The organism is Escherichia sp. WS1450 (genome assembly GCF_046487395.1).
In the GTDB taxonomy this organism is placed as follows: Bacteria; Pseudomonadota; Gammaproteobacteria; order Enterobacterales; family Enterobacteriaceae; genus Escherichia; species Escherichia coli.
This window is the reverse complement of the sequence record NZ_JBJQJO010000008.1, coordinates 115,343-172,145: the sequence shown is the minus strand read 5'-3', so window position 1 is coordinate 172,145 and position 56,803 is coordinate 115,343. Positions and strand designations below refer to the sequence as shown.

58 protein-coding genes and 1 pseudogene (2 of these 59 cut by a window edge) are annotated in these 56,803 nt (G+C 50.4%); 19 read left to right on the top strand and 40 right to left on the bottom strand.

Features of this window, described 5'->3' with window-relative positions:
* The 5 genes from entB to ACJHYR_RS12365 all read left to right on the top strand — a co-directional run.
* Window positions 1-52, top strand: partial view of an enterobactin biosynthesis bifunctional isochorismatase/aryl carrier protein EntB gene (gene entB, locus ACJHYR_RS12385; RefSeq protein ID WP_000997097.1) — the 3' portion only. It extends 806 nt beyond the left edge of the window; only the last 52 of its 858 coding nucleotides appear in the window; its start codon lies beyond the left edge, outside the window; its stop codon occupies window positions 50-52.
* Window positions 52-798: a 2,3-dihydro-2,3-dihydroxybenzoate dehydrogenase EntA gene (gene entA / locus ACJHYR_RS12380; protein WP_072837452.1), complete on the top strand. Its 747-nt coding sequence runs from the start codon at window positions 52-54 to the stop codon at window positions 796-798. Before entB ends, entA begins: the two co-directional genes overlap by 1 nt.
* Window positions 799-800: 2 nt before the next feature.
* Window positions 801-1,214: a proofreading thioesterase EntH gene (gene entH / locus ACJHYR_RS12375; RefSeq protein ID WP_000637940.1), complete on the top strand. Its 414-nt coding sequence runs from the start codon at window positions 801-803 to the stop codon at window positions 1,212-1,214.
* Between the two features lie 180 nt (window positions 1,215-1,394).
* Window positions 1,395-3,500, top strand: a complete 2,106-nt coding sequence (cstA, locus tag ACJHYR_RS12370; protein WP_001043157.1) for a pyruvate/proton symporter CstA — start codon at window positions 1,395-1,397, stop codon at window positions 3,498-3,500.
* A gap of 181 nt (window positions 3,501-3,681) precedes the next feature.
* Window positions 3,682-3,879, top strand: coding sequence for a YbdD/YjiX family protein (locus ACJHYR_RS12365; RefSeq protein WP_000460431.1), 198 nt, complete (start codon window positions 3,682-3,684; stop codon window positions 3,877-3,879).
* A 9-nt stretch (window positions 3,880-3,888) separates the two neighbouring features.
* Here ACJHYR_RS12365 and hcxA read toward each other — a convergent pair whose 3' ends face one another.
* A complete protein-coding gene (gene hcxA / locus ACJHYR_RS12360; RefSeq protein ID WP_001120473.1) occupies window positions 3,889-4,977 on the bottom strand; it encodes a hydroxycarboxylate dehydrogenase HcxA in 1,089 nt (362 codons plus the stop codon).
* A 107-nt stretch (window positions 4,978-5,084) separates the two neighbouring features.
* Here hcxA and ybdL point away from each other — a divergent pair, with 107 nt between their 5' ends.
* The gene (gene ybdL, locus ACJHYR_RS12355; RefSeq protein ID WP_000183951.1) at window positions 5,085-6,245 is read left to right on the top strand and encodes a methionine-oxo-acid transaminase; all 1,161 of its coding nucleotides are present in this window, start codon (window positions 5,085-5,087) and stop codon (window positions 6,243-6,245) included.
* On the opposite strand, the pseudogene ACJHYR_RS12350 reads toward ybdL, so the two are convergent.
* The 4 genes and pseudogenes from ACJHYR_RS12350 to dsbG all read right to left on the bottom strand — a co-directional run bounded on the left by ACJHYR_RS12350 (window position 6,246) and on the right by dsbG (window position 10,070).
* Window positions 6,246-6,874 (bottom strand): annotated as a pseudogene (locus ACJHYR_RS12350) (IbrB-like domain-containing protein).
* Window positions 6,847-8,067, bottom strand: coding sequence for a phosphoadenosine phosphosulfate reductase (locus tag ACJHYR_RS12345; protein WP_000029780.1), 1,221 nt, complete (start codon window positions 8,065-8,067; stop codon window positions 6,847-6,849). Before ACJHYR_RS12345 ends, ACJHYR_RS12350 begins: the two are co-directional and overlap by 28 nt.
* A gap of 146 nt (window positions 8,068-8,213) precedes the next feature.
* Window positions 8,214-9,116: a DNA-binding transcriptional repressor CitR gene (citR, locus tag ACJHYR_RS12340; protein WP_001305555.1), complete on the bottom strand. Its 903-nt coding sequence runs from the start codon at window positions 9,114-9,116 to the stop codon at window positions 8,214-8,216.
* Window positions 9,117-9,323: 207 nt separating this feature from the next.
* Complete coding sequence (dsbG, locus tag ACJHYR_RS12335) at window positions 9,324-10,070, bottom strand: thiol:disulfide interchange protein DsbG (RefSeq protein ID WP_001305556.1); 747 nt, start codon at window positions 10,068-10,070, stop codon at window positions 9,324-9,326.
* A gap of 371 nt (window positions 10,071-10,441) precedes the next feature.
* Here dsbG and ahpC point away from each other — a divergent pair, with 371 nt between their 5' ends.
* Complete coding sequence (ahpC, locus tag ACJHYR_RS12330; RefSeq protein ID WP_000052796.1) at window positions 10,442-11,005, top strand: alkyl hydroperoxide reductase subunit C; 564 nt, start codon at window positions 10,442-10,444, stop codon at window positions 11,003-11,005.
* A gap of 244 nt (window positions 11,006-11,249) precedes the next feature.
* On the top strand, window positions 11,250-12,815 hold the full coding sequence (gene ahpF, locus ACJHYR_RS12325) for an alkyl hydroperoxide reductase subunit F (protein WP_000887629.1): 1,566 nt from the start codon (window positions 11,250-11,252) through the stop codon (window positions 12,813-12,815).
* Between the two features lie 120 nt (window positions 12,816-12,935).
* Here ahpF and uspG read toward each other — a convergent pair whose 3' ends face one another.
* The 11 genes from uspG to citC form a co-directional block, all read right to left on the bottom strand.
* Window positions 12,936-13,364 (bottom strand): universal stress protein UspG, encoded by a 429-nt coding sequence (gene uspG / locus ACJHYR_RS12320; protein ID WP_001586795.1) that lies wholly within the window; start codon window positions 13,362-13,364, stop codon window positions 12,936-12,938.
* A 123-nt stretch (window positions 13,365-13,487) separates the two neighbouring features.
* A complete protein-coding gene (yldA, locus tag ACJHYR_RS12315) occupies window positions 13,488-13,577 on the bottom strand; it encodes a small membrane protein YldA (RefSeq protein ID WP_001287361.1) in 90 nt (29 codons plus the stop codon).
* Between the two features lie 142 nt (window positions 13,578-13,719).
* A complete protein-coding gene (gene rnk / locus ACJHYR_RS12310; protein WP_000089731.1) occupies window positions 13,720-14,130 on the bottom strand; it encodes a nucleoside diphosphate kinase regulator in 411 nt (136 codons plus the stop codon).
* Window positions 14,131-14,359: 229 nt separating this feature from the next.
* A complete protein-coding gene (rna, locus tag ACJHYR_RS12305) occupies window positions 14,360-15,166 on the bottom strand; it encodes a ribonuclease I (protein WP_001295857.1) in 807 nt (268 codons plus the stop codon).
* Between the two features lie 113 nt (window positions 15,167-15,279).
* Complete coding sequence (gene citT / locus ACJHYR_RS12300; protein ID WP_001544330.1) at window positions 15,280-16,743, bottom strand: citrate/succinate antiporter CitT; 1,464 nt, start codon at window positions 16,741-16,743, stop codon at window positions 15,280-15,282.
* A 50-nt stretch (window positions 16,744-16,793) separates the two neighbouring features.
* Window positions 16,794-17,672 (bottom strand): triphosphoribosyl-dephospho-CoA synthase CitG, encoded by an 879-nt coding sequence (citG, locus tag ACJHYR_RS12295; protein WP_000062466.1) that lies wholly within the window; start codon window positions 17,670-17,672, stop codon window positions 16,794-16,796.
* A complete protein-coding gene (gene citX, locus ACJHYR_RS12290; protein WP_000550409.1) occupies window positions 17,647-18,198 on the bottom strand; it encodes a citrate lyase holo-[acyl-carrier protein] synthase in 552 nt (183 codons plus the stop codon). The genes citG and citX overlap by 26 nt, the downstream gene beginning before the upstream one ends.
* A 3-nt stretch (window positions 18,199-18,201) precedes the next feature.
* Window positions 18,202-19,734: a citrate lyase subunit alpha gene (citF, locus tag ACJHYR_RS12285; RefSeq protein ID WP_000192234.1), complete on the bottom strand. Its 1,533-nt coding sequence runs from the start codon at window positions 19,732-19,734 to the stop codon at window positions 18,202-18,204.
* A gap of 10 nt (window positions 19,735-19,744) precedes the next feature.
* Entirely contained in the window at window positions 19,745-20,653 is a 909-nt protein-coding gene (gene citE / locus ACJHYR_RS12280) for a citrate (pro-3S)-lyase subunit beta (RefSeq protein WP_000622357.1), read from the bottom strand.
* Entirely contained in the window at window positions 20,650-20,946 is a 297-nt protein-coding gene (gene citD, locus ACJHYR_RS12275) for a citrate lyase acyl carrier protein (RefSeq protein WP_000700703.1), read from the bottom strand. The genes citE and citD overlap by 4 nt, the downstream gene beginning before the upstream one ends.
* Window positions 20,947-20,960: 14 nt before the next feature.
* Window positions 20,961-22,019, bottom strand: coding sequence for a [citrate (pro-3S)-lyase] ligase (citC, locus tag ACJHYR_RS12270; RefSeq protein WP_000467705.1), 1,059 nt, complete (start codon window positions 22,017-22,019; stop codon window positions 20,961-20,963).
* Between the two features lie 379 nt (window positions 22,020-22,398).
* On the opposite strand from citC, the gene dpiB reads away from it, so the two are divergent.
* Together dpiB and dpiA are read left to right on the top strand one after the other, a co-directional pair.
* On the top strand, window positions 22,399-24,057 hold the full coding sequence (dpiB, locus tag ACJHYR_RS12265) for a sensor histidine kinase DpiB (RefSeq protein WP_001305557.1): 1,659 nt from the start codon (window positions 22,399-22,401) through the stop codon (window positions 24,055-24,057).
* Window positions 24,026-24,706 (top strand): two-component response regulator DpiA, encoded by a 681-nt coding sequence (gene dpiA, locus ACJHYR_RS12260; protein WP_000126511.1) that lies wholly within the window; start codon window positions 24,026-24,028, stop codon window positions 24,704-24,706. The genes dpiB and dpiA overlap by 32 nt, the downstream gene beginning before the upstream one ends.
* A gap of 40 nt (window positions 24,707-24,746) precedes the next feature.
* On the opposite strand, the gene dcuC is transcribed toward dpiA, so the two are convergent.
* The gene (gene dcuC / locus ACJHYR_RS12255) at window positions 24,747-26,132 is read right to left on the bottom strand and encodes an anaerobic C4-dicarboxylate transporter DcuC (protein WP_000955057.1); all 1,386 of its coding nucleotides are present in this window, start codon (window positions 26,130-26,132) and stop codon (window positions 24,747-24,749) included.
* Window positions 26,133-26,720: 588 nt separating this feature from the next.
* On the opposite strand from dcuC, the gene pagP reads away from it, so the two are divergent.
* Both pagP and cspE read left to right on the top strand, forming a co-directional pair.
* The gene (pagP, locus tag ACJHYR_RS12250) at window positions 26,721-27,281 is read left to right on the top strand and encodes a lipid IV(A) palmitoyltransferase PagP (RefSeq protein WP_001314557.1); all 561 of its coding nucleotides are present in this window, start codon (window positions 26,721-26,723) and stop codon (window positions 27,279-27,281) included.
* 174 nt (window positions 27,282-27,455) lie between these two features.
* Entirely contained in the window at window positions 27,456-27,665 is a 210-nt protein-coding gene (cspE, locus tag ACJHYR_RS12245) for a transcription antiterminator/RNA stability regulator CspE (RefSeq protein WP_000034825.1), read from the top strand.
* Window positions 27,666-27,718: 53 nt separating this feature from the next.
* Here cspE and crcB read toward each other — a convergent pair whose 3' ends face one another.
* Window positions 27,719-28,102, bottom strand: coding sequence for a fluoride efflux transporter CrcB (gene crcB / locus ACJHYR_RS12240; protein ID WP_000939738.1), 384 nt, complete (start codon window positions 28,100-28,102; stop codon window positions 27,719-27,721).
* 95 nt (window positions 28,103-28,197) lie between these two features.
* On the opposite strand from crcB, the gene ACJHYR_RS12235 reads away from it, so the two are divergent.
* Complete coding sequence (locus ACJHYR_RS12235; RefSeq protein WP_001314558.1) at window positions 28,198-28,986, top strand: deaminated glutathione amidase; 789 nt, start codon at window positions 28,198-28,200, stop codon at window positions 28,984-28,986.
* 127 nt (window positions 28,987-29,113) lie between these two features.
* Window positions 29,114-29,317: a twin-arginine translocase subunit TatE gene (gene tatE / locus ACJHYR_RS12230; protein WP_000503931.1), complete on the top strand. Its 204-nt coding sequence runs from the start codon at window positions 29,114-29,116 to the stop codon at window positions 29,315-29,317.
* Window positions 29,318-29,417: 100 nt separating this feature from the next.
* Here tatE and lipA read toward each other — a convergent pair whose 3' ends face one another.
* The 15 genes from lipA to leuS form a co-directional block, all read right to left on the bottom strand.
* Window positions 29,418-30,383 carry a lipoyl synthase gene (lipA, locus tag ACJHYR_RS12225; protein WP_000042632.1) on the bottom strand — a complete coding sequence of 322 codons (966 nt, stop codon included), beginning with the start codon at window positions 30,381-30,383 and terminating at the stop codon, window positions 29,418-29,420.
* A 208-nt stretch (window positions 30,384-30,591) separates the two neighbouring features.
* The gene (locus ACJHYR_RS12220) at window positions 30,592-31,545 is read right to left on the bottom strand and encodes a YbeF family transcriptional regulator (protein ID WP_000378053.1); all 954 of its coding nucleotides are present in this window, start codon (window positions 31,543-31,545) and stop codon (window positions 30,592-30,594) included.
* A 259-nt stretch (window positions 31,546-31,804) separates the two neighbouring features.
* Window positions 31,805-32,446, bottom strand: coding sequence for a lipoyl(octanoyl) transferase LipB (gene lipB / locus ACJHYR_RS12215; protein WP_000284040.1), 642 nt, complete (start codon window positions 32,444-32,446; stop codon window positions 31,805-31,807).
* Between the two features lie 100 nt (window positions 32,447-32,546).
* A complete protein-coding gene (ybeD, locus tag ACJHYR_RS12210; protein WP_000850550.1) occupies window positions 32,547-32,810 on the bottom strand; it encodes a DUF493 family protein YbeD in 264 nt (87 codons plus the stop codon).
* A 109-nt stretch (window positions 32,811-32,919) separates the two neighbouring features.
* On the bottom strand, window positions 32,920-34,131 hold the full coding sequence (gene dacA, locus ACJHYR_RS12205; RefSeq protein ID WP_001092082.1) for a D-alanyl-D-alanine carboxypeptidase DacA: 1,212 nt from the start codon (window positions 34,129-34,131) through the stop codon (window positions 32,920-32,922).
* Between the two features lie 139 nt (window positions 34,132-34,270).
* Window positions 34,271-35,359 carry an endolytic peptidoglycan transglycosylase RlpA gene (gene rlpA, locus ACJHYR_RS12200; RefSeq protein WP_001231428.1) on the bottom strand — a complete coding sequence of 363 codons (1,089 nt, stop codon included), beginning with the start codon at window positions 35,357-35,359 and terminating at the stop codon, window positions 34,271-34,273.
* 10 nt (window positions 35,360-35,369) lie between these two features.
* Complete coding sequence (gene mrdB, locus ACJHYR_RS12195; RefSeq protein ID WP_000131719.1) at window positions 35,370-36,482, bottom strand: peptidoglycan glycosyltransferase MrdB; 1,113 nt, start codon at window positions 36,480-36,482, stop codon at window positions 35,370-35,372.
* Window positions 36,483-36,484: 2 nt separating this feature from the next.
* Window positions 36,485-38,386, bottom strand: a complete 1,902-nt coding sequence (gene mrdA / locus ACJHYR_RS12190) for a peptidoglycan DD-transpeptidase MrdA (protein WP_000776191.1) — start codon at window positions 38,384-38,386, stop codon at window positions 36,485-36,487.
* Between the two features lie 30 nt (window positions 38,387-38,416).
* A complete protein-coding gene (gene rlmH / locus ACJHYR_RS12185; RefSeq protein WP_000776104.1) occupies window positions 38,417-38,884 on the bottom strand; it encodes a 23S rRNA (pseudouridine(1915)-N(3))-methyltransferase RlmH in 468 nt (155 codons plus the stop codon).
* A gap of 3 nt (window positions 38,885-38,887) precedes the next feature.
* Window positions 38,888-39,205 carry a ribosome silencing factor gene (rsfS, locus tag ACJHYR_RS12180; RefSeq protein WP_001161664.1) on the bottom strand — a complete coding sequence of 106 codons (318 nt, stop codon included), beginning with the start codon at window positions 39,203-39,205 and terminating at the stop codon, window positions 38,888-38,890.
* 259 nt (window positions 39,206-39,464) lie between these two features.
* Complete coding sequence (locus tag ACJHYR_RS12175) at window positions 39,465-40,076, bottom strand: adenosylcobalamin/alpha-ribazole phosphatase (protein ID WP_001241878.1); 612 nt, start codon at window positions 40,074-40,076, stop codon at window positions 39,465-39,467.
* A gap of 23 nt (window positions 40,077-40,099) precedes the next feature.
* On the bottom strand, window positions 40,100-40,741 hold the full coding sequence (nadD, locus tag ACJHYR_RS12170; protein WP_000838889.1) for a nicotinate-nucleotide adenylyltransferase: 642 nt from the start codon (window positions 40,739-40,741) through the stop codon (window positions 40,100-40,102).
* Window position 40,742: 1 nt separating this feature from the next.
* Window positions 40,743-41,774, bottom strand: a complete 1,032-nt coding sequence (gene holA / locus ACJHYR_RS12165; protein WP_000620503.1) for a DNA polymerase III subunit delta — start codon at window positions 41,772-41,774, stop codon at window positions 40,743-40,745.
* Window positions 41,774-42,355, bottom strand: a complete 582-nt coding sequence (lptE, locus tag ACJHYR_RS12160) for an LPS assembly lipoprotein LptE (RefSeq protein WP_001269673.1) — start codon at window positions 42,353-42,355, stop codon at window positions 41,774-41,776. The genes holA and lptE overlap by 1 nt, the downstream gene beginning before the upstream one ends.
* Before the next feature lie 14 nt (window positions 42,356-42,369).
* Entirely contained in the window at window positions 42,370-44,952 is a 2,583-nt protein-coding gene (leuS, locus tag ACJHYR_RS12155; protein ID WP_001157896.1) for a leucine--tRNA ligase, read from the bottom strand.
* A 234-nt stretch (window positions 44,953-45,186) separates the two neighbouring features.
* Between leuS and ACJHYR_RS12150 the strand changes: the two genes are divergently transcribed.
* Window positions 45,187-45,669 (top strand): zinc ribbon-containing protein, encoded by a 483-nt coding sequence (locus ACJHYR_RS12150; protein WP_001044880.1) that lies wholly within the window; start codon window positions 45,187-45,189, stop codon window positions 45,667-45,669.
* A gap of 70 nt (window positions 45,670-45,739) precedes the next feature.
* Here ACJHYR_RS12150 and ybeQ read toward each other — a convergent pair whose 3' ends face one another.
* On the bottom strand, window positions 45,740-46,717 hold the full coding sequence (gene ybeQ, locus ACJHYR_RS12145) for a Sel1 family TPR-like repeat protein YbeQ (protein WP_001305568.1): 978 nt from the start codon (window positions 46,715-46,717) through the stop codon (window positions 45,740-45,742).
* Between the two features lie 163 nt (window positions 46,718-46,880).
* Here ybeQ and ACJHYR_RS12140 point away from each other — a divergent pair, with 163 nt between their 5' ends.
* Window positions 46,881-47,588: a DUF1266 domain-containing protein gene (locus ACJHYR_RS12140; protein ID WP_000367037.1), complete on the top strand. Its 708-nt coding sequence runs from the start codon at window positions 46,881-46,883 to the stop codon at window positions 47,586-47,588.
* Entirely contained in the window at window positions 47,585-49,012 is a 1,428-nt protein-coding gene (locus tag ACJHYR_RS12135) for a J domain-containing protein (RefSeq protein WP_000845184.1), read from the top strand. The genes ACJHYR_RS12140 and ACJHYR_RS12135 overlap by 4 nt, the downstream gene beginning before the upstream one ends.
* Before the next feature lie 9 nt (window positions 49,013-49,021).
* Here the strand turns inward: ACJHYR_RS12135 and ACJHYR_RS12130 are convergent, their stop codons facing one another.
* Window positions 49,022-49,576, bottom strand: coding sequence for a tetratricopeptide repeat protein (locus tag ACJHYR_RS12130; protein WP_001035673.1), 555 nt, complete (start codon window positions 49,574-49,576; stop codon window positions 49,022-49,024).
* 101 nt (window positions 49,577-49,677) lie between these two features.
* On the opposite strand from ACJHYR_RS12130, the gene ACJHYR_RS12125 reads away from it, so the two are divergent.
* The gene (locus tag ACJHYR_RS12125; RefSeq protein WP_072837453.1) at window positions 49,678-50,385 is read left to right on the top strand and encodes a DUF1266 domain-containing protein; all 708 of its coding nucleotides are present in this window, start codon (window positions 49,678-49,680) and stop codon (window positions 50,383-50,385) included.
* Entirely contained in the window at window positions 50,382-51,833 is a 1,452-nt protein-coding gene (gene djlC, locus ACJHYR_RS12120; protein ID WP_001586803.1) for a co-chaperone DjlC, read from the top strand. The genes ACJHYR_RS12125 and djlC overlap by 4 nt, the downstream gene beginning before the upstream one ends.
* Window positions 51,834-51,892: 59 nt before the next feature.
* On the opposite strand, the gene hscC is transcribed toward djlC, so the two are convergent.
* From hscC to gltJ, 5 genes are all read right to left on the bottom strand, one after another.
* Window positions 51,893-53,563, bottom strand: a complete 1,671-nt coding sequence (hscC, locus tag ACJHYR_RS12115; protein WP_000367863.1) for a molecular chaperone HscC — start codon at window positions 53,561-53,563, stop codon at window positions 51,893-51,895.
* A gap of 83 nt (window positions 53,564-53,646) precedes the next feature.
* On the bottom strand, window positions 53,647-54,582 hold the full coding sequence (gene rihA, locus ACJHYR_RS12110; protein ID WP_001207527.1) for a pyrimidine-specific ribonucleoside hydrolase RihA: 936 nt from the start codon (window positions 54,580-54,582) through the stop codon (window positions 53,647-53,649).
* Between the two features lie 117 nt (window positions 54,583-54,699).
* Entirely contained in the window at window positions 54,700-55,425 is a 726-nt protein-coding gene (gene gltL / locus ACJHYR_RS12105; RefSeq protein WP_000631384.1) for a glutamate/aspartate ABC transporter ATP-binding protein GltL, read from the bottom strand.
* On the bottom strand, window positions 55,425-56,099 hold the full coding sequence (gltK, locus tag ACJHYR_RS12100; RefSeq protein WP_000272824.1) for a glutamate/aspartate ABC transporter permease GltK: 675 nt from the start codon (window positions 56,097-56,099) through the stop codon (window positions 55,425-55,427). The genes gltL and gltK overlap by 1 nt, the downstream gene beginning before the upstream one ends.
* Window positions 56,099-56,803, bottom strand: partial view of a glutamate/aspartate ABC transporter permease GltJ gene (gene gltJ / locus ACJHYR_RS12095; protein WP_000020941.1) — the 3' portion only. Its footprint extends 36 nt past the window's final position; only the last 705 of its 741 coding nucleotides appear in the window; its start codon lies off the right edge, out of view; its stop codon occupies window positions 56,099-56,101. The genes gltK and gltJ overlap by 1 nt, the downstream gene beginning before the upstream one ends.

Sequence of the window (56,803 nt, the reverse complement as noted above, 5' to 3'; positions counted from 1 at the left end):
AAACCCGACCATCGATGCCTGGTGGAAGCTACTCTCCCGCGAGGTGAAATAATGGATTTCAGCGGTAAAAATGTCTGGGTAACTGGCGCGGGGAAAGGTATCGGCTATGCCACGGCGCTGGCATTTGTTGAGGCGGGGGCGAAAGTTACCGGTTTTGATCAAGCGTTCGCGCAGGAGCAATATCCCTTTGCGACCGAAGTGATGGATGTTGCCGATGCTGCGCAGGTGGCGCAGGTATGTCAGCGACTGTTAGCGCAAACGGAGCGACTGGACGTGCTGGTCAATGCGGCGGGAATTTTACGCATGGGCGCGACAGACCAACTGAGCAAAGAGGACTGGAAGCAGACTTTTGCAGTTAATGTCGGTGGCGCGTTTAACCTGTTCCAGCAAACCATGAACCAGTTTCGCCGTCAGCGGGGCGGGGCGATTGTTACTGTTGCGTCCGACGCCGCACACACGCCGCGCATTGGTATGAGTGCTTATGGCGCGTCGAAAGCGGCGCTGAAAAGCCTGGCGTTGAGCGTTGGGCTGGAACTGGCGGGTAGCAGCGTGCGCTGTAATGTGGTTTCGCCGGGCTCCACCGACACCGATATGCAACGCACGCTGTGGGTGAGCGATGACGCCGAAGAGCAGCGTATTCGCGGCTTTGGCGAGCAGTTTAAACTCGGCATTCCGCTGGGGAAAATCGCCCGTCCACAGGAGATCGCCAATACGATTTTGTTCCTCGCCTCTGACCTCGCCAGCCATATCACCCTACAGGATATTGTGGTGGATGGCGGCTCGACGCTGGGGGCATAAGCATGATCTGGAAACGCCATTTAACGCTCGACGAGCTGAACGCCACCAGCGATAACACAATGGTGGCGCATCTGGGAATTGTGTATACCCGTCTGGGCGATGATGTGCTGGAAGCCGAAATGCCGGTTGATAACCGTACTCATCAGCCGTTTGGCCTGCTGCATGGCGGCGCGTCGGCGGCGCTGGCGGAAACGCTGGGATCGATGGCCGGATTTATGATGACCCGCGACGGACAGTGTGTGGTGGGCACGGAACTTAACGCCACACATCATCGCCCGGTGTCTGAGGGAAAGGTGCGCGGCGTCTGCCAGCCGCTGCATCTTGGGCGGCAAAATCAGAGCTGGGAAATCGTCGTTTTCGATGAACAGGGGCGGCGTTGCTGCACTTGTCGGCTGGGTACGGCAGTTTTGGGATGAACCCGACAGAATTAAATGAGATTGCAGGAAAACTCGGTTAACGGAGTGATCGAGTTAACATTGTTAAGTTAAATATTGGTTTCAACTCCGATTTACATGGTTGCTGTGTTGTTAAATTGCGCAAAGATGTTATAGAAACAAAATGTAACATCTCTATGGACACGCACACGGATAACAACTATGAACAAATCAGGGAAATACCTCGTCTGGACAGTGCTCTCTGTAATGGGAGCATTTGCTCTGGGATACATTGCTTTAAATCGTGGGGAACAGATCAACGCGCTGTGGATTGTGGTGGCGTCGGTCTGTATCTATCTGATCGCTTACCGTTTTTATGGCCTGTATATCGCCAAAAATGTGCTGGCGGTTGACCCGACGCGTATGACGCCAGCGGTGCGCCATAACGACGGGCTGGACTATGTGCCGACGGACAAAAAAGTGCTGTTCGGTCACCATTTTGCGGCCATTGCCGGAGCAGGCCCGCTGGTGGGGCCGGTGCTGGCGGCGCAAATGGGTTACCTGCCGGGGATGATCTGGCTGCTCGCCGGGGTGGTTCTCGCCGGTGCGGTGCAGGATTTCATGGTGCTGTTTGTTTCCACGCGCCGCGATGGTCGCTCGCTGGGTGAGCTGGTCAAAGAAGAGATGGGGCCAACCGCCGGGGTGATTGCGCTGGTGGCCTGCTTTATGATCATGGTCATTATCCTTGCCGTGCTGGCGATGATCGTGGTGAAAGCCCTGACCCATAGCCCGTGGGGAACGTATACCGTTGCGTTCACCATTCCGCTGGCGCTGTTTATGGGGATCTACCTGCGTTATCTGCGTCCGGGGCGTATTGGCGAAGTGTCGGTGATTGGTCTGGTGTTCCTGATTTTCGCCATTATCTCTGGCGGCTGGGTGGCAGAAAGCCCGACCTGGGCACCGTACTTTGACTTTACCGGCGTGCAGCTGACCTGGATGCTGGTGGGTTACGGTTTTGTGGCGGCGGTGCTGCCGGTGTGGCTGCTGCTGGCTCCGCGTGACTACCTCTCAACCTTCCTGAAAATCGGGACTATCGTCGGTCTGGCGGTAGGCATTTTGATTATGCGCCCGACGCTGACCATGCCTGCGCTAACTAAATTTGTCGATGGCACAGGCCCGGTATGGACCGGTAACCTGTTCCCGTTCCTGTTTATCACCATCGCTTGTGGCGCGGTGTCTGGCTTCCATGCGCTGATCTCTTCCGGTACCACGCCGAAGATGCTGGCGAACGAAGGGCAGGCGTGTTTTATCGGCTACGGCGGGATGTTAATGGAATCCTTCGTAGCGATTATGGCGCTGGTTTCCGCCTGTATCATCGATCCGGGTGTGTACTTCGCTATGAACAGCCCGATGGCGGTGCTGGCTCCGGCAGGTACGGCGGATGTGGTTGCTTCTGCCGCGCAGGTGGTGAGTAGCTGGGGATTTAGCATTACACCAGATACGCTCAACCAGATTGCCAGCGAAGTGGGTGAACAGTCGATCATTTCCCGTGCGGGCGGTGCGCCGACGCTGGCGGTGGGGATGGCCTACATTCTGCACGGCGCGCTGGGCGGCATGATGGATGTGGCGTTCTGGTATCACTTCGCCATTTTGTTTGAAGCACTGTTTATTCTGACGGCGGTGGATGCAGGTACGCGTGCTGCGCGCTTTATGTTGCAGGATCTGCTGGGCGTGGTGTCTCCGGGCCTGAAACGGACCGATTCACTGCCTGCTAACCTGCTGGCAACGGCGCTGTGCGTACTGGCGTGGGGCTACTTCCTCCATCAGGGTGTGGTCGATCCGCTGGGCGGTATTAACACCTTGTGGCCGCTGTTTGGTATTGCCAACCAGATGCTGGCAGGAATGGCGCTGATGCTTTGTGCCGTGGTGCTGTTCAAAATGAAACGTCAACGTTACGCCTGGGTGGCGCTGGTACCAACGGCCTGGCTGCTGATTTGTACACTGACCGCTGGCTGGCAGAAAGCGTTTAGCCCGGATGCGAAAGTCGGCTTCCTGGCGATTGCTAACAAGTTCCAGGCAATGATCGACAGCGGCAATATTCCGTCGCAGTATACTGAGTCACAACTGGCGCAACTGGTATTCAACAACCGTCTGGATGCTGGGTTAACCATCTTCTTTATGGTGGTCGTGGTGGTTCTGGCGCTGTTCTCGATTAAGACGGCACTGGCGGCATTGAAAGAGCCGAAGCCAACGGCGAAAGAAACGCCGTATGAGCCGATGCCGGAAAATGTCGAGGAGATCGTGGCGCAGGCAAAAGGCGCACACTAAAGTCAGAGTGAGGGGGGATGTTGGCGAATGTTGGCATAGTGCCGAGGGTTCCCTCTCACCCTAACCCTCTCCCCGATGGGGCGAGGGGACTGACCGAGCGCGTTGATAGCATTTGTAGGCCGGATAAGGCGTTCACGCCGCATCCGGCACTCTCCTGGCAACCTGATTACCGGAGGTATTAATGTTTGATTCACTGGCAAAAGCCGGAAAATATTTAGGTCAGGCGGCGAAACTGATGATTGGTATGCCTGATTACGACAACTATGTCGAACATATGCGGGTTAACCATCCCGATCAAACGCCGATGACCTACGAGGAGTTTTTCCGTGAGCGGCAGGACGCGCGCTACGGTGGAAAAGGCGGCGCGCGCTGCTGCTAAATATGTACGTCAGGCTTTAAACGATTCCACTTTTTCGAACGCTGCACGCAACGTATCCGGTGTCAGCGTGACCGGCAGGTAATGAATGGATTCCACCGGGCGCAAGGTGTGGGCAATCACTTTGTCGATCTCCGCCTGATTATTGATATCCACTTCCAGCTCCGCCAGCGTAGTCGGCAGATGAAAACGCTGATACGCCTCTGTTAATTGCGCCAGCACATCATCCTGACCCAGCAAGGCGCTTTGCACCAGAATTCCGTAGGCGACTTTGGTGCCGTGAAGAAACTTCTCGGTTTGCGGCAGCACGGTCAGACCGTTATGCACGGCATGGGCCGCCGCCACACGCGTAAAACGATCGCCCAGACCACCGACCATTCCACCTCCGGCGATAATCGCATCCACCACATCGCAAAATGATTGCGTTAACTGGTGATTTTGCTGATCGGCAAGCGCCTGTTCGCTACTGTTTAACAAGACGTCGCGAATGGCCTGCGCATTATTGATCCCCAGTCGCACGGTTAGCGGCAACGTTTCTGGTTGCGGGGCCAGCACCACCGCTTCATACCATTTCGCCAGCGTGTCACCGATCCCCGCCAGCAGATATTCTTGCGGCGCATTGAGGATAATCTCTGGCTCCACCAGCACCATAAAATTGGCGTCGTCGAAAATCTCATAATGCAGCGCCTGTCCGGCATCGTTATACCAGACGGAGAGCGGTGTCCAGGCGGCGCAGGTGGCGGCGATCGTCGGAACGGCAACAAACGGCAGACCGAGACGGCGGGCGAGGGCTTTCGCGGTGTCGAGCAGTGCGCCGCCGCCGACGCCAATCACCACGCTGCGATCGTCACCGGACTCAGCCGCCAGTTGTTGTACATCGCTTTCGCTGCAATGGCCGCGAAACAAAATATGCTTTGCCCCTGGCAGTTCAAACGCTGGCGGAAGTTTTGTTTGCGCCGCAGCAATGGCGCGTTCGCCGTAGATCCACACCGCGCGAGAAAGTTGTTCATCAGTGAAAAAATCGTGCAGGTGATTGAGACTGCCGGGATGTGAAAAGTAGTTAGCCGGGCCGACGACCACGCGGATAGGATTGTGAGGCATGTTGTGTTGTCCTTATTGTTTTATTTAGACATCTAAACGTCTTGATTGCCAAATACTAGCATCGTGTTATAGTGCCTTCAACACAACTTCGTCAGGCACAATAAAAAATGACAAATAACCCTCTGATTCCACAAAGCAAACTTCCACAACTTGGCACCACTATTTTCACCCAGATGAGCGCGCTGGCGCAGCAACACCAGGCGATTAACCTTTCGCAAGGCTTTCCTGATTTTGATGGTCCGCGCTATTTGCAGGAGCGGCTGGCGTACCATGTTGACCAGGGGGCAAACCAATACGCGCCTATGACTGGCGTGCAGGCCTTGCGCGAGGCGATTGCTCAGAAAACGGAACGTCTGTATGGCTATCAACCGGATGCCGATAGTGATATCACCGTAACGGCAGGGGCGACGGAAGCGTTATATGCAGCGATTACCGCATTGGTGCGCAATGGTGATGAAGTGATCTGCTTTGATCCCAGCTATGACAGTTACGCGCCCGCCATCGCGCTTTCGGGGGGAATAGTGAAACGTATTGCACTGCAACCACCGCATTTTCGCGTGGACTGGCAGGAATTTGCCGCATTGTTAAGCGAGCGCACCCGACTGGTGATCCTCAACACCCCGCATAACCCCAGTGCAACTGTCTGGCAGCAGGCTGATTTCGCCGCTTTGTGGCAGGCAATTGCCGGGCACGAGATTTTTGTCATTAGCGATGAAGTTTACGAGCACATCAACTTTTCACAACAGGGCCATGCCAGCGTGCAGGCGCATCCGCAGCTGCGTGAGCGGGCGGTGGCGGTGTCATCGTTTGGCAAGACCTATCATATGACCGGCTGGAAAGTGGGTTATTGCGTTGCGCCAGCGCCCATCAGTGCCGAAATTCGCAAGGTACATCAGTATCTGACCTTTTCGGTGAATACCCCGGCACAGCTGGCGCTTGCCGATATGCTACGTGCAGAACCTGAGCATTATCTTGCGTTACCGGACTTTTATCGCCAGAAGCGCGATATTCTGGTGAATGCCTTAAATGAAAGCCGGCTGGAGATTTTACCGTGCGAAGGTACATACTTTTTGCTGGTGGATTACAGCGCCGTATCTACCCTGGATGACGTTGAGTTTTGCCAGTGGCTGACGCAGGAGCACGGCGTAGCGGCGATTCCGCTATCGGTGTTTTGCGCCGATCCCTTCCCACATAAACTGATTCGTCTCTGTTTTGCCAAGAAGGAATCGACGTTGCTGGCAGCAGCTGAACGCCTGCGCCAGCTTTAGCTATTTAACCGTCCAGGCGCGGGAATATTGACGGTCGGCAAACAACTCTTGCAGGCCGTTAATTTGCTTCAGGCGTAGCACTTCGTCGCTGTCCATTCCCAGCTCTTTGCCAATTTTATTATCGTCCCATCCCAACTGGCTGAGTTCACGGACGATTTCTGACATGGCAGTGATTTGGTGACGTCCACGAGCGCGGTTATGACGAATAGTCGCGGCGATGCGTTGATTACGCGTACCTTCCAGACAGGTCACCGGCAAATAACCTTTTAAGCGTAATTTTAACGATGATGAGCCTTTACCAATTTCATGGCGGTGAAAACCATCCACGATTTCCAGGGCATTTTTATCCGTATGCGTGACCACAATGGGTTGGGTAAAACCATCTATTTCAATGGATTTTTTCAGCAGTTTTTTTCGGGTGGTGCCACGTTGTTTGGGTTGTAATCATTAGGCATAAGTTGGCTGTTTTTAACCCACAGAACGCAATCCACTGGCTCTTCTCGAAAGGGGCTAACCTGATGGATCGCCATGCGGATTTCATTAATCGCTTTGATGCGATCGTCTTCCGGCAAGCTGGCGAGAAATTGGGTTAAATCCTGCGTTAATCGTTGTTGCATAGTATCCCCCATTCCTGACGTTTTCCTTTTATTCGTTCGTTATAACGCTGATAGTTCTTCGCTTTGGTCGGGCTAAATGATAATGCCCGACACCAGTAATCGTTATTGAGTAAAACTTTGCATATTCGCCGCCAGGAGGGGATATCTTTCGCGCCAATGTCCCCTTGCTGGGTTTGTGGAACCTCGATGCCTTTTTTCTGATACCAGTGCAAATAAATGGCGATTTTATTGCGATAATGCTCAGCTGTTTTCTCCGGCATGCTGTTGAGTAGCAATAATGCATACTCCTGCCAGTCTAAATGTTCGGGCTTGAGGATTTTCCGATGACCATAAAAATGGTTGTCATGTCCGGCGTAAATGCCGCCACTTTTTACCCCGCTGACTCGTGCGCACATAGCAGCCCAGCGATCCGGTTCGATAACGTGATAGAGCCATAATCCTTGCCGTTGTTCCGGACCAAAAGGTTCGCAAATTCGCATATGACGTAGAGGAACGCCTGCCTGATACATTATATTATACAGTGGGTTACAGAGGCGTTGATGGCTAGCATACCAGGTCCAGATATCAGCGACTTTCCAGTCGTAGATGGGGTAAATGTACCAGCTATGACCGCCTGGTGCGGCAGTAGTCCAGGGCTTATCATCGGCAAAACGTTGTTTATTTAAACTGGCGATGGCGACAAAACGGTTGTAGGACTCATCCGCACGGATGCCGATCATCATCGCCGCCGGACGTTTTTGCGAAAACCATTCGGCAAACTCACGCACAAATTGTTCGAAGGTCATGCCAGGCTGGTAAAAGGAGAAAAAGTCAGGATCGGTTATCGCATCTTGCGGGGGCTGACGTACCCATTCGACATCAGGTTCCCAGCACTGCCATTCGGGTTGGTATTGTGATAGGGAATTTTGCGTTGTAAGCGGGAGCGCAATCCAGTAAAACTCTTCGATGACATCGGTGTACAACTCGCGCAGAGACTGAACATAGTTAATGGTGCAAGAGAACTGAGCTTCCCAGTCGATAAATAAAACACAAATTTTTTTGCCCATTTGTCGGGCAAGTTCGGCGGTCAGATGCAGCATTAATCCGGAATCTTTACCACCCGAAAAAGAAACGCAGACGCGGGGTAGGGTGTTAAGTGTCCAGGTAATACGTTCTTTTGCAGCTTCCAGAATATTCAGTGGAAGCGGGATTTTATAAATAGACATCTGAAAACGCTCTCTGAACGTTACGGGGTGACTCGTGAGATGAATCCGTTAATTATAGGGTAAACGAAGCAAGATAGAGCACATTATTTTATATTCACACAATGAATCAATTGATGCGTAATATAACATTTATCCGTGGTAATAAATCAGAAGCTATCATTTAAACGATCTATGAATCGTGAGAAGACAAGGTTGTTCAACGAAGCCTTGTTATAGGAAATATAAAGTTTAACCGCAGGAAGTGGTCGTTCCAGTTTTATCTCTTGTAACTTCAAAAAATCACGATGTAAATCGTACAGTTCGGTGGGCACAATGCCCAATAAGTCAGTAACAGAAATACTATTAATTATCGTCAACAAAGAAGAACTGCGAAATGAAACTTTACGGTTCATAAAACGTTCATCTATGTCCATTTGAATTTCGTCAATCCCTGCTGATTTAGATATCAACAAGGTGAATTCTTCGGCGATAATTTGTTCATAGTTACTGGTATCGGTAATACGAGGATGTTTATTGCTACATATAAGAGAATTGCGAATAGTATGTAACGGCATGCAGATGACAGAGCGGCTAATTACTGGTTGTAGTGTAATTGCCAGGTCAGTTTTGCGTTGAACCAACAGTTCTTCGGCATTTTCAGCTGAAAGCAGTATGTCATGGCATTCTATATCGATTGAAGTATCTTGTCTAAGACAGCGGATTAGCATGTTGTTATTAGTACAAGAAATAAGCTGAGGACCGTAGATAATAAAATTTTTCTTTAGCTCAGACTTATTAACAATATTGATCGTTTGTTCAAGGCCTCGGAGATTCTTCTCAAGATGGTGATGCAGGTTTAACCCTGTCGTAGTCGGCGCGATACCTTTCCCTGAGCGGATGAATAACGGGTCATTAAATTGCGCGCGTAAACGTTGTAACGACTGACTAACAGCAGAGGGCGTTATATATAATGATTCTGCTGCTTTGCTAATGCTGAGGTGTTGATAAATGCACTCAAATATGACCAGTAAATTCAGATCAAATTTTTTTAGGTCATAAAGATTCGCCATAACATACTCCGTTATATTATCTCTTCTATAAATCATTCATTTGTTCAATAATGTTGCTGTTGTATTTATTTGTATTATGTTTTTTTGCTTAACTCAGAATTAAGTTTTTCTAAAATAGCACAGCCACTTAGGGCAGAGCGAGCAATTCATGCTTTTTTAGGATGGTTGAAAAACAGGGATATATTTCAACCATCCATGAATTATCTTTTATTTATTCCCCATAATGATATTAAGCGTTTTCTGATCGGGCAACCCCACGGCCTGTTGCAGCGTATTTTCCTTACTCATGTAGTAGATAGCTGGTGTGACATTTGCCCCCAGATCGTCCATCAGTTTCTCGTTGTCGCTTAACACTTTCATTTGCTCTGTACTTACGTTTGCAGGCACGTTTAGCTTAAGCTTGCCACCAGAGGCTTCATATTCTTGCCAGGTTTTTGCGGGATCTTTGGAGGCAAGAATTGCCGCTGCTGTCGCCGGGCTTTCTGGCTTGATAACGCCAACCAACAATGTTCTTAATTGCACTTTGCCAGAATCAACCCACGGGCGAGCCTGCTGCCAGAACTGTTTACAATATGGGCAGAACGGATCGGCGAAGACGTAGACAATGACCGGCGCGTCTTTTTTACCGTCGAGGAGCCAGTGGGATTGTTCCATCCGTTGCCACATTTCGCGCCCGGCTGGTGCGTAAATTTCTTTTTCGATAAGTGTGTTACTCAGGTTTTCACCTTTCTCGTTGTACATGTAACCGGAGATAGCGTGCTTACCATCTGGAGTCAGGTAGATGGTGACGCCCATATCCTGATACTTGCCGAGATAACCTTTCATTCCTCCGGGAGCATCGAACGTTTTGATGATTGTAATGCCCTGTTTTTCAATCGCTTTTACTGGATCAGGAAGTTCCTCTGCGAAGGCGATTGCAGGAAGCAGAGCCAGTAAAAGTATCTTTTTTAACATTAATTTGTCCTTTTCAGTCAGTGCAAAAGTCGGGTAAAAGGCATAACCTATCACTGTCATAGGTAAGAGCTTAGATCAGGTGATTGCCCTTTGTTTATGAGGGTGTTGTAATCCATGTCGTTGTTGCATTTGTAAGGGCAACACCTCAGCCTGCAGGCAGGCGCTGAAGATACCAAAGGGTAGTTCAGATTACACGGTCACCTGGAAAGGGGGCCATTTTACTTTTTATCGCCGCTGGCGGTGCAAAGTTCACAAAGTTGTCTTACGAAGGTTGTAAGGTAAAACTTATCGATTTGATAATGGAAACGCATTAGCCGAATCGGCAAAAATTGGTTACCTTACATCTCATCGAAAACACGGAGGAAGTATAGATGTCCTTGATTAACACCAAAATTAAACCTTTTAAAAACCAGGCATTCAAAAACGGCGAATTCATCGAAATCACCGAAAAAGATACCGAAGGCCGCTGGAGCGTCTTCTTCTTCTACCCGGCTGACTTTACTTTCGTATGCCCGACCGAACTGGGTGACGTTGCTGACCACTACGAAGAACTGCAGAAACTGGGCGTAGACGTATACGCAGTATCTACCGATACTCACTTCACCCACAAAGCATGGCACAGCAGCTCTGAAACCATCGCTAAAATCAAATATGCGATGATCGGCGACCCGACTGGCGCCCTGACCCGTAACTTCGACAACATGCGTGAAGATGAAGGTCTGGCTGACCGTGCGACCTTCGTTGTTGACCCGCAGGGTATCATCCAGGCAATCGAAGTTACCGCTGAAGGCATTGGCCGTGACGCGTCTGACCTGCTGCGTAAAATCAAAGCAGCACAGTACGTAGCTTCTCACCCAGGTGAAGTTTGCCCGGCTAAATGGAAAGAAGGTGAAGCAACTCTGGCTCCGTCTCTGGACCTGGTTGGTAAAATCTAAATTTCCTTCGTCTTTCACGCCATAGCGGCGTTGGCGTCGCCCGCTCACCCCGGTCACTTACTTGTGTAAGCTCCCGGGGATTCACAGGCTAGCCGCCTTGCTCTGACGCGAAATACTTCGGAAACTCACCTAATTCTTCGGGTGCTGCGGCACCCGATTTTCTTCCCCGCACCATGATGCAAGCTGCATCCAGGTAGCCGCAGAGGCCGCTTGCATGATGATGTTTAAAGCCCAGGAGATAAACATGCTCGACACAAATATGAAAACTCAACTCAAGGCTTACCTTGAGAAATTGACCAAGCCTGTTGAGTTAATTGCCACGCTGGATGACAGCGCTAAATCGGCAGAAATCAAGGAACTGTTGGCTGAAATCGCAGAACTGTCAGACAAAGTCACCTTTAAAGAAGATAACAGCTTGCCGGTGCGTAAGCCGTCTTTCCTGATCACCAACCCAGGTTCTAACCAGGGGCCACGTTTTGCAGGTTCCCCGCTGGGCCACGAGTTTACCTCGCTGGTACTGGCGTTGTTGTGGACCGGTGGTCATCCGTCGAAAGAAGCGCAGTCTCTGCTGGAGCAGATTCGCCATATTGACGGTGATTTTGAATTCGAAACCTATTACTCGCTCTCTTGCCACAACTGCCCGGATGTGGTGCAGGCGCTGAACCTGATGAGCGTACTGAACCCGCGCATCAAGCACACTGCAATTGACGGAGGTACCTTCCAGAACGAAATCACCGATCGCAACGTGATGGGCGTTCCGGCAGTATTCGTAAACGGGAAAGAGTTTGGTCAGGGTCGCATGACGTTGACTGAAATCGTCGCCAAAATTGATACTGGCGCGGAAAAACGTGCGGCAGAAGAGCTGAACAAGCGTGATGCTTATGACGTATTAATCGTCGGTTCCGGCCCAGCGGGTGCAGCGGCAGCAATTTACTCCGCACGTAAAGGCATCCGTACTGGTCTGATGGGCGAACGTTTTGGTGGTCAGATCCTCGATACCGTTGATATCGAAAACTACATTTCTGTACCGAAGACTGAAGGGCAGAAGCTGGCAGGAGCGCTGAAAGTTCATGTTGATGAATACGACGTTGATGTGATCGACAGCCAGAGCGCGAGCAAACTGATCCCGGCAGCGGTTGAAGGCGGCCTGCATCAGATTGAAACAGCTTCTGGCGCGGTACTGAAAGCACGCAGCATTATCGTGGCGACTGGTGCAAAATGGCGCAACATGAACGTTCCTGGCGAAGATCAGTATCGCACCAAAGGCGTGACCTATTGCCCGCACTGCGACGGCCCGCTGTTTAAAGGCAAACGCGTAGCGGTTATCGGCGGCGGTAACTCCGGCGTGGAAGCGGCAATTGACCTGGCGGGTATCGTTGAGCACGTAACGCTGCTGGAATTTGCGCCAGAAATGAAAGCCGACCAGGTTCTGCAGGACAAACTGCGCAGCCTGAAAAACGTCGACATTATTCTGAATGCGCAAACCACGGAAGTGAAAGGCGACGGTAGCAAAGTCGTAGGTCTGGAATATCGCGATCGTGTCAGCGGCGATATTCACAACATCGAACTGGCCGGTATTTTCGTCCAGATTGGTCTGCTGCCGAACACCAACTGGCTGGAAGGCGCAGTCGAACGTAACCGCATGGGTGAGATTATCATTGATGCGAAATGCGAAACCAACGTGAAAGGCGTGTTCGCAGCGGGTGACTGTACAACGGTTCCGTACAAGCAGATCATCATCGCCACTGGCGAAGGTGCCAAAGCCTCTCTGAGTGCTTTTGACTACCTGATTCGCACCAAAACAGCATAAGAAGAAGTAAGATTCACCTGCAATTGCTTAGCCGCCGGGGTCAAACCTGGCGGCTTTTTTATGGCAATAAAAAGCCCCGCCGGGATGGCTCCGGGCAGGGCGGGATATTTATTCTGGCAATTAACGCACAACCAGCACCGGCAGATTGGTGTGGCGGATAACGCTTGAGGCGTTAGAACCTAACAGATGGGTCGAAATCGATGGGTTGCGCGAACCAATCACTACTACATCTGCATCAAGTTCTTTCGCTAACTCGTTAACTTCATCCCGCACACTACCAAAACGGACATGTTGCTTAATGCGGGAAGGATCGATGGTGAAGTGGCTGACCATCGTTTGCAGACGTTCTTCTGCTTCATGTTGCAGATGCTCTTCAAAACGACGCACATCAGCGGCAAAACGGTGCAGGCTCAGGCTGGCTGACCCCGGTAGTACGTGAAGTAGATGAATAACTCCGTCATCCTGGGCGAGGAATTCAGCGTGGCGAACCGCTTTGTCGCTCAATTCCATTTCGAAAACATCCACTGGCATGATGATTGTTTTGTACATAAGCATTCTCTCCTTGTTTTTGCATGTATACATAACAGCACATTATTGGTTATGAATCTATGATTTGCGAGGCTGATTTGATCTGAATTTGCTATTGAGCTGGAAAATAAATAAAACCAGGCGCTACCAGCGTTGTTCAAGGTATAGCACTGCAGCAACAATAATTGCGGCTATGAATATATAAAATGCAGTGATACCGAGAGCTTCGCTCATATGAGGTTCCGCAGATGAATAACCAGTTCAGATTAGAATGCTGCGCTTAAGAGCAAAATGATAAATCTGGTTGATATTTGAGCGGAAAGAGGATGCGAGTGCATCCTCTGGGCAAAGCGAGTTATCGCTTGTGCAGATGGGATTAAAGCAGGTAGTCGCCAGCAGCTTCTGGCTGGTATTCGAGTTCCAGCACTTCAAGGTGGGTTGCAACGCCGCCCGGAAGTTCCCAGTGAATGGAATCGCCAACGCGCAGCCCCAGCAGTGCGGCACCTACCGGAGCCATAACGGAAAGCTGAGTATTGCTGTCGGTCATTTTTGCCGGATACACCAGCGTGCGCACACGCACTTCGCCATCGCTAAGATTGCGGAATTTAACCCGGCTGTTCATTGTCACCACGTCGTGTGGCATCTCTTCTGGCGAACACATTTGGGCGCGATCCAACTCTGCGTTTAACGCGTCGGCGATTGGCAAACCAGCATAGGCGGGTTGCTCCAGCAGAATATCGATGCGTTCGGCATCCAGGTCGTTAATGATGATAGTTGGTCTGGACATTTTTACTCCATGTCGTCGGTACTGCGAGTGTCGCAGATAAACATACCCAAAAGAAAACCCTCACCGTCAGGCGGCGAGGGTTTAACTCACATGATGATACTGACTGTTGCTCACTCTTTGAAGTGATTTGCGTCACATTCAGGGAATTCCTCAATGCAGCGCATTATGTATAAATCTTAATCGTCATGGTTTATGGAAGACGAATTAGCGTCTTTTGTAAATCAGAGGATTAATAACCTGCTTTATCAATCACAAAGGTTTTGCCACAGTTGCCTGGGTGTGGTTGTGGCAAGAATGAGTTGGCAGAAAGCGGAGCGTTGATGGCGTCAGCTTTGATCGAGATCTGAATTTCAGTCAAATACGCAGGGTTACCCTGGCATGTTAGCTTAACTGCTTTCACGTTCTCTTTTCCCCAGCTTTTGGCAAAGGCGGCGTCAAAGTCACGGCGGCTCACTGTTTTACCGTAGTTATCCGCAAGGAATTTTCCGGCTTCGCTCTCTTTAATTTCTTGATTCAGGCGTACCATCGTGCCGAAGTATGCGTCTGGATCAAAACCAAAGCAGGCACCGTGTTTGGCATATTCGTAGCGTTCCAGGCAGGAACGTCCGCCAGCTCCTGGCATGACTTCACTTAGTTTAGCTGCCGTTTCCAGCGATAACCCAGTTTCCGGCGATGAACACATTCGGCTGGCGCGCGCTTCTGGTAGATTCGGGATTGGGCGGGTAGCGCAACCGAAGCGCATCCAGCGGCGTTCATCAACACCACGGGCAGCAACCGATTTAGGCAATCCTGGCCACAGACCATGTACGGTCAGAAAATCAGCTTTGTTGGTCGTTTCGGTTTGCAGGCGACATTCATCTCGTTCGTTACGATTTCGATCGTGTTGACTCTGGCAAAATCCGGTTTGCCAGGAGAGGGCCAGGACATAGCGATCAAAATCGCCATACTGTTTTGCCTGCAACGCCACGGCGTTGGCAGAAGAGAAGGGAAGCAGAGAAACCGCGAGCAACGCGGCGTTACGCCAGAATGCTTTCATAATGGGTGTGGAACTCATACATATACTGAATACTATCTATTAAATCATAAAAAAGCCCGCCAGGTGGGCTTACCTGGCGGGCGTGATGATTTATTCAGCGTTTGACGAACGTATTAGTTCCACATGGCGAGAATCGGCCAGCCAACCAACAGCAGCATAGAGATGTAAATCACCCCGAAGATTGCGCCAAGACGCCAGTAATCTTTTGATTTCACATAGCCACAGCCGTAAATAATCACCCCAGGACCGGTTGCATACGGCGTCAGACAGCCCATGATACCGATAGACAGCACCAGCAGGATACACAGTTGTTCCATTGGTACGCCCGGAATACCTTTACCGACGGCCAGAATAACCGGCAGCATGGTTGCGGTGTGCGCAGACAGGCTGGCAAACAGGTAGTGCGCAAAGTAGAACACCAGAACCAGTACAATCACCGTTGCGTTTGGTGAGAATCCTTCCAGGTGCGTACTCATGGTACCGGCGAACCAGTCAATAAAGCCAGAACGAGTCAGGCCATTAGCCATCACAACCAGAGTTGCCAGGTTGACCAGCGTGTTCCATGCGCTGTTATAGCGGGTAATGTCTTTCCACGGCACAACGTGCAGGGCCAGCATTAGTGAAACTGCCAGCAGACCTACCGCAGTAGCATTAATGACTTCACTGCCAAATACCCACAAACCTAAGCTGAGCAATACAAGGCCAATCAGCGTCCACTCTCTGCGTGTCAGCGCACCCATGGTTTTTAGTTCATCACCCGCCCAGGTTGCCACTTCTTCACTGTGTGTGATTTCCGGTTTGTACAGCACGTAGGAAAGCCACGGCGCAATGATAAGCAAGATAACCCCAACCGGCAGGAAGCAGAGGAACCACTGCAACCAGCTAATCTGGATACCGGCAATTTTGCTGACGAACTCCAGACCCAGCACGTTTGGTGCCGCACCGGTGACAAACATGGACGAACTCAGACTGGTACTAATGACCATCATCCACATCAAATAGCCGCCAATGCGACGGGAAGACGGATCGTTGGGGAATGATTTAAATAACGGCGGCAGGTTTTTAATGACCGGAAAAACGGTCCCGCCAGTACGCGCGGTGTTGGACGGTGTAAACGGTGCCAGCAGAATGTCGATAATGACAATCGCATAACCCAACGTCAGCGTGCGTTTGCCCATGAATTTCACCAGGAAAAGGGCAATGCGCCGACCTAACCCGGAAACTTCATACCCTAATGCAAAAATAAATGCGCCAAATACCAGCCATACCGTGGTGCTGGAAAAACCAGCCAGACCCCATTTCAGCGCCTGTTTTTGCGCATTAAACGCTGGGTCAGCTAATTCTTTGGCATCAAAGAGCAGGTAATTACTGCCAATAACGCAGATAGTAACCGCAATAAAACTGATCGCTGTTGCCGGAATTGGCTCGAGGATCATGCCGACAATCATTGCCACAAACACAGCGAAGTAATGCCATGCCTGCGGTGGCATACCGTCGGGGACAGGGATAAGAAACATGACGCCCATCACCACCAGTGGGGCCAATAGTTTCCATATATTATCTTTTGCTAAAGACATACGAGTTCTCCGAAAATTAATATTTCCAAATTTATCAAGTGCTTAAATAATTAAATCTGTGCTAAAAACCAGGTAAGGATCAGCAGGTCGGCACTGCCGCCTGGACTGAGATTTCGTTCGATACACTCCCTGTCGAACTGCCGGAGATAATCGAGATCGGCGGGGGTTCGGATGCCCCCTTTTTGCAATAATGTTTGCGCCTCGCGCTGTAGCCAGCGCAGGCCCCCCTCGCCACCGCGCGATGCAACGTTGGTATCGCCGTTGATCGCCATCAGTAGGAGCAAGGTATCGAGCAATGCCAGTTCAGGATCTAACCCCTGATCCAGCAGAGTGAGGTAATGCGGCAGGGCGTGGTTGATCACCAGTGGATAACCCGCTTCGGCTTCACCGCGTGCGCCGGTAAGACCTAGCTGCTGGTACAACCGTTGACCTGCCGTCAGTTGTGAATTATTGGTACGCAGTTCGCGATCGGTCAGGCCACGGCAGAAACTTGCCGCCGTCGCACAAATGGTTATTGGCGTTACCGACTGGTTGAGTTGAAGCAAACGGCCAATTGCCGCACACAGTAGCCCTAGAGAAAAAATGCTGCCTTTATGCGTGTTTACGCCCGCAGTGGCGCGGAACATATCACCTTCGCAAGCCATACCTATTGGGCGTAATCCGTGGAGTACCGCTTCTGGTGCCATTTCAGCACTACAGGCACCAAATTCAATGAAACGGGGTAACCAGCCCTGAATCGCCAGCGCGCTGCGGTGAAAATCTTCCAGCGCCATATCTTTGTGCGCACCGCAGTTAATCCGATCCACGAGGCCTGGTTTCGGTGACAGATTGACTTCAGTCAGCATGGCGCGCCAGCCCAGCAGGGCGTACTCATCGATTAATGACGTCGCAAGCTTTGTGGTTTTAGTTGACGTTGCAGGCATCGACATCGTTCAGCAGCGCCTCCATGCGGTTGAGTAAATCGGTCAGTTGATGGGTTTTTCCACGCGCGCAAACAGCTGCGCTTTGCTCGCACAACAGGCAGCGGCGAGGCGGCAGTGAATAGTCGCGGCGGGAGAGAATTTCGCCTTCGGGTGTCAGGACATCGATATCCCATAACCGCCCGAGAGGATGACTATGTTCAAGCTCAATGGTGGCGAGCTTGAGGTCGCGAGCCGGGGCGGCAATGCTCAACATGCCCTCCGGCCCGCTGGCGGAAACCAGTGCAACCTGCTCCTGAATTTGCCAGCCCTGTTTTGCGGCTAAGGCACGCAAGGCTGTCACGCCATGATTAAAAATTCGGCGTGTGACCTCGCTGTCTTTAATCGGCCCAGGCGCAACCACGGTAAAGGAGACCAGTGGAACAGGATGGCGCTTGAGCCAGGCGTGTTGCCGTGCTTGCCTTTCATCCCGGCTGACGAGCAGCTCGGGAATTGACACCGCATGGTGGCTGGCGAGTTCAGGAAGCAGGTGCATGGCTTATTCCTTCACCTGATGCACAACATCGATCACCGAGCCATCGCGGTAACGCACAACGGCAACGACGCGGTCGGTGAATTCAATCGGCTGTGGTTCACCGGTCAGCAGACGCGCACGTTCACGCAGCCACTCAATAGAAACCACTTTGATCCCCGCTTCCTGCAGACGTTCTGCCAGTTCCGGACGTGCCGGGTTAACTGCGATACCGTGGTCTGTGACCAGAATATCGACACTGGAGCCCGGGGTGATGCAGGTCAGCACGTTATCCACCAGAGTCGGAATACGACCGCGTACCAGCGGCGCGACGATGATGGAAAGCGCAGAGGCAATCGCGGTATCGCAGTGACCACCGGAAGCACCACGCAGTACGCCGTCAGAGCCGGTCAGCACGTTAACGTTGAACTGGGTGTCAATTTCCAGCGCGCTTAGTACCACCACGTCGAGACGATCAACCGATGCACCTTTCGACCCCCAGTTAGCGTACTGGTTGGCGCTGATTTCGATGTGATTGGGGTTACGGGCCAGCGATTGCGCAGCGTGGCTGTCAAAGCTCTGCACATCCAGCAGTTTGCGGATCAGACCTTTTTCGTGCAGGTCAACCATCGTCGCGGTAATACCGCCGAGGGCGAAGTCGGCGCGAATATCGCGGCTACGCATTTTGTCTTCCAGGAAACGGGTTACCGCCAGCGATGCGCCACCGGTGCCGGTTTGCATGGAGAAACCTTCTTTGAAGTAGCCAGAGTTGACAATCACATCCGCAGCGCTACGGGCAATAAGCAGTTCGCGCGGGTTAGTGGTCATACGGGTCGCGCCAGCGCCGATTTTCGCGGCATCGCCAACGCGATCAACTTTGACGATCAGATCAACCTGATCTTGCTCAATGCTTGCCGGATTATGCGGATAAGGCAGCAGTTCTTCAGTGAGCATCACAACCTGTTTCGCGTTGTCGGCATCAACCATTGCATAGCCGAGGGAGCCGCAGCAGGCTTTACCGGTGTAGCCGTTGGCATTACCGAATTCATCACAGGACGGGACGCCGAGGAAAGCCACGTCTATATTCAGTTCGCCGCTCTGTACCAGATGCACACGTCCGCCGTGAGAGTGGATTTGCACCGGTTCCGCCAGCAGACCACGGGAGATTTCTTCCGCCAGTGGACCGCGCAGGCCAGAGGTATAAATGCGGGTAACCACGCCCTGGCGAATGTGTTCTACCAGCGGCGCATGGCAATCACTCAGGGAGCTGGAGGCCAGAGTCAGGTTTTTAAAGCCCATCTTCGCGATGACGTCCATCACCATATTGACGGTCAGGTCACCGCCACGGAAAGCGTGATGGAAGGAAACCGTCATACCGTCCTGTAAACCCGAGAGACGAATCGCTTCTTCCAGGTTGGCGCACAGTTTGCGATCGCGCGCTTTTTCAGCCTGGTAGGTTTGCTTTGGCGAGTTCTGGAAAGCGGCAAGATCGCATTCAGCGCGACGATTCCAGGCCGCTACCCGTTCTTGTCGTTGAGATTGTTCAATTTTCTGCGTCATTTTGATTGCCTTATTCTTCGCGGATGCCGGAAAGTTCTGCGCGGGAGAGCACCAGACGGGCGCGATCGATAACCGGACCGTCCACCATCTTGCCGTTCAGGGAAACCACGCCGAGGCCTTCGCGAGCGGCGGCTTCAGCGGCTTCTACGACGCGGCGGGCGTGATCGACTTCTTTCTGGGTCGGTGCGTAGAGGTTGTGCAGCAGATCAATCTGACGCGGGTTGATCAGCGATTTGCCGTCAAAGCCCAGCTGTTTGATGTGGGCGGCTTCCTGCAGGAATCCGGCTTCGTTGTTAGCGTCGGAATAGACGGTATCGAACGCCTGAATACCCGCAGAGCGCGCGGCCTGCAAAATGGAGCAGCGAGCGAACAGCAGTTCAGTTCCTTCCGGGGAGCGTTCTGTACGCAGGTTGCGCACATAGTCTTCTGCACCGAGGGCGATACCGATCAAACGCTCGGAAGCGTGAGCGATTTCCACTGCGCGGGTAATGCCTAGCGGAGATTCAATCGCCGCCAGCAAGCCGGTACTGCCGGGTTCACGACCACAGGCTTTTTCGATACGCAGGATCTCTTTTTCGATATCCAGAACATCCTGAGCGGTATCGGTTTTCGGCAGACGCACAACGTCCGCACCACCGCGAACGACGGCTTCCAGGTCGTTAACACCCCATTCGGAATCCAGCGCGTTTACACGCACAATGGTTTCAATATCGCGATACAGCGGATGTTGCAGCGCGTGGTAAACCATGCGGCGGGCGGTGTCTTTTTCACGCAATGCTACGGAGTCTTCGAGGTCAAACATCAGGGCATCAGCCGGGTAGATGAATGAGTTGCTGACCATCGCGGCATTGGCACCAGGCACAAACAACATGCTGCGGCGGGTGCGAGTTTTACGTTGTTGCAGCGAAGCGGAAATCATTGGCAATCCTCCCATGGCAGAGCCGGGATACCGCTGGCGCGTGCCAGCAGGGCTTCCAGTCGTGCACGTAAAATGCAGTCCAGTGCGCCTTTGTCATCGACATTCAGCTGTACGCCGCGCACGTTGTAGCGGGCGAGAACGTCCAGAATGGTGGTGCGAATGGCATCGCCAAACTGTTTCTCAACGCTGCTGTTGATTTGCAGGTCGATATCCTGCGTATCGAGTGGGGCGATGCGTATCATCACATCCCCAGACTCAAGGGTGCCTGCAACGGCGGGCTGGTTTATTTTCATTTTTCACCTGTTTCTCATGCGGGGGTCTTTTGACGAGCTGCCGCGTCCTGGCGGGAGTGCTCAAGCAGGTTCTGCAAATAATGCAGCGTGACTGCAGGGACCAGCGGCGCGATAGCCGTGAGATCGTTTTTCGCCAGCAGTTGACGTACCCGGGAAGCGGATATCGGCATCTCCTGGTAACGCAGCCGCTCAATTTCAACCAGTTCGATGGGCGGTGCGGAGATAGTCGGCGTTTCCAGCCAGTAGCGCATATCCTGGTTGTACTGGGCGGTAACGCGACAAAAGGGTTCAGTACCGACAAAGCGGTGAGTTACACCCAGCGCGGGAGCGAGGTACTGACGGAAAATCTTCAGATCAATTTCGGTGTAACAATGGTTAATGACGCTCTGTTCTTTAATGAAGTAGCAAGGGAACGTAGCGCGGGAGATGATGTATTCGGAGCCGCGATGCACAGTCAGGCGTGGAATATCGGCGGTGCCTTTTAACACCAGATCCAGCCGGTCTTCATAGGGAAAGCGTGAAGAATCTTCTTTAACTAAAAACAGATGCAACCAGTCGCACTGTGCTGCAGCCTGTTGAATCAGATAACGGTGACCATTCGTAAAGGGATTGGCGTTCATCACAATGCAGCCAATCTTGTTCCCTGGATGACGAAATTTTTTCAGCGATTCGGCATAGCGTTTCAGTCGCGTGGCGCTGTTTTCCATCAGCACCATCACGCCGGGTACGCTGGTCAGCGTGGAAAAACCGCACTGGCGGAACAGCGCCTCGTATTCGGTTTTGGTATAAATAAACAGATGCGTGCTGTGCCGCTCATAGGCGAGGTTAATTAGCTCGGTGGCTAATGTCAGCGCCAGTCCTTCACCGCGAACGGATTCACTGATAGCAACGCATTTAATAATATTTCCGGCAATTCCACCGCACGCGATAAGCTTTTCATCGCGGGTTACGGTAATAAATACTTCGACTGTGGTGTCAACGCTCAAATCATTTTCATGCAGGAATTGGGCGATTTCCGCCATTTTTTTATTTTCTGAACGTTTTACACGGGTGAAAATATCATTGCCGAACATAATAAATAGTATCCTGAAGGTGCATGTTGTTATCGATTTGCAACGAATGTTGTTCGATGTTGCAAACTGATAACCTTTTATTTTCACTTGGGAGAAAGGGGGGCGATCGAGGTATATCTTTTTCTCCTTTCGCTATACATCCTAAGGAGTATTGCAGCGTGAAATTTTGATTTATTTCACATAGAGTTAGTGGTTTTTTATTTATTTAATGGTTTTAAGTTTTTTAATTAATGTAATTACGAAATGACCCGCAGGTTTAAGTGATTTAATTGATTTAATGAATAAAATTTGCCACGATTATATTTAATATCTATGTATTTTGATTCAACATTTTAATTACATCCGTCAAAGAGGCTCGGGACAACCCGCAAGGAAAACAATGTTGCAGCTTAACGAGAATAAACAGTTTGCATTTTTCCAAAGACTGGCATTTCCGCTGCGTATCTTTTTGCTGATTCTGGTGTTCTCAATATTTGTCATTGCAGCCCTGGCGCAATATTTTACGGCCAGTTTTGAGGACTATTTAACGCTTCATGTGCGCGACATGGCAATGAATCAGGCAAAAATTATTGCTTCTAATGACAGTATCATCAGCGCAGTGAAAACGCGTGACTACAAGAGGCTGGCGACCATCGCTGATAAATTACAAAGAGATACTGATTTCGATTATGTGGTGATTGGCGATCGCCACTCGATTCGTCTTTACCATCCTAATCCGGAGAAAATTGGTTATCCTATGCAGTTCACCAAACCGGGCGCGCTGGAGAAAGGGGAGAGCTACTTCATCACCGGGAAAGGGTCAATTGGCATGGCGATGCGTGCCAAAACGCCAATCTTTGATGACGATGGAAAAGTCATCGGCGTGGTGTCGATTGGCTACCTGGTGAGTAAAATCGATAGCTGGCGGGCTGAGTTTTTATTACCGATGGCTGGCGTGTTTGTCGTGCTGTTAGGGATTCTGATGTTGCTGTCGTGGTTCCTGGCCGCGCATATCCGTCGGCAGATGATGGGCATGGAGCCAAAGCAAATCGCACGCGTGGTCCGTCAGCAAGAGGCGCTGTTTAGTTCGGTTTATGAAGGGCTCATTGCGGTGGATCCGCACGGTTACATTACCGCCATCAATCGTAACGCAAGAAAGATGCTGGGGCTGAGTTCCCCCGGACGGCAATGGTTGGGTAAACCCATTGCTGAAGTGGTCAGGCCCGCCGATTTCTTTACCGAACAGATTGATGAAAAACGACAGGATGTGGTGGCGAACTTTAACGGTCTGAGCGTTATTGCCAACCGGGAAGCTATTCGTTCTGGTGATGATTTGCTGGGGGCCATTATCAGCTTTCGTAGTAAAGACGAAATATCCACCCTCAATGCGCAACTGACGCAAATTAAACAATACGTCGAGAGCCTGCGCACATTGCGACACGAGCATCTCAATTGGATGTCGACGCTCAATGGTCTGCTGCAGATGAAAGAGTATGATCGCGTGTTGGCGATGGTGCAGGGGGAGTCTCAGGCCCAGCAACAGCTTATTGATAGCCTGCGCGAGGCGTTTGCCGATCGCCAGGTGGCGGGGCTGCTTTTTGGTAAAGTGCAGCGCGCCCGCGAACTGGGGCTAAAAATGGTCATCGTCCCCGGAAGTCAGCTTTCGCAACTGCCGCCAGGACTGGACAGCACCGAGTTTGCAGCCATTGTGGGCAATTTACTTGATAACGCCTTCGAAGCCAGCCTACGTAGCGATGAAGGAAACAAGATCGTTGAATTATTCCTCAGCGATGAAGGCGATGATGTGGTGATTGAAGTCGCCGATCAGGGCTGCGGCGTTCCAGAGTCTCTACGAGACAAAATATTTGAGCAGGGTGTCAGTACGCGTGCTGACGAGCCCGGCGAACATGGCATTGGGTTGTACTTGATTGCCAGCTACGTAACGCGCTGCGGTGGTGTTATCACTCTCGAAGATAATGATCCCTGCGGTACCTTATTTTCAATCTATATTCCGAAAGTGAAACCTAATGACAGCTCCATTAACCCTATTGATCGTTGAGGACGAAACGCCGCTGGCAGAGATGCATGCGGAATATATTCGTCACATTCCCGGATTCAGTCAGATATTACTGGCGGGAAACCTGGTGCAGGCCCGAATGATGATCGAGCGTTTTAAGCCGGGGCTAATCTTGCTCGATAACTATCTTCCTGACGGTAGAGGGATTAATTTACTGCATGAACTGGTGCAGGCGCATTATCCCGGCGACGTGGTGTTTACCACTGCAGCCAGTGATATGGAAACGGTGTCTGAAGCCGTACGTTGTGGTGTATTTGATTATCTCATTAAGCCAATTGCCTATGAACGGCTGGGGCAAACGCTAACCCGTTTCCGCCAGCGTAAACATATGCTGGAAAGTATTGATAGCGCCAGCCAGAAGCAAATTGATGAGATGTTTAATGCCTATGCTCGCGGTGAACCCAAAGACGAACTGCCGACCGGCATTGACCCCTTGACGCTAAACGCAGTGCGAAAACTGTTCAAAGAGCCTGGTGTGCAACATACGGCAGAAACGGTGGCGCAGGCATTGACCATCAGCCGCACCACTGCCAGGCGTTATCTTGAATATTGCGCCAGCCGCCATCTGATTATTGCTGAAATTGTTCACGGCAAAGTTGGCAGACCGCAACGCATATACCACAGTGGGTGACATGATAAAGCCGGAGGAAACTTGCCTCCGGCATGACTATTTACTTGCCTGTGACCGCGGCTGCCGTTCCTGGCACCATCAGCTCTGTAGCAACGATAACAATCACCAGCCCAACAAGCACCGGCACCGAGGTGCGTTTTACGACTTCAAATGGTGAGATTTTCGCCATCCCGGCAACCGCAACGACTACGCCAGAAACGGGTGACAGGGTACGACCGAGGTTTGACGCCTGCAGCATTGGGATAGTCAAATACGCCGGGTTAATGCCGGAAGAGTGCGCCAGTTTCGGGATCATCTCAACAAACGCATAAAACGGCGCATTGCCTGAACCGGTCGTGACTGCCGCCAGCATTGTCAGGATCACTAATACCAGCATCAGGATGATACTCGCCGAACCAAACGAGGTGGCGATAGAAATCAGACTTTGAATAAAGCCGATGGTGCTAAGCCCCTGAGCGAATACCCCAGCGGCAACCAGCAGCATCACCACGTTAGCAAACGCATCTGCCATCCCGCGATAAGCCACTTCCAGACCAGAGAAAACTTTCTGGGTATTAAAGCTGCGGATGAACTCCAGAATGGAGGCAATCAGCATACAAATCACCAGAATAGTGATGATGTGTAATTGCGGACCCCATTTGCCGTCAAAAATCAGCACTCCGATGATCGGCGTGAACGGCAAAATGGCATAAAACGCAGGAGCAGTGGTGGTGATTTCACTGACATCTAACATTTCATGAGATATGTGCTCTTTTTTATCCAGATAACGTTGCCAGAAGAAGTGGGCGATCGCCATGCCGATAATTGCAGCAATTGAGATAGGCAGCGTCGTTTTGAAGGCGAAGTCAATCAGCGACATTTCGGAAGCCTGCGCCGCCAGCACCACATCCCCTGAAGTCGGTGCGAGAATAATCGCCGCCGGGGAGGCACAAATAGCAGCAGCTGCACCACGGCTGATACCAACGTTTACCATCACCGGAAACAGGGTTGCCATCAGCAAAACACCCAGACCGGTCGCGGAAGAGACGGCCAGAGACATCAGACAGGCGACAAAATAGGCGGCAATCATCAGCAGGTAAGGGGAGTTAATATACTGCAATGGTTTTGACGCCAGCTTGACCACCATATCATTCGCGCCGATATGGGTCATGTAAGCGGCAAAGCCACACAGCATCATAATCATCATGCCGAGGTCGCCGCCGCGGCTCATTAGCAATATTTTAACGTATTCAACGATATCCGTGGCGCTGTAGCCTGTTGAAGCCTGGCTGGACGGTAACACTTTGTGCCCCATAATGGCACTGATAATCAGCAATAACAGGCCACCGACAAATAACACGCCAGTGGCGGAATACCCTTTAATGATGTAGCGAGCTACACCCACAATAACCACAACCCCAATAAGGAGTTCAATGAATGTCAGCATAATTTTTCCTGTCTCCAGGCCCCAAAGTAAATAATAAAAAATTCCTAAAGCTTAAGGAAAAAAATATGCCCAATAAATTGGCGGTGAATGCTGATTAAAATCAAGAAAAACTGCCATTAAGACATTGAAGTTGCTGTTTTTATACATAGATAACAAAACGCATATTTAGCGGTTGGCAATTATCACATAATAATGTGTGCAAATTGATGGTGGATTGATGCAAATTTGTTAATTGCAATGGTGTTAGCCGCGGGTGTGCGCTCAAAAAATAATCTACCATGATCATGGGTTGACGATATATAATATATTTTTCGTTAAGGGATTTTTTGTATCTTATTAAAAATAAAGTAATTTTTTCTTGGTTGCATTTTGTCATCAAAAAAGACTTGGTTTTTCTTTTTTGACTATTCCCATCGCAGAAAACGACGCATCATCTTTAATCGATGCGCGGAAATATTTAACTTAAACAAGCGGAAATAAATAGAGCAGCTATTCAGATTATTCTTTATGTTGGGGCTATTAAGGTTATGTTAATTGTAGCTTTGCTATGCTAGTAGTAGATTTTTGATAAATGTTTTATGGTCACAAATGAACGTGAGTAAATATGTCGCTATCTTTTCTTTTGTTTTTATTCAGTTAATCAGCGTTGGTAAAGTTTTTGCTAACGCAGATGAGTGGATGACAACGTTTAGAGAAAATATTGCACAAACCTGGCAACAGCCTGAACATTATGATTTATATATTCCTGCCATCACCTGGCATGCACGTTTCGCTTACGACAAAGAAAAAACCGATCGCTATAACGAGCGACCGTGGGGTGGCGGTTTTGGTCAGTCGCGTTGGGATGAAAAAGGAAACTGGCATGGCCTGTATGCCATGGCATTTAAGGACTCGTGGAACAAATGGGAACCGATTGCCGGATACGGATGGGAAAGTACCTGGCGACCGCTGGCGGATGAAAATTTTCATTTAGGACTGGGATTCACCGCTGGCGTAACGGCACGCGATAACTGGAATTACATCCCTCTCCCGGTTCTACTGCCATTGGCCTCTGTGGGTTATGGTCCAGTGACTTTTCAGATGACCTACATTCCGGGTACCTATAACAATGGCAATGTGTACTTTGCCTGGATGCGCTTTCAGTTTTGAGACAAATGAAATTTTAGTAAACTCTTTAAAATCAATGAGTAAAATAATTAACATCAAAAATAACGCGACTTTTATCACTTTTTAGTAAAGTTGCACTGGACAAAGCGTACCACAATTGGTGTACTGGTAACCGACACAGCATTTGTGTCTATTTTTCATGTAAAGGTAATTTTGATGTCTAAGATTAAAGGTAACGTTAAGTGGTTTAATGAGTCCAAAGGATTCGGTTTCATTACTCCGGAAGACGGCAGCAAAGACGTGTTCGTACACTTCTCTGCAATCCAGACTAATGGTTTTAAAACTCTTGCTGAAGGTCAGCGCGTAGAGTTCGAAATCACTAACGGTGCCAAAGGCCCTTCTGCTGCAAACGTAATCGCTCTGTAAGATACGTCAGCAAGAATTCAAAACCCGCTTAATCAGCGGGTTTTTTTTGGTCTTTAGTGTGCGGTTGAGGCGGAAAACAGCCAGAAAGCCAGTGCGGTCATGGCAAAAGACCCCAAAAGGTTGACGAAAACGTTCAGTAACGCCCAGCCAAAGCGGCCCTCTTGTAACAAAAACACCACTTCTGCCGAAAATGTTGAGAAGGTTGTTAGACCGCCACAAAATCCGGTGGTGATTAATACTTTCCACACTGGATCAATGTTCGTCATCCTGCTAAACCAGGCGAATCCCATTCCTATGATGAATGCCCCAATCAGGTTTGCAGCCAGCGTCCCCAACGGAATCGCTTGATGCAGCGGGTTAAATCGCATACTTAACAGCCATCTCGCCACGCTTCCCGTACCACCGCCAATAAAAACTGCTAAAAGAAGTTGTAACACTGCAAAATCCTGCTATTTGATTTGTATGAGTGATAAGTGTAACGCCGAATAATCGCCGTTGGCGAATTTTACGACTCTGACAGGAGGAGGTGGCAATGCTGGTTGCCGCAGGACAGTTTGCTGTTACATCTGTGTGGGAAAAGAACGCTGAGATTTGTGCCTCGTTGATGGCGCAGGCGGCGGAAAACGACGTATCGCTGTTTGTCCTGCCGGAAGCATTGCTGGCGCGCGATGATCATGATGCAGATCTATCGGTTAAATCAGCACAGCTGCTGGAAGGCGAATTCCTCGGACGTTTACGGCGAGAAAGTAAACGTAACATGTTGACGACAATTCTGACGATTCATGTTCCTTCAACGCCGGGGCGCGCATGGAATATGCTGGTGGCACTTCAGGCAGGAAACATCGTCGCCCGTTATGCCAAACTGCATCTCTATGATGCATTTGCCATTCAGGAATCACGCCATGTTGATGCTGGTAATGAAATAGCTCCGTTACTGGAGGTGGAAGGGATGAAGGTCGGTCTGATGACCTGTTATGACTTACGCTTTCCAGAGCTGGCGCTGGCACAGGCATTACAGGGAGCTGAAATCCTGGTACTTCCTGCCGCCTGGGTTCGTGGGCCGCTCAAAGAGCATCACTGGTCAACGTTGCTTGCCGCTCGTGCGCTGGATACCACCTGTTATATGGTGGCGGCGGGGGAGTGCGGGAACAAAAATATCGGGCAAAGCCGGATTATAGATCCCTTTGGCGTCACCATTGCGGCAGCGTCAGAAATGCCTGCACTCATTATGGCGGAAGTGACGCCCGAACGTGTGCGTCAGGTGCGCGCGCAACTGCCCGTCTTAAACAACCGTCGCTTTGCGCCGCCGCAATTATTATGATGTTTTTTTACTCGGCGCTTGATTCACCTTGTTACAGATTGCTATTGTGTGCGCGCGTCGAATGACCGTTAATATTCTCTGGTTTTTAAGGCGGTTCTGTTGCCGGTTATATGTCAAGAAGGTATCTATGGGTGAGATTAGTATTACCAAACTGCTGGTAGTTGCGGCGCTGGTCGTTCTGCTGTTTGGGACTAAGAAGTTACGTACGCTGGGCGGAGACCTTGGAGCGGCCATTAAAGGGTTCAAGAAGGCGATGAATGATGACGATGCTGCGGCGAAAAAAGGCGCAGACGTTGATCTTCAGGCTGAAAAGCTCTCTCATAAAGAGTGACGTGGCGAGCAGGACGCTCCCTCAATATCTTGTTCGATACAAAAAACCCGCTTCAAAAAGCGGGTTTTTTATCAGACAGATGTAAGCAATTATTACAGGATTACTTAACTTCCATCCCTTTCGCCTGCAAATCGGCGTGGTAAGACGAGCGGACAAACGGACCGCATGCAGCATGGGTAAAGCCCATCGCCAGCGCTTCGGCTTTCATTTCGTCGAACTCATCCGGGCTAACGTAACGTTGAACCGGCAGGTGATGGCGGCTTGGCTGCAAATATTGCCCCAGCGTTAACATCGTCACACCATGACGGCGCAGGTCGCGCATTACCTCAATAATTTCTTCATTGGTTTCACCCAGACCCACCATCAGACCAGACTTGGTCGGGATTTCCGGATGCGCTTCTTTAAAGCGTTCCAGCAGCTTCAGCGACCAGTTGTAATCTGCACCAGGCCGTACCTGACGGTAAATACGCGGTACGTTTTCCAGGTTATGGTTGAACACATCTGGTGGTGTGGCGGTCAGAATATCCAGAGCACGATCCATACGACCGCGGAAATCCGGCACCAGAGTTTCAATTTTGATTTGCGGGCTTTTTTCCCGAATGGCAGTAATGCAATCCGCAAAGTGTTGGGCACCGCCATCGCGCAGGTCATCACGGTCAACGGAGGTGATAACCACATAACGCAGCGCCATATCGGCAATGGTCTGCGCCAGTTTCACTGGTTCATTGGCATCCGGAGCTACCGGGCGACCGTGGGCAACGTCACAGAACGGACAACGGCGGGTACAAATAGCGCCGAGGATCATAAACGTTGCTGTGCCGTGGTTGAAGCATTCCGCCAGGTTAGGGCAGGAGGCTTCCTCGCAGACAGAATGCAGGCCATTTTTGCGCATTGCGGCTTTGATGCCCTGGATACGTGTAGAGTCCGCTGGAAGCTTGATTTTCATCCATTCCGGCTTGCGCAGCAGGGCTTCGCGCTCTGTTGCCACGTTTTTAACCGGGATAAGGGCCATCTTATCGGCATCGCGGTATTTAACACCGCGTTCCATCACAATGGGTTTACTCATAGCGTGCGTGTTCCAGTTGCGAATTACGAAGGAAAGCGTTTCAATTCAATAGATTGTTGTAATTATCAACTATTTTTGAATTAACGACTGGCAGTATATCATTGAAACGGACCTGAAAGCAGCCAAAGCGGTCGCGAAAATGTAAAATTGTTGTTGGATTGTGCCATTTTTTCGTTCTTCGCTGTGATCTGGCTGTAACAATACTTTTTCAAAATGCATTACGGATAACATCTATTACCCCGTGCAGGATGGGATCACGCAGGCTGAATTTGTTGTAGTGGATAGAGAAATCTATTTGCTCCTCATTTAAGGACGGAAAAGGCAGTTTTTCCAGCGGCCAGCAACGGCTAAACAGGTTATAAAAACGGCTGGGAATAATCGCTAACATGTCACTGTTGGCAACCAGTGCAGCGATTGTCAAAATGTTGTAGCTGGTGAAACTGATTTGCCGGTCCGGAAACATCTCTTGAACTCTCTGCCGCAGACCGCTGAAATTTTGCCCTTCCGGTAACAGGAGTATATGCGCAGCGTTGTCGATAGTCTCCCTGTAATCTTCTAAAGAGAGTAGTGGATTTCCCTCGCGGCAAATTAACACCATATTGTCGGTGAACAGAACATGATGTTGCACCGTACGATTGGTGCAAAACATGTTATCGATGATGAGATCGGTTTGAAACTGACTGAGTTGGTTTTCCGCGTCGCTGATGGGGGGGTTGCGCAGTAAAAGCTGCGGATAGTGAGATTTAATCGCCCGATAGATGACAGGAAGGACCAGGGCTCCGACCGAGGGGGTGGTCGCAATAGTTATCGTTCGTTGCTTATCATAGCTTCCTTCGATATCCAGCGCGCCAAGAATGGACTCAAGGCCCTGACTGATATACTCATGTAGATGCATCGCAAATGCGGTAGGAGTGACACCCTGGCCTTTGCGAATAAACAATGGGTCAGGGAATATAACGCGCAGTTTCTGAATAGACTGACTGATTGCTGAGGGGGTCAGATTAAGCACTTTCGCTGCATTAACGATCCCTTTATGTACATATACAGCTTCAAAAATAGTCAGAAGATTAAGATCAATATTTCGTAAGGTTGTAAATATTTGTGGTTTACCTTCTGACGATTTTCTGCTTAAACAGGATTCAATTTGATTATTACTATCCACGCACTTACTCCAATTTTATTCATGGAAAAATAATATTTAAAAAAATTACAATAATCTTATGTCTAATTGGAACGGAACGCTTTTGCTCATCATAATCAACTATTTCAATAAGTTAATCAATGGGGTGAGTTACGGAGCAAGGCGTAGCATCGCATTTCTGCAAGTGATAAAGAAAATATACAAACGCGAAGGAGATGTAAAGCATTAGCAGGTATTATGAGTAATGACCCAGTGTAAATTGGGCCATTGATGTATGCAATTAAGCGGTAATATATTCGAAGTCAGGATTGTTTAGTAGCGCTAAAATATTTTCCAGTAAACGTGGTGCAATATTATTAGTCGTCGCTTCGGGTTTCCATTGTGATATTTTAGCCATTTCCATTCCGGCATACCCACAAGGATTAATACGTAAAAATGGTGAAAGATCCATATTGACGTTTAATGCCAGACCGTGGAATGAACAACCGCGTCGAATACGTAAACCCAGTGAGCAAATTTTCTTTTCCCCGACATAGACACCAGGCGCGTCAGCCCGAGGATGCGCTTCTATACCCAGTTCAGCCAGGGTATTCACCACTGTTTGCTCAAGCAAGGTCACCAGTTCACGCACACCGAGTTTACGGCGTTTCAGGTTAAGCAACACATACATCACCTGTTGCCCCGGCCCGTGATAAGTCACCTGCCCACCGCGATCGCTCTGAATCACCGGAATATCACCCGGCATTAAAATGTGCTCCGCTTTTCCTGCCTGCCCTTGGGTAAATACCGGATAGTGCTCGACCAGCCAGATTTCATCAAGGGTACTTTCATCGCGGGTATCGGTGAATTCATGCATAGCCTGGGAGATTGGCTCGTAAGGCTGAAGACCGAGCTGGCGGACAAGAATTTTATCCTGATACAAAACGGCATCTCCGTGGAGAATGAGTAAAAGTGGGGGAAAAGTATATCACAGCGAGGAGAGGGGAGTTACCCGACCAGGAGCCGGGTAACGGAGAAGCGAGTTACAGAACCATGCGGACAATATCGATTTTGCCCAGTTCTTCATACAGTGTTTCAACCTGCTCGATATGAGTAGCGTTGATAGTGATAGATACCGAGTGGTAGTTGCCTTTGCTGCTTGGTTTTACCGTTGGGGTGTAGTCACCTGGCGCATGGCGCTGTACCACTTCAACCACCTGATCAACCAGCTCAGGTAACGCCTGCCCCATAACTTTGTAAGTAAAAGGAGTAGGGAATTCAAGCAGTTCGTTAAGTTTGGTTTTCATGTCAGCTCCGGCGTAACGTAATTAAATAGCAACTCCCGCCAGAAGGCGGGAGTTTTTTACTGATGCTTAGTATATGGGGACGGAAATTACACTTTCAAGTGTTCGATTTTTAACCAAACCAGTGATGGAACATTAATTTAATGTAATCAATGATTTTGCCGAAGAAGTTGCCTTCCGGGATTTCTTGCAGCACAACCAGCGGGCGTTGTTCGATCGTTTTGCCATCAAGCTGGAAGTTGATAGTACCGACGACCTGATTCTTTTGCAGCGGCGCATGCAATTCACTGCTGTTCAGCACATAGCTGGCTTTCAGATCTTTCATGCGGCCACGCGGAATGGTCAGATACACGTCTTTATCAACACCTAACGAAGCGCGATCAGAATCACCAAACCAAACCGGTTCAGAGGCGAACTCTTTACCTACTTTCAGTGGGTTAACGGTTTCGAAGAAACGGAAGCCCCAGGTCAGCAGTTTTTTACTTTCGGCTTCACGGCCTTTAAAAGTACGTCCGCCCATCACCGCAGAGATCAAGCGCATCTGGCCTTCAGTCGCAGAAGCAACAAGGTTGTAACCTGCTTTGTCAGTGTGTCCGGTTTTGATGCCGTCGACATTCAGGCTGTTATCCCATAACAGACCGTTACGGTTCAGCTGGCGAATACCGTTAAACGTAAATTCTTTTTCTTTATAGATCGAGTATTCATTCGGTACGTCACGGATCAACGCCTGGCCGATCAGCGCCATATCTCGCGCGGAGCTGTACTGACCATCAGCATCCAGACCATGTACCGTCTGGAAGTGGGTATTTTTCAGGCCCAGGGCGTTAACGTAGCTGTTCATCAAGCCAACAAAAGCGTCCTGGCTACCAGCGGCAAAATCGGCCATGGCGACACAAGCATCGTTACCCGATTGCAGGTTAATACCGCGGATCAGCTGAGAAACCGGAACCTGCATGCCCGGTTTGAGGAACATCAGTGAAGAACCTTTAAACACCGGGTTACCGGTGGCCCATGCGTCGTTGCCGATAGTGACTAAATCAGTTTCTTTAAATTTACCGGCTTTCATTGCCTGGCCGATAACGTAACTGGTCATCATTTTGGTCAGGCTGGCAGGATCGCGGCGGACATCTGCGTTCTGTTCGGCGAGCACTTTGCCGGAGTTATAGTCAATCAGGATGTAGGACTCCGCATCGATCTGCGGTACACCCGGGATCATAGTTTTGATATTCAGGTCATCGGCATGTGCAGCAGAGATAAAGGCTGTGCAAAGAGCCGTGGTGAGCGCCAGGCGCTTCATGATACGAGCGGAAAAAATGGTATTCATGGTCTGAACTACGACATCCGTGATGGAATTAAAAAAAGTGCCCTACTATAGCAAATGCACTACCGGCAGGCATCTGACTTTCCGCGTGACTTTGTTAACGTCATTTACAGAAATTGACACATCAGATGCCTGCTTTACGCTACTGCGCGGTGGTAATAAATGACTGTAATTGGGCTTCGGTTTGCAAACGTTGCTGCAAGGTACTGGCTTCGGCTTTGCTGGCGAATGGGCCAAGCTGGATCCGCCAGACTGCGCCATTTTGAGTTACGCGACCGGGGACGCCGAACTTCTGTCCCAGTTGCTGTTGGTACTGTTGCGCACGAGCCTGATCGCTAACGGCCCCGACTTGCACCATAAAGTTGCCGCTGGCGCTTTGTGAGGCGGCTTGCGGTGTCACCATTGCAGGCGAGGTTGCAGGCGTTGTCGAGGGGGCTGTAACAACGGGCTGTGGCGCAGGTGTTGGTTCGCTGCCTTCCAGCACACCAGGCGCTAACGTCGTTGGTGCACCGAGGAAACCGCTGCTGGTTACCGGCGCGCCGGTCGGATCTTCGCTTTTTAGCGTCGAATTACTGACCGGAAGAATGTCACCCTGCGGGCCAGACACTGAACTTGTTCCTGCGCCGCCGCTTAAATCGGGAGGTGCAGGCAGGGCGTAAGTCTGTTTGGCGACTGTGGTACAAGCCATACCAGGACCAGAAAGCGAACCATCCTGGGCGACAATAATCGGATCGATACGAACTTTGGTGTTGTTTGACGTGTTAAGACGGTCAGCTGCTGCGCGAGAAAGCGAAATAACGCGGTCGTTGCCGTAAGGACCGCGATCATTAATGCGCACCACGATCATTCGCCCGTTAGCCAGGTTAGTGATTCTGGCGTAGCTGGGGATCGGAAGCGTTGGATGGGCCGCCGTCAGCTGTGTCGGATCGAAAGCTTCGCCAGAGGCCGTCAGGTTACTGCCGGGTTCGGCATCATAGATTGCCGCCAGTCCCGCCTGGCTAAATCGAGACGGATCCTGCACGATTTTGTAGCTTTTACCGTCGCGCTGGTAATCCTGATTTGCCGTCGCGTTCAGTGGTTCGAAACGCGGGTCCGCCCCGCTAATTTCAACTATGGGGCCGTTACATACCGCAGGCTGCGGTACACTTACCGTCTGTTGCTGACCATCATCGCTTGTACATGCCGCGAGCATTCCTGCCGCGATGCAGATCCCGAGCCACTGCTTACGCATTGCGCACCTCTTACACGCTTTTCGACAACATTTTCCTGTGGGTGTGGATTGACATTACAATCCCGAACCCAGCCATCAGCACAATTAGCGCCGATCCTCCATAACTGACCAGTGGGAGCGGAACCCCTACAACCGGCAGAATACCGCTTACCATACCAATATTTACGAAGACATAAACGAATAATATCAGCATTAAGCCGCCAGCCATGACGCGACCAAAGGTGGTTTGCGCTCTGGCGGCTATCCACAGCCCGCGCATGATCAGCAGAATGTAGAGAGCGAGCAGAATCAAAATGCCTACTAATCCCAGCTCTTCCGCCAGTACCGCGAAGATAAAGTCGGTATGGCGTTCGGGGAGAAATTCAAGTTGTGACTGAGTGCCGTGCAGCCAGCCTTTGCCGCGTAATCCGCCGGAGCCAATAGCAATTTTAGACTGAATAATGTGATAGCCCGCGCCGAGTGGGTCTGATTCCGGGTCCAGGAGCATCATTACGCGCTGGCGCTGGTAATCATGCATCAGGAAGAACCACAGAATCGGAATGAACGCCGCTACCAGCACTACTGCGACGCCAATCAGACGCCAGCTAAGGCCAGAGAGGAACAGTACAAACAGACCGGAAAGCGCAACGAGGATTGATGTTCCCAGGTCAGGCTGTGCAGCCACCAGCAGCGTGGGCATAAATATCAGCACCAGCGCGATGCCAGTGTTCTTCAACGATGGCGGGCAAACGTCGCGGTTGATAAAGCGCGCTACCATCAGTGGTACGGCTATTTTGGCAATTTCCGACGGCTGAAAACGAACGATACCGAGGTCCAGCCAGCGTTGAGCGCCTTTAGAGATGGCACCAAAAGCATCTACTGCCACCAGCAAAATAATACAGATGATATAGAGATAGGGGGCCCAGCCTTCATAAACGCGTGGAGGAATTTGCGCCATCACCACCATGATGACCAGACCCATCGCGATTTGGCCGATTTTACGCTCCATCATGCCAATATCCTGACCGCTGGCGCTCCAGATAACCAGGGCGCTGTAAACCAGCAATGCCAGTAAGATCAGCAGCATTGTGGGATCGAGATGGACTTTATCCCAGAATGTTTTTTTATTCGGATTATCCGTCATGATTAATGGTCCTCCGCTGCGGCAACCGCTGGATTTTCCGCAGGCAGATCGGTGTTGTTATCACCCAGCATAATGTGGTCGAGGATCTGGCGCATCAGCGTACCAACCGCTGGACCCGCGCCACCGTTCTCCAGAATCATGGCGACAGCCACTTGCGGATTGTTGTATGGCGCAAAGGCAGTCATCAGTTTGTGGTCACGTAAACGCTCGGCAATTTTGTGCGCATTATAGGTTTCGTTCGCTTTCAGACCGAAGACCTGAGCTGTACCAGATTTCGCCGCAATTTTGTACGGTGCGCTGGCAAAGTATTTATGCGCCGTACCGTTAGGGCGGTTAGCAACACCGTACATACCGTCTTTTGCCAGCTCCCAGTAACCGGAATGAATATCGCCGACGGGCGGTTCATGCGGTTGTACCCATGGCACCTGTTTGCCGTCTTCGGCGGTGCTCATCAGCAAATGCGGAACCTTCACGATACCGTCATTAATCAGGATCATCAGTGCCTTACTCATCTGGATTGGGGTCGCTGTCCAGTAACCCTGACCGATACCAACCGGAATGGTGTCACCCTGATACCACGGTTTTTTAAAGCGTTTCTGTTTCCATTCGCGGGTAGGCATGTTGCCGGAACGTTCTTCCGCCAGGTCGATACCGGTGTAATGACCATAACCGAATTTACCCATCCATTCGGAGAGGCGATCGATTCCCATATCGTAGGCCACCTGATAGAAGAAGGTATCCGCAGATTCTTCCAGCGATCTTGTGACATTCAGACGCCCGTGGCCCCATTTTTTCCAGTCACGATAACGTTTTTCCGAACCTGGCAGTTGCCACCAGCCTGGGTCAAACAGCGTCGTATTGCGCGTGATCACTCCGGCGCTCAATGCCGAAACCGCCACATAGGGTTTAACTGTAGACGCGGGAGGATAAACCCCCTGTGTGGCGCGGTTCACCAGCGGTGTATTCGGGTCGTTCAGCAAGGCGGAATAATCTTTGCTGGAGATACCGTCAACAAATAGGTTTGGGTCATAACTAGGCGTGGAAACCAGCGCCAGCACCCCACCTGTACGCGGATCGGTGACTACCACAGCTGCGCGGCTACCCGCCAGCAGCGTTTCAATATATTGCTGGAGTTTGAGATCCAGCGTCAGGTAAATATCGTGTCCGGCTTGCGGTGGTACTTCTTTTAACTGGCGGATAACACGCCCACGGTTGTTAACTTCAACCTCTTCATAACCAGTCTGACCGTGCAGCACGTCTTCATAGTAACGCTCAATGCCCAGCTTACCTATATCATGCGTTGCCGCATAGTTGGCCAGTTTGCCGTCATTATTCAGGCGTTCGACGTCTTTATCGTTGATTTTCGACACATAGCCGATGACGTGGGTCAACGCCGAACCGTAAGGATAGTAACGACGTTTATAGCCTTTAACTTCAACACCCGGAAAACGGTACTGATTGACGGCAAAGCGCGCCACTTGTACTTCGGTCAGGTTAGTTTTCACCGGAATGGAGGTGAAACGGTGTGAACGTGCGCGCTCTTTTCGGAATGCAGCAATATCGTCATCGGTCAGATCAACCACGCTGCGCAAAGCGTCCAGCGTTTGCTGCACGTTATCGACTTTCTCCGGCATCATCTCTATCTGGTAGATAGTGCGGTTAAGTGCCAGAGGGATACCGTTACGGTCGTAGATAATGCCGCGGCTGGGCGCGATAGGCACCAGTTTAATGCGGTTTTCATTAGAGCGGGTCTGGTAATCGGTAAAGCGAACAATTTGCAGATTATACAGGTTGGCGATAAGCACGCCGGTCAGCAGCAAAATCCCCAAAAAGGCGACCAGCGCCCGGCGCACAAACAGCGCGGACTCTGCCGTATAGTCGCGAAAAGAGTTCTGTAGTTTCATCCGCTGCGTTTTCTACTCAAAGCTCCCTTATCACTCACGGTGATAAGGATGGTTGGTGGTGATGCTCCACGCCCGGTACAGACTCTCTGCGACCAGCACGCGAACCAACGGATGGGGGAGGGTAAGCGCCGACAGCGACCAGCTCTGCTCCGCCGCCGCTTTACAGGCAGGCGACAACCCTTCAGGCCCGCCAATCAGTAGACTGACGTCGCGACCATCCAGCTTCCAGCGTTCCAGCTCAGCGGCTAACTGCGGCGTATCCCAGGGCTTGCCTGGAATATCGAGGGTGACAATGCGGTTTTTGCCTGCGGCCGCCAACATCTGCTCACCCTCTTTGTCGAGTATGCGCTTGATGTCCGCATTCTTGCCGCGTTTTCCGGCCGGAATTTCAATCAGCTCGAAGGGCATATCTTTCGGAAAACGACGCAGGTACTCGGTAAAACCGGTTTGTACCCAGTCCGGCATTTTCGTTCCCACGGCGACAAGTTGCAGCTTCACGCATTAACTCCAGAGTTTTTCCAGTTCATACAGGCGACGGCTCTCTTCCTGCATGACATGGACAATCACATCGCCCAAATCCACGACAATCCAGTCGGCGCTGTTTTCACCTTCTACGCCGAGCGGTAACAGGCCCGCTGCGCGAGACTCCTGCACAACGTGGTCAGCAATGGACATAACATGACGGCTGGACGTACCCGTACAGATGATCATGCAGTCGGTGATGCTGGATTTGCCCTGAACGTCTAAGGCGATGATGTCCTGACCTTTGAGGTCATCAATTTTGTCGATAACAAAATCCTGGAGTGCTTTACCCTGCAAGTTTTCCCCCTGGGTGAATCAAATAGATAAAAATGGTCTGTCAGTATACCTGAACCAGAGGCGATTTCGGGACAATTGTCGCCGAATCGGCTTTCGAAAGTGGGCTATCATCCCACCCCGCGCCGCAGATTGCATCGCCATTTTTGTAAAACAATTTCTACAAAGTCGTGTCTGGCGAAAAAAGTCTGGCTGCGGAGAATATCAGCCTGCCCGGGGCTGTCAATGGTCGTTGCGGCTTACCCGTAAAAAAACAGAAAAGTCATGCATTCTCGACCCCGATGGCACGGCTATTGAGGACGCGTAGCGTCGCGAATTTTTGGTTGATATCAATGGCGCTCCAACACCCCTGGTCAACGCGAAAATGCCACATAGCTTCGGCAGGCATACCAATTAAACGGGCGATTAACAGACTCAGTACACCCTGATGGCTGACGACTAAAATATTCTGATAGTGCTGAAATTCACTAAGCCTTGCGATAAACCGTTCCACACGTTGTGAAAATGCCTGAAATCCTTCACCGTTCGTGGGGATAGCATGCTGCCAGTCATTGCACCACGCGCTATAGTTTTCGGCATCTTCTTGCATGAGGTCGCGATGATGTCGCATCTCCCAGTCGCCAAAAAACATTTCGTTGAGTTCAGGGATGATTTGCACGGGGAGCTGGCGATCACTGAGAACCCGTCGCGCGGTATGCTGTGCCCGTTCCAGTTCACTGCATAAAACCAGGTCAAAGGAAACACCATGTAGCAGCGTATGCAGATTTTGCGCTTGCTCAATACCGCGCGCAGTCAGGGGGGTGGGAGCATGACCGCTGTACAGACCATCGATATTCGCTTGCGTTTCGCCATGACGAATTAACCACAGTCGCATCATGCCCTCCGTAACGACAGGTATCAGCGATACAAGCCTTGTTGGTTAATGTAAGTCAGTACCGGTTCCGGCAATAAATCCTCACACGATTCACCGTTTTGCAAACGTTCGCGGATGATGGTCGCCGAGATGTTAAACCACGGCGTTTCAGCCAGATAAATTTTACCGGCAGGCTGAAGGTGAAGATCTTCCGGGTTATGTGTCAAATGATCTTCCAGCCATTGCTGGTATTGCGGTTGCGCCATTTCAAGTGGGTAACCTGGACGCCGACAGACGATCAAATGTGCATTGTCGAGTATCGTTTCGTATTCGTACCAGGTCGGAAAGGTCAGCAATGAATCCTGACCAATAATAAACGCCAGCGGCACGTCTGGCCCTTGTTCCTGCCGCCACTCTTTCAGTGTTTGCGCAGTGTAAGAGGGGGCATTGCGCTTTAGCTCGCGTTCATCAAGAGTAAATAATGGCTTGTCGGCAATCGCCAGTTCAAGCATGTGTTTACGCTGCACGCTGTTCGCTTCCGGCTGGGGACGATGCGGAGGAACATTATTAGGGATGATTGTGACCCGCGTCAGACCAATCAAATTCGCCAGCGTTTCCACGGGTTTAAGATGTCCATAGTGCACCGGATCAAAGGTGCCGCCAAACAGAGCCTGTAAAGATTTCATATCAACCGTCGATAAATACGTCCGCCAGGGGTTTATGGCACAACAGAAGAGATAACCCTTCCAGCTCTGCCCACACTGACTGACCGTAATCTTGTTTGAGGGTGAGTTCCGTTCGTGTCAGGAGTTGCACGGCCTGACGTAACTGCGGCTGGCTTAAGCGATTTAACGCCTCGCCCATCATGCCCCGGCGGTTCTGCCATACCCGATGCTTATCAAACAATGCACGCAGTGGCGTATGGGCAGACTGGCGTTTCAGGTTAACCAGTAACAACAGTTCACGTTGTAATGTGCGCAACAAAATAACCGGTTCGCTGCCTTCCAGACGAAGTTGCTGAAGAATATGCAACGCGCGCTTACTTTTTCCCATCAACAAAGCATCAACCCAATGAAAAGGGGTGAAATGCGCGGCATCATTCACCGCCTGTTCAACGCGCGGTAATGTCAGTTTGCCGTCTGGCCAGAGCAGCGATAAACGCTCCAGTGCCTGGGCCAGCGCCAGCAGGTTACCTTCATAACAGTAGCAGAGCACTTGGTTTGCAGCGTCATCCAGTTCTAAGTTGAGCTGTTTTGCACGCGCAGCAACCCAGCGGGGAAGCTGAGCCTGCTCCGGTGTCTGACAGGTCACCTGCACGCTGCGATTCGCAAGAGCAGTAAACCAGGCGGCATTTTCTTGCGCTTTGCTTAATTTATTACCGCGGACGATCAACAGCAGGTCGTCATGCAGAAGTCCGGTGAGTGTGAGAAGTTGTTCATTGATCGCCGCATTCGGTCCGTTTTCTGGTAACAACAGCAATAGCGTTTGTCGACTGGCAAACAGACTCATGGCCTGGCATAACGAAAAGATCGCATTCCAGTCAGTGTTGGGATCAATGGAAAAAGTGTGGTGTTCTTCGAACCCTTGCGCCGCAGCGACCTGACGAATAGCGTCCTGGCTTTCCTGCAATAACAGAGGATCGTTACCAAGTAAAAGATACGCCGCGCGCAGCCCTTCATTGAGCTGCGCGCGGAGTTGTTCCGGGTACAACCGAATCATCAGTTACCCAGCGTGGTAGAGACGCGTGCAGGCGTTGCCGGAGTATCCGTTGTGGTCGACGTCTGTTCTTCGTCGGAACGAATATCCGCAGCACGGATGCTTGGCAGCTTACGAATCAGCTGTTCGGCAGCACGGTCGTACATCTCTTTTACGATCATGTCTTGTTCGTTATCTTTCGCTAACGCCATTTGCGGGTTATCGAAGAACGAACGGAAGACTTTGGCGCTAATCGGGTAGATGTCACGGCCGGGGATCAACACGGTCGCATTGACCGTCATGATCATCTGATACTCTGCTGTTTGACCGTTACGGAATACCGATGCGGTATCTTTCGCGATGCTCACTTTACCCAAACGCAGGGATGGAACGTCCTTACGCGTGGTTTCTTTATCAAGCAACTCGACACCATTCAGACGTAACTGGTTACGCACCGCACGGCTTAATGGCCCGTTCGGATCGCCTGAGTCCAGGATCATGACCTTCATAGTGGAAGGAACCTGCGTGGTATCACGCAGATGCCAGCCACACCCGGCGGTGATTAACACCGCCAGAGATAACAACAATGTTGCCAGATATCGCACGCTTCCTCCCGCGCTTAGCCAACGACCAGATTGAGGAGTTTACCGGGTACGTAAATCACTTTACGCACGGTAACGCCATCAAGATATTTTGCTACCAGATGTTCCTGGCCAGCACGTTCGCGAACCTGTTCTTCCGTTGCGTCCACCGGAACGGTGATTTTTGCACGGACTTTACCGTTAACCTGCACCACGACCAGCGTGGAGTCTTCCACCATCGCTTTTTCGTCAGCAACCGGCCACGGTGCGTTGTCGATATCGCCTTCGCCTTTCAGTTCCTGCCACAGCGTGAAGCAGATGTGCGGGGTGAACGGGTTAAGCATACGGACTACCGCCAGCAGCGCTTCCTGCATCAGAGCGCGATCCTGCTCGCCATCGGTCGGTGCTTTCGCCAGTTTGTTCATCAGCTCCATAATCGCCGCAATTGCGGTGTTGAAGGTCTGACGACGGCCGATATCATCGGTCACTTTAGCGATAGTTTTATGCACATCGCGACGCAACGCTTTCTGATCTTCAGTCAGCGCATCAACGTTCAGTGCCGCAACATCACCTTTCGCTGTGTGCTCGTAAACCAGTTTCCAGACACGTTTCAGGAAGCGGTTAGCCCCTTCCACGCCGGATTCCTGCCATTCGAGAGTCATATCAGCCGGAGAAGCAAACATCATAAACAGACGAACGGTGTCCGCGCCGTAACGTTCAACCATCACCTGCGGGTCGATACCGTTGTTCTTCGACTTGGACATTTTGCTCATGCCGGTATAAACCAGTTCATGGCCAGCCGCATCTTTCGCTTTCACGATACGGCCTTTCTCGTCACGTTCAACGATAGCATCAACCGGGGAAACCCAGTTACGTTCGCCGTTTTCGCCAACATAGTAGAAGGCATCTGCCAGCACCATACCCTGACACAGCAACTGTTTCGCTGGTTCGTCAGAGTTCACCATACCTGCATCACGCATCAGTTTGTGGAAGAAGCGGAAGTAGAGCAGGTGCATAATGGCGTGTTCGATACCACCAATGTAGATATCCACCGGCAGCCAGTAGTTAGCCGCTTTGGAATCCAGCATACCTTCTTTGTACTCCGGGCAAGTGTAGCGCGCATAGTACCAGGAGGACTCCATAAAGGTGTCGAAAGTGTCGGTTTCACGCAGTGCTGGCATACCGTTAACGGTAGTTTTTGCCCACTCCGGATCTGCTTTAATCGGGCTGGTAATGCCGTCCATCACCACATCTTCCGGCAGGATCACCGGCAGCTGGTCGTCCGGGGTCGGCATTACGGTACCGTCTTCCAGCGTCACCATCGGAATCGGCGCGCCCCAGTAACGTTGACGGGAAACACCCCAGTCGCGCAGGCGGTAGTTCACTTTACGCTCGCCAACGCCCATCGCAGTCAGTTTATCGGCGATAGCGTTGAAGGCCGCTTCATGGTCAAGACCGTTGAACTCGCCAGAGTTGAACAGAACGCCTTTTTCAGTCAGGGCTTGCTGAGAAAGATCTGGCTCAGAGCCGTCAGCTGCCAGGATAACCGGTTTGATGTTCAGGCCGTATTTAGAGGCAAACTCGTAGTCGCGCTGGTCGTGACCCGGAACCGCCATAACTGCGCCCGTGCCGTACTCCATCAATACGAAGTTTGCTGCCCAAACGGGAATTTCTTCGCCCGTTAATGGGTGAACCGCTTTAAAGCCAGTATCGACGCCTTTTTTCTCCATCGTTGCCATTTCAGCTTCGGCAACTTTGGTGTTACGGCATTCGTCAATAAAGGCCGCCAGTTCAGGATTATTTTCCGCCGCTTTCTGCGCCAGCGGATGACCCGCCGCTACCGCCAGGTAGGTACAACCCATAAAGGTGTCCGGGCGGGTAGTGTAAACGGTCAGCGTGTTGTCATAGTCGTTAACGTTGAAGGTGATTTCCACGCCTTCGGAACGACCGATCCAGTTACGCTGCATGGTTTTAACGGTGTCTGGCCAGTGATCCAGTTTATCCAGATCGTTGAGCAGCTCGTCAGCGTAAGCGGTGATTTTGATAAACCATTGCGGGATCTCTTTACGCTCAACTTTGGTATCGCAGCGCCAGCAGCAGCCGTCGATAACTTGTTCGTTCGCCAGTACGGTCTGGTCGTTCGGGCACCAGTTGACTGCAGAAGTCTTCTTATATACCAGGCCTTTTTTATACAGCTCGGTGAAGAATTTCTGTTCCCAACGGTAGTATTCCGGTGTACAGGTTGCCAGCTCGCGGCTCCAGTCATAACCAAAGCCCAGCATTTTGAGCTGGTTTTTCATGTACGCGATGTTGTCGTACGTCCACGGTGCCGGTGCGGTGTTGTTTTTCACCGCCGCGCCTTCCGCAGGCAGACCAAACGCGTCCCAGCCGATCGGCTGCAGGACGTTTTTGCCCAGCATACGCTGGTAGCGGGCGATCACGTCACCAATGGTGTAGTTACGTACGTGGCCCATGTGTAGTCGACCAGAAGGATAGGGAAGCATAGACAGGCAGTAATACTTCTCTTTGCTCTCGTCTTCGGTTACTTCAAATGTGCGCTTCTCATCCCAATGAAGCTGTACTTTGGATTCTATCTCTTCCGGGCGGTATTGCTCTTGCATGGCAGCCAGTGGTCCTGTTTTCAATACGGCTACAAATGTAGCGTTGAGGTGGTTTTTCAGATCCGCATAGCATAGCCCAAACGTCCGCGTCAAAACAGCCTTTCGCGCATTCGACGTTGAAATGATGCCCGGATTATTCATACATTAATTTACAGAGTTTGTGGGCGTATTAGCAAAGCAAGGAACAAAGAACGTCTATTATTATAGTCAGTTAACGACCTGGGAGATGAAACGATGAACAAGGTTGCTCAATATTACCGTGAACTGGTCGCGTCACTGAGCGAACGCCTGCGCAATGGCGAACGTGATATCGACGCACTGGTGGAACAGGCGCGCGAGCGCGTAATAAAAACAGGGGAGTTAACGCGAACCGAAGTCGATGAGCTGACGCGAGCTGTCAGACGTGACCTGGAAGAGTTCGCCATGAGCTATGAAGAGAGCCTGAAAGAAGAGTCTGACAGCGTCTTTATGCGGGTGATTAAAGAAAGCTTGTGGCAGGAACTGGCAGACATCACCGATAAAACGCAGCTTGAATGGCGCGAAGTTTTCCAGGACCTCAATCATCACGGGGTTTATCACAGCGGAGAAGTGGTAGGGCTGGGTAATCTGGTCTGCGAGAAATGTCATTTCCATCTCCCGATCTACACACCGGAAGTGCTGACGCTATGCCCGAAATGTGGTCATGACCAGTTCCAGAGACGCCCGTTCGAGCCTTAATGGTCTGATTTCGCACAGCAATAAAGAGAATATGGGCCGAATAAAATTCCCCGGCCCTTGTTTTTATCTCTTACAGTAAATCTTCAATCTCACGGATTTCTTGACTGACATCCCTGGTACCGGATGCCTGAACTTTACGATACAGGTCGAGAGCCTGTCGGAGATCGACAGGTCTTCCTTCTCCGTAGTGATACATAATGGCCAGGTTATACCAGGCAGTGGCGTCATTGCATTCAGCGGCTTTCATAAACCATTCAAAGGCGGCCTGATAATCTTTCTCAACGCCTTGTCCATGTTTATACATATAACCGATGTTGACGTAAGCGCCGACGCTTTCCTGAGCGGCAGCCTTCAGATACCAGTACATGGCTTGCTTATAGTCCTGGTCCACCCCTTCGCCAGCGTTATAATCCCATGCAATTTGAAACTGGGCATGCCGATTACCCTGCTGTGCGCTTTTCAAATACCAGAATGCGGCGAGTGTCTTGTTTTGAGCAACGCCTTTTCCGTCTTCATAAAGATCGGCCAGATTGTCTTGTGCGTAACTATGGCCTTGTAATGCAGCTTGTTTGTACCAGAAAAATGCCAGCGCATAGTCTTGAGCGACTCCGTTGCCATTTCTGTACATCCATCCAAGATTATTTTGCGCATAAGACATTCCGCTCTCCGCGGCTATCTGATACCAGGCAACCGCTTCTTTATAGTTGGGGTCTTCTCCACGATCCAGTATCCAGCCAAGGGCGTTGGAAGCGAAAGTATGGCCTTGTAGGGCAGCTTTTTTCAGCCAAAAGATGGCTTGCTCATTATCTTTATGACGGCTTTTATCCTCGGAGTATTTCCGCCCTAAGGAATATTGTGCTTCACAATGGCCTTGCTCAGCGGCCAGCTTCAGCCAGTAGAAGGCTTTTTCGTCGTCCGGAGAGTCAATTGCGCTATCGCGATTATAATAAAACCCAATAATATATTGAGCCTCGCAATCGCCTTTTTCAGCACGTTCGATAATCTCATCTATTGATAAATTATCGCAGCAACTTGACGTAAAAATCATTATCATTTCCTTATGGTTGCATATAAAACATATTATATTTTTATGTGTTCCATTTTTGCGTAAGCCTTATTTTATGCGTATTATGTTGCGTCAGAAAAGTATAAATAAATGAGCCTCGCAACGTGGTTAATATTCATTGAATGAATATTTAAGGATAAATTATATGGACATGGAGTCGCAAAAAATATTGTTTGCACTTTCCACTCCGATGGAAATACGCAATGAATGCTGTTTACCTTCGCATTCATCTCCCAAAATGTATTTAGGTACACGCTTTTTTGACCTTTCTTCCTCCTGGGGAATTGATGACCGTGATGACCTGCTGCGCACAATTCACCGAATGATTGATAACGGTCATGCCGCGCGGTTGGCAGGGTTTTATCACTGCTGGTTTCGTTATTCGCCATGTGAATGGCGTGACTATCTTGCTGAATTAAATGAGCAAGGTCAGGCTTATGCGCAATTTGTCGCCAGCACCGCCGAATGCTGTGGTGAGGGAGGAATTAAAGCCTGGGATTATGTCCGGATGGGTTTTTTAAGCCGAATGGGCGTACTTAATAACTGGTTAAGCGAAGAAGAAAGTCTATGGATCCAGTCGCGCATTCATCTACGGGCGCTACGTTATTATAGTAACTGGCAGCAATACTTTGCCGGTTATACCTTTGGTCGGCAATATTGGCAGTCTCCCGAAGATGATAATCTTCAGTTATTACGTGAATTCTTAGCGCGTAAAGAATACGACGATTCCGGCAATGATATGTTTTATCAATTATTTGCCAGTGACGATGCATATTACGCGACCTTACCCTGGCAACCACTGGTTGACTACCCCACATGCCCGGAAACGCTTAAGGATATGAGCGACCTATGAAAACTTGCTGGCAGATCCTCGATATATCTCAAACGACTGACGTCGATATTATCCGTCGCGCTTATCTGGCCTTGTTACCGTCCTTTCATCCAGAAACCGATCCGCAGGGTTTTAAACAACTTCGTCAGGCGTATGAGGATGCGCTACGGATTGCGCAGTCCCCTGCTAAATCTGTTTGGCAACCAGAAGAACATGAAGTTGCAGAACATGAAATTCTGCTCGCCTTTCGTGCGTTACTCGCCTCTGATAGCGAACGTTTTCTGCCTTCCGCCTGGCAGCGATTCATTCAGCAATTAAATTATTGCTCGATGGAAGAGATTGATGAATTACGCTGGTCGCTGTGCACAATCGCCATGAACACTGCCCATTTATCCTTCGAGTGCGTGGTGTTATTAGCAGAAAGACTGCGGTGGTTGCAGGAGGAAAACACCGGGGAAATAGACGAAGAAGAACTGGAATCCTTTTTATATGCCATTGCGAAGGGGAATGTTTTTAACTTCCAGACCATTCTGCATCTGCCCGTTGCCGTGCAAAATGACACCATCGATTTTTACCAAATGTTCGCTCGGATTTGGTCATCGCATCCAGAATGGCTGACATTGTATTTAGCGCAACATCGCGCAGTGATTATCCCCGATGATGCAAAACTGCACAGAAATTTACTCCGCTGGTATAGCGCAAGCCGCCTGGGAATCCCCGAACTTCTGGATTACGCCCGGTCGTGGCGGGAAGCTGAACCTGATAATGAAGATGCGCGTTATTATGAATACGCGCAACGCGTCTATTGTGGAGAAGGCGAAAGCCTGCTGGCAGAACTTTGTGACTACTGGCGCGAGTATCCCTCCACCCAGGCGGATGCTTTAATGTTGCAATGGTGCCGTCAGCATCGGGTCGATTATTACCCATTAGTGGTGATGATGATTGAAGCGCGTGATCTGGTTAACGATCAGGGAAAACCGCTACTTTATGTCCCTGGTGACAGCGCTCGTACGCGTTTTCATTTATACGAAATACTCAGTGATGAAAAACTCTCTGCGCTGGGGCGTTCTCTGGTCGAGATGGTTTTGCACAAAGGACGTAAGCCGCGGATCTCACTCACGCGTGATACAGAACATCCCTTATGGCCATTATATCTAGTTGCCAAACAATTAGTGCAGGCCAGCCAACCGACAGAAGAATCATTAATGCCGATTGTGAGCCGCCTTGATGCAGAAGATCGTTGTCCACTGGAAGCATTAATTATTCGTCGATTATTAATTCAGGCGGCGAATTTTACCGAGAAGCAAACTGTTGAACCGGAGCCGCAACCGCAGCCAATGCCCGTTGACGATGGTGGGCCGGGCTGTCTGGGCGTCATCAAAATTATTTTCTATATTTTTATCTTTGCTGGTTTGATAGGGAAAATACTCCATCTGTTCGGGTGACAGTCGACGTTAATGTGCGGGAAGCCCGGCAAGTAATCTTTCCGCATTTTTGTAATGTTGTTTGGCGGCCAGTTTTAACCATTTTTGAGATTCATAATGGTTAACATTAATACCTGAGCCGTTTCTGTAGATCAAACCTAAAGTATATTGAGCATGAGCATACCCTTGTTCAGCTGCTTCCTTATACCAGAGAATTGCTTTACGGGTATCGGGTTTGACCCCCAGACCTTTGAGGTAGATCCACCCCAGTTTACTTTGCGCGCGTGGATTTTCCTGTTCCGCTGATTGCTCATACCAGTATCTCGCCTGTGTATAATCCAGTGGTTTACCGTCGCTACCATGAAGATAAAATTCTCCAAGGCGATATTGCGACGTTGAGTGACCATGAATCGCGGAAAGCTCCGTGGCTGCCGTGGTGAATGGAAGACTGCCCGGTGAGCTTAAATAATCAAAGGCATAATTCACCATGGCTTTATCACGCAACGTCGTTTTCTTGGGTTGACTAATACAGGTTATTGCTGCAACTATAAATATTGCGAATATATACATTAATTTTTTATTCATGTGTGAATACTTCGATTTTCTTTTTATTTTGAAAGCGTCAAGTTTATACTCATCAATAATAAAAAAGTAGTCAGTTAATGCACTTAAGGGATTATTAACAAATGAATAAGGAAGAACAATATCTTCTTTTTGCGCTTTCTACGCCCATGGAAATACTTAATCAGGGTTGCAAGCCCGCGCATGACTCGCCAAAAATGTATACCGGGATAAAAGAATTCGATCTCTCATCATCCTGGGGAATAAATAATCGTGATGATTTAATTCCGACTATTTATCAGATGACCGATGATGGTCATGCCAATGATTTAGCTGGCTTATATCTGACATGGCATCGCTCTTCCCCTGAAGAGTGGAAAGCATTAATTGCTGGTGGCTCGGAGAGAGGGTTGATTTATACCCAATTCGTTGCCCAAACCGCTATGTGCTGTGGAGAAGGGGGAATCAAAGCCTGGGATTATGTTCGAATGGGGTTTCTGTCACGGGTCGGTGTGCTCAACAAGTGGCTGACGGAAGAAGAGAGTTTATGGCTGCAATCGCGCATCTATGTCCGAGCACACCATTACTATCACAGCTGGATGCACTATTTTTCTGCCTATTCACTAGGGCGTCTCTACTGGCAATCTTCTCAATGCGAAGACAACGCTTCGTTACGCGAGGCGCTAACCCTGTACAAATACGATAGCGCCGGGAGTCGGATGTTCGAAGAGCTGGCAGCGGGAAGCGATCGTTTCTATGCCACGCTTCCCTGGCAGCCATTGACTGCCCAGCCTGAATGCCCGGTAACGCTTAAGGATGTGAGCGACCTATGAAAACATGTTGGCAAATCCTCGAAATTGAAAGCACGACGCAAATAGACATTATCCGCCAGGCTTATCTTGCTCGCTTACCGTTGTGTCATCCCGAAACCGATCCGCAGGGGTTTAAAGCATTACGCCAGGCCTATGAAGAGGCGCTGCGACTGGCGGTAAATCCTGTCGAGGAAGCAGATGATGAAGAAAAAGATGCCGCCGCTGAACATGAAATACTACGTGCATTCAGGACATTACTGGATTCAGAAAGTGATCGTTTTCAGCCCTCCGCCTGGCAGAAATTTATTCAGCAATTAAATACCTGGAACATGGAGGATGTCGATCAATTACGCTGGCCGCTGTGTGCAATCGCTATAGAAGCGCGATATCTTTCATTAAATTGTGCTTCTTTGCTGGCAGAGCGTTTGAACTGGCATTCGTTTAATGACAGCGAAGGAATGGATGAGGAAGAAAGGGAGGCTTTTCTTGAGGCCATTCAGGCTGGTGATTGTTTCGATTTCCTTAGCCTTCTGGAATATCCCGTCGCGTTGCAGAACCAGACTGTTGAGTATTACTTCGCGCTGGAACGCTGCTGCCGTTACCATCCCGACTATGTCACTGCGTTTATGGCAATGGAAGGTCCGTGGTTCATTCCTGATGATGTCAAGTTACATCGCAAACTGTTGCGCTGGTACAGCTCGGTGAAAAGAGGTATGGCGGAACTCATTCCTGTTGCCCAACAGTGGCAAGCAGAAGAACCAGAAAGCGAAGATGCCCGTTATTACCAGTGTGCGCAACGGTTGTACTGTGGCGAGGGGGAAAGCCTGCTTGCCGATCTCTGCGCATACCGGGAGAGTTACCCATCTACACAAGCCGATAATTTGTTGTTGCAGTGGAGCAAGCGTCATTGCCCGGATTATTTCGCGCTGTTAGTGATGGTTATCGAAGCGCAGAGCATGGTTGATGCGCAAGGTCAACCGTTGAAATATGTTCCTGGTGAGAGCGCCCGGACGCGGCTGTTATGGGCGGAAATTTTACATAGCGGAAAATTATCGCCGTTAGGTCAATCGTTTATTGAGTCGTTATTCTTCAAGCGCAAAGCATGGGCGTGGTGGAAATCGAGAGTCGGTAGCGAGACAGAACAAGATTCACCGTTACTGGATTTGTATCGGGTAGCGGAACAGGTTGTGCTGGAAGCGTTCCCGAAACAAGAGATGCTGGCCCGTCTTAATACAAGGCTGGAAGGTGGAGATGCTCATCCATTAGAGGCCATTATCACCCGGATGCTGTTGACGAAAGTGAAACTCGAGCCGGAGGATGAAGATGTCGATGAGCCAACACCTGAAAACCACGAAGAAAAAAATGATGAGGATGAAAAACCACAGAGCATTACCAGCATTATCAAAATCAGCTTAACGGTGCTGGTGATAGGTTATGCTCTCGGAAAAATCGCGATGTTGTTTAGCTGAGGAAGTGTTTTTTGCGCCGATGCCGGATGCAGCGTTTATGCCGCATCCGGCAGCCGTGTTTAAGGGATCTCAATAGCCAAATAATCGCTCGCCCGTCGCCGAACTTCATCGACGCGGGCCATATCGTTTGACTGCAACGCCGCATCAAAATCGGTGATCACCCGGCCGATCTCTTCTCGCTCGTCACCCAGCGCCCGCGCCCACAACTCTTCCAGTTTGGCTTTAAAGGTACGGTTGATGAGCATATCGCGCGGATAAATTTTCAATGCGGATAACCGCGTCCGACTCTCTTCAATCTGCTGTGCGCTCAATGTTACAGGACTGTGATTAATGACTCTGGACTTAACGCTGCCGTCTTCCAGAAGCACGTCAACTTCAAGCAACCCGTTGATATCATAACTAAAGCGAATATCAATCGACTGATAAGCCCCGGTTTTCTTCAACGGCACATCAAAGGATTCCACCAGAATGTTATTTTTAACTTTGTGATTTTCTCCTTGATAGACGTTAACCGTAATTGAATCCTGTTCCGGGTGCATGGTCGAGTAAGTTTCTACACGCGACACCGGTACAGTGGTGTTTCGTTCAATTATCGGCGAGAAAATGCCGGAAACGCCCTGGCGGTTAACTTCAACACCCAACGAGTAAGGGCAAATATCAGTGAGGATCACCTCTTCAATATCTTCACTGCGTAAGCGGCAGGCGGCCTGGATTGCTGCGCCCAGCGCGACAATGGTGCTCGGGTCGTAACTTTGATATGGTAATTTGCCAAACAGACGTACGGCGATTCGCTGCACCAGCGGCATTTGTGATGCGCCGCCAACCAGCACCAGACTGTCGATTTGACTGGGCTTCAGACGTGCATCGCGCAACGCCTGTTCAATCGGCACTCGCAAGCGATTGAGCAGCGGCAACCACAAATCTTCCAGTTCGTTCTCGTAAAATTCGCACTCACGCGTTTCTTCCTGATACTGCCAGCTAATTTGCAGCGGTAATTGATTGCCGCATTTTGCCGCTTCCACGCTGGTGTACAGGGCTGCCAGCTCACTTTCGTTGAGCATGTTTTTAGCCACTGCGGCGCGTTTTAAAACTTCATCCACCAGCATATGAGTAAAATCTTCGCCGCCAAGAAAGTTGTCGCCAGCGGAGGCGTGAACTTCAATCACCGGCGTGGCGTATTCGAGCACCGTGACGTCAAACGTGCCGCCACCGAGATCAAAAACCAGCGAGCGGGTATTTTGTTGCGTATGCAGGCCATATGCCATCGCAGCTGCTGTGGGTTCATTAATTAAGCGTACCGCATTTAACCCGGCTAACTCCGCTGCTAAACGGGTATGCTTGCGTTGTTCATCGCTGAAATAAGCCGGAACGGAGATCACCACATCTTTAATCGGACGTTGCAGAAATTCTTCGGCATCTTCTTTTAATGAGCGTAATACCAAAGAGGACAGTTCTGGCGCGTTAAATGTGTCGCTGCCTAACCGCCAGTTGGTATTACTGCCCATTGCACGTTTAAATAACGCTGCCGTTTTATCCGGATGCGAAGTGCGCCGTGATACAGCGGGTTTTCCGACTAAAATATGATTATTTTCATCCATGCTAATTATGGATGGTGTTAAATATTCACCGAACTTATTTGGAATTAATTGCGCGGCACCGTCTTTCCAGACGGCAATTAAACTATTGGTAGTACCGAGATCGATACCAATGGCGAGTTCTGCATTATCCATTGCATTTATATCTTGAAAGAAAAAGAGATAAACAGATTAAGACCACCCGGGTAACGCGTGGTGATCTTAATCAATGACGTGTGTTAAGCGTAAAATTTCAGACGATCAGCCAGTAAATCAACAAAGCCCTGACGATCAACATCGACCATTACAGTGGCATTCGGTTTATTGCCGGTCAGATAATAATAATCAACAACCGTCATACCCTGGGTATATTTCCCTTGTGTTTCCACGCCAACCCAGCGCTCAACAGTGGTAAACAACTCCGGTTTTAACAGCCAGGCGATGGTGCATGGGTCATGCAGCGGTGCGCCGACAAAGCCCCATTTTTCGTCTTTATGATATTCGAGGAAGAAATCCAGCAGTTCGGCAACAATGGTTGAAACAGGGTTGCCAATCGCGCGGAAACGCTCGGTGTCTTCAACGTGGATTTGCGCTTTATGAGTAACATCCAGACCGGCCATCACCACCGGGATCCCTGACTGGAAAACAATTTCTGCCGCTTCCGGGTCAACATAAATATTAAACTCGGCGGCTGGCGTCCAGTTACCAAGCCCCATTGCGCCGCCCATAATCACGATACGGGCGATTTTGCTATGCAGTTCCGGATGGCTATTGAGCAGCAAGGCAACGTTAGTTTGCGGCCCGGTAGAAACAATCGTGACAGGTTCCGCACTTTCGCGCAGCGTTTTCGCCATCAGCTCTACCGCCGTACAGTTTTGCGGTGCGAACGTCGGTTCCGGTAATGCCGGGCCGTCGAGACCGCTTTCGCCGTGCACATTGTCCGCGATAATCAACTCACGCATTAACGGTTTTACCGCACCGCCTGCTACCGGAATATCGGTGCGATTAAGCAAGGTCAGCATACGCAGAACATTGCGTAAGGTTTTTTCTGGTGTCTGGTTTCCGGCGGAAGACGTAATTGCTTTGACATCAAGCTCTGGTGAGGCGAGGGCGAGAACTATTGCGATAGCGTCGTCATGACCTGGGTCGCAATCTAACAGAATTGGCAGTGCCATTGTTGCTCCTTGTTGTGTGCTTCTTTGCGACAAGGGTAACGCCAGGATGTAACAGATACGAGGAGCGAAACGATAAAGCGTGAGATGGCGCGCACTTGGGTATGCGCGCCAGAGTGATTAATGCAGGATTTTCGCGAGGAAGTCTTTTGCGCGGTCCGATTTCGGATCATCGAAGAAAGCGTCTTTCGGCGAGTCTTCGACAATTTTACCCTCGTCCATAAAGATCACCCGATTCGCCACTTTACGGGCAAAGCCCATTTCGTGGGTCACCACCATCATGGTCATTCCTTCGTTCGCCAGTTCCACCATCACGTCCAGCACTTCGTTGATCATCTCCGGATCCAGCGCCGATGTCGGTTCGTCGAAAAGCATCGCGATAGGATCCATGCACAATGCGCGAGCGATCGCCACACGCTGCTGCTGACCGCCGGAAAGCTGCGCCGGAAACTTATTGGCATGAGCGGAAAGCCCGACGCGCTCCAGCAATTTCAATGCTTTTTCACGAGCGGGCGCTTTATCGCGTTTAAGCACTTTCACCTGCGCCAGGGTCAGGTTTTCGATAATCGACAAATGGGGGAACAACTCGAAATGCTGGAACACCATCCCGACGCGGGAACGCAGCTTTGCCAGATCGGTTTTCTTATCGTTAACCACGATGCCATCGACGGTAATTTCACCTTGCTGCACCGGTTCGAGGCCGTTGACGGTTTTAATCAGCGTTGATTTGCCGGAACCAGACGGGCCGCAAACCACCACCACTTCGCCTTTTTTCACTTCGGTTGAGCAGTCGGTCAGCACCTGAAAGTGACCATACCATTTTGAAACATTTTTCAGGGTAATCATTAAGCTGTCCTTCTTTTCAAGTAGCTGACCAACAACGACGCGCTAAGGCTAATAACGAAATAAACAAATCCGGCAAACAGGATCATCTCGACCTGCGTACCATCACGCTCACCAATGGTTGAGGCGGTACGGAAGAAATCGGCCAGAGATAACACATACACCAGTGAGGTATCCTGGAACAGTACGATGCCCTGAGTGAGCAGCAGCGGCACCATCGCGCGGAACGCCTGTGGCAGAATAATCAGTTTCATCGACTGCCAGTGGGTCATCCCCAACGCCAGCGCGGCGCTCGACTGACCACGAGAAATACTTTGAATACCGGCACGGATAATCTCTGAATAGTAGGCCGCTTCAAACATCGAAAACGCCACCATCGCCGAAATTAAACGGATATCATTTTTTGGTGATAATCCCAGCACATTTTGCAGAAAACCCGGCACGATCAGGTAAAACCACAGCAAAACCATAACTAAAGGAATCGAGCGGAATACGTTAACGTAGGCTTTGGCAAACCACGCTACGGGCGCAAAGCTGGACAAGCGCATCACCGCCAGCATGGTGCCCCATAAAATACCAATCACCACTGCCGTGACGGTGATTTTCAGGGTGATCACCAGCCCATCCAGCAGATATGGCAGGGAAGGGACAATGGAACTCCAGTCAAACTCGTACATTATTTGCCCCCCATGTTGCCGGGCAGGCGAACTTTACGTTCAACCAGCGTCATCACCAGCATGATAAAAGCGTTAATCAATACATACGCCAGCGTAATGGCGGTAAACGACTCCCAGGCGTGGGCCGAGTAATCGAGCAATTTACCCGCCTGCGCCGCCATATCCACCAGACCGATAGTCGAGGCGATGGCGGAGTTTTTCACCAGGTTCATCATCTCTGAGGTCATCGGCGGGACGATAACGCGATAAGCATTAGGCAGCAGTACGTAGCGGTAAGCCTGCGGTAGTGTCAGACCCATCGCCAGCGCGGCATTCTTCTGCCCACGCGGCAGCGACTGAATCGCGGCGCGTACCTGTTCGCAAACACGGGCGGCGGTAAACAGCCCAAGGCAGAGCATGGATGAAAGGAAAAACTGAATATTGGGATCCAGCTCGGCCTTAAACCACATGCCGATTTTCTCTGGCAGCAACTCCGGGATCACCAGATACCAGGTAAAGAATTGCACAATCAACGGCACGTTGCGGAACAGTTCGACATACAACGTACCCAGACCGGAGAGAAAACGGTTTGGAACGGTACGTAAAATGCCGAAAAATGAACCGACGAGGAAAGCGATAATCCAGGCGCAGATCGACAAAGCGATCGTCACCTGAAAACCACTCCAGATCCAACCAAGATAGGTGGTGTTGCCGAACGGGGCTTG

What these genes read in the sequence shown, in the direction of transcription:
- ybeQ (WP_001305568.1), bottom strand. Translation starts at nt 46,717, where the DNA reads ATGATTTTTACGTCAAGTTGCTGCGATAATTTATCAATAGATGAGATT.
- rihA (WP_001207527.1), bottom strand. Translation starts at nt 54,582, where the DNA reads ATGGCACTGCCAATTCTGTTAGATTGCGACCCAGGTCATGACGACGCT.
- cspE (WP_000034825.1), top strand. Translation starts at nt 27,456, where the DNA reads ATGTCTAAGATTAAAGGTAACGTTAAGTGGTTTAATGAGTCCAAAGGA.
- lipA (WP_000042632.1), bottom strand. Translation starts at nt 30,383, where the DNA reads ATGAGTAAACCCATTGTGATGGAACGCGGTGTTAAATACCGCGATGCC.
- ybeD (WP_000850550.1), bottom strand. Translation starts at nt 32,810, where the DNA reads ATGAAAACCAAACTTAACGAACTGCTTGAATTCCCTACTCCTTTTACT.
- hcxA (WP_001120473.1), bottom strand. Translation starts at nt 4,977, where the DNA reads ATGCCTCACAATCCTATCCGCGTGGTCGTCGGCCCGGCTAACTACTTT.
- citC (WP_000467705.1), bottom strand. Translation starts at nt 22,019, where the DNA reads ATGTTCGGCAATGATATTTTCACCCGTGTAAAACGTTCAGAAAATAAA.
- ACJHYR_RS12135 (WP_000845184.1), top strand. Translation starts at nt 47,585, where the DNA reads ATGAAAACTTGCTGGCAGATCCTCGATATATCTCAAACGACTGACGTC.
- rna (WP_001295857.1), bottom strand. Translation starts at nt 15,166, where the DNA reads ATGAAAGCATTCTGGCGTAACGCCGCGTTGCTCGCGGTTTCTCTGCTT.
- rlpA (WP_001231428.1), bottom strand. Translation starts at nt 35,359, where the DNA reads ATGCGTAAGCAGTGGCTCGGGATCTGCATCGCGGCAGGAATGCTCGCG.
- citT (WP_001544330.1), bottom strand. Translation starts at nt 16,743, where the DNA reads ATGTCTTTAGCAAAAGATAATATATGGAAACTATTGGCCCCACTGGTG.
- ACJHYR_RS12175 (WP_001241878.1), bottom strand. Translation starts at nt 40,076, where the DNA reads ATGCGACTGTGGTTAATTCGTCATGGCGAAACGCAAGCGAATATCGAT.
- dacA (WP_001092082.1), bottom strand. Translation starts at nt 34,131, where the DNA reads ATGAATACCATTTTTTCCGCTCGTATCATGAAGCGCCTGGCGCTCACC.
- citF (WP_000192234.1), bottom strand. Translation starts at nt 19,734, where the DNA reads ATGACGCAGAAAATTGAACAATCTCAACGACAAGAACGGGTAGCGGCC.
- rnk (WP_000089731.1), bottom strand. Translation starts at nt 14,130, where the DNA reads ATGTCCAGACCAACTATCATCATTAACGACCTGGATGCCGAACGCATC.
- tatE (WP_000503931.1), top strand. Translation starts at nt 29,114, where the DNA reads ATGGGTGAGATTAGTATTACCAAACTGCTGGTAGTTGCGGCGCTGGTC.
- nadD (WP_000838889.1), bottom strand. Translation starts at nt 40,741, where the DNA reads ATGAAATCTTTACAGGCTCTGTTTGGCGGCACCTTTGATCCGGTGCAC.
- citD (WP_000700703.1), bottom strand. Translation starts at nt 20,946, where the DNA reads ATGAAAATAAACCAGCCCGCCGTTGCAGGCACCCTTGAGTCTGGGGAT.
- leuS (WP_001157896.1), bottom strand. Translation starts at nt 44,952, where the DNA reads ATGCAAGAGCAATACCGCCCGGAAGAGATAGAATCCAAAGTACAGCTT.
- yldA (WP_001287361.1), bottom strand. Translation starts at nt 13,577, where the DNA reads ATGAGCGAAGCTCTCGGTATCACTGCATTTTATATATTCATAGCCGCA.
- ACJHYR_RS12150 (WP_001044880.1), top strand. Translation starts at nt 45,187, where the DNA reads ATGAACAAGGTTGCTCAATATTACCGTGAACTGGTCGCGTCACTGAGC.
- ACJHYR_RS12140 (WP_000367037.1), top strand. Translation starts at nt 46,881, where the DNA reads ATGGACATGGAGTCGCAAAAAATATTGTTTGCACTTTCCACTCCGATG.
- dpiA (WP_000126511.1), top strand. Translation starts at nt 24,026, where the DNA reads ATGACAGCTCCATTAACCCTATTGATCGTTGAGGACGAAACGCCGCTG.
- dcuC (WP_000955057.1), bottom strand. Translation starts at nt 26,132, where the DNA reads ATGCTGACATTCATTGAACTCCTTATTGGGGTTGTGGTTATTGTGGGT.
- citX (WP_000550409.1), bottom strand. Translation starts at nt 18,198, where the DNA reads ATGCACCTGCTTCCTGAACTCGCCAGCCACCATGCGGTGTCAATTCCC.
- gltL (WP_000631384.1), bottom strand. Translation starts at nt 55,425, where the DNA reads ATGATTACCCTGAAAAATGTTTCAAAATGGTATGGTCACTTTCAGGTG.
- pagP (WP_001314557.1), top strand. Translation starts at nt 26,721, where the DNA reads ATGAACGTGAGTAAATATGTCGCTATCTTTTCTTTTGTTTTTATTCAG.
- cstA (WP_001043157.1), top strand. Translation starts at nt 1,395, where the DNA reads ATGAACAAATCAGGGAAATACCTCGTCTGGACAGTGCTCTCTGTAATG.
- ACJHYR_RS12125 (WP_072837453.1), top strand. Translation starts at nt 49,678, where the DNA reads ATGAATAAGGAAGAACAATATCTTCTTTTTGCGCTTTCTACGCCCATG.
- ACJHYR_RS12130 (WP_001035673.1), bottom strand. Translation starts at nt 49,576, where the DNA reads ATGAATAAAAAATTAATGTATATATTCGCAATATTTATAGTTGCAGCA.
- gltK (WP_000272824.1), bottom strand. Translation starts at nt 56,099, where the DNA reads ATGTACGAGTTTGACTGGAGTTCCATTGTCCCTTCCCTGCCATATCTG.
- hscC (WP_000367863.1), bottom strand. Translation starts at nt 53,563, where the DNA reads ATGGATAATGCAGAACTCGCCATTGGTATCGATCTCGGTACTACCAAT.
- ACJHYR_RS12365 (WP_000460431.1), top strand. Translation starts at nt 3,682, where the DNA reads ATGTTTGATTCACTGGCAAAAGCCGGAAAATATTTAGGTCAGGCGGCG.
- citR (WP_001305555.1), bottom strand. Translation starts at nt 9,116, where the DNA reads ATGGCGAATCTTTATGACCTAAAAAAATTTGATCTGAATTTACTGGTC.
- holA (WP_000620503.1), bottom strand. Translation starts at nt 41,774, where the DNA reads ATGATTCGGTTGTACCCGGAACAACTCCGCGCGCAGCTCAATGAAGGG.
- mrdB (WP_000131719.1), bottom strand. Translation starts at nt 36,482, where the DNA reads ATGACGGATAATCCGAATAAAAAAACATTCTGGGATAAAGTCCATCTC.
- djlC (WP_001586803.1), top strand. Translation starts at nt 50,382, where the DNA reads ATGAAAACATGTTGGCAAATCCTCGAAATTGAAAGCACGACGCAAATA.
- mrdA (WP_000776191.1), bottom strand. Translation starts at nt 38,386, where the DNA reads ATGAAACTACAGAACTCTTTTCGCGACTATACGGCAGAGTCCGCGCTG.
- ACJHYR_RS12235 (WP_001314558.1), top strand. Translation starts at nt 28,198, where the DNA reads ATGCTGGTTGCCGCAGGACAGTTTGCTGTTACATCTGTGTGGGAAAAG.
- ybdL (WP_000183951.1), top strand. Translation starts at nt 5,085, where the DNA reads ATGACAAATAACCCTCTGATTCCACAAAGCAAACTTCCACAACTTGGC.
- ACJHYR_RS12345 (WP_000029780.1), bottom strand. Translation starts at nt 8,067, where the DNA reads ATGTCTATTTATAAAATCCCGCTTCCACTGAATATTCTGGAAGCTGCA.
- entH (WP_000637940.1), top strand. Translation starts at nt 801, where the DNA reads ATGATCTGGAAACGCCATTTAACGCTCGACGAGCTGAACGCCACCAGC.
- citE (WP_000622357.1), bottom strand. Translation starts at nt 20,653, where the DNA reads ATGATTTCCGCTTCGCTGCAACAACGTAAAACTCGCACCCGCCGCAGC.
- dsbG (WP_001305556.1), bottom strand. Translation starts at nt 10,070, where the DNA reads ATGTTAAAAAAGATACTTTTACTGGCTCTGCTTCCTGCAATCGCCTTC.
- dpiB (WP_001305557.1), top strand. Translation starts at nt 22,399, where the DNA reads ATGTTGCAGCTTAACGAGAATAAACAGTTTGCATTTTTCCAAAGACTG.
- entA (WP_072837452.1), top strand. Translation starts at nt 52, where the DNA reads ATGGATTTCAGCGGTAAAAATGTCTGGGTAACTGGCGCGGGGAAAGGT.
- uspG (WP_001586795.1), bottom strand. Translation starts at nt 13,364, where the DNA reads ATGTACAAAACAATCATCATGCCAGTGGATGTTTTCGAAATGGAATTG.
- ahpC (WP_000052796.1), top strand. Translation starts at nt 10,442, where the DNA reads ATGTCCTTGATTAACACCAAAATTAAACCTTTTAAAAACCAGGCATTC.
- citG (WP_000062466.1), bottom strand. Translation starts at nt 17,672, where the DNA reads ATGTCGATGCCTGCAACGTCAACTAAAACCACAAAGCTTGCGACGTCA.
- ahpF (WP_000887629.1), top strand. Translation starts at nt 11,250, where the DNA reads ATGCTCGACACAAATATGAAAACTCAACTCAAGGCTTACCTTGAGAAA.